Source organism: Mycolicibacterium pyrenivorans (assembly GCF_025821625.1).
GTDB classification, from domain to species: Bacteria; Actinomycetota; Actinomycetes; order Mycobacteriales; family Mycobacteriaceae; genus Mycobacterium; species Mycobacterium pyrenivorans.
The window spans coordinates 1-49,906 of sequence record NZ_JACKSH010000234.1 but is presented as its reverse complement, the minus strand read 5'-3'; the positions used below and the strand labels follow the sequence as shown (position 1 = coordinate 49,906).

Below are 49,906 nucleotides of genomic sequence, written 5' to 3'. Positions count from 1 at the left end.
GGCGCGTCCGAGGGACGGGGCCGCGTTGGGCCTGGGGGGCCGGCGGCCGGACCGGACCGCGGCCACGGCGTCGGCGAACGGCCCGCCGGACTTGTAGCGCATGCCGGGGTTCTTGACGAGGGTGATCTCGATGAGTTCGCGGACGTTGGGCGGCAGGTCGGCGGGCAGCGGGGGAGGGTTCTCCTTGATGTGCTTCATCGCCACGGTCAGCGCGCCGTCGCCGGTGAAGGGCCGCTTGCCCGACACGGACTCGTAGCCGACCACACCCAGGGAGTAGACGTCGCTGGCGGCGGTCGCGTCATGTCCGAGCGCCTGTTCGGGCGCGATGTACTGCGCGGTGCCCATCACCATGCCGGTCTGTGTGACGGGTGCGGCGTCGACGGCCTTGGCGATGCCGAAATCGGTGAGCTTCACCTGCCCGGTGGGGGTGATGAGGATGTTGCCCGGCTTGACGTCGCGGTGCACCAGGCCCGCGGTGTGGGCGACCTGCAGCGCCCTGCCGGTCTGCTCGAGCATGTCCAGCGCGTGCCGTAGCGACAGCCGCCCGGTCCGCTTGATCACCGAGTTCAGGGGCTCCCCGTTGACCAGTTCCATCACCAGGTAGGCGGTGCGACCTTCACCGTCGATGTCGGTCTCGCCGTAGTCGTACACGCCGGCGATACCCGGATGGTTGAGCATCGCGACCGTGCGCGCCTCGGCGCGGAACCGCTCGACGAACTCGGGGTCGGTCGAATACTCGGCCTTGAGCACCTTGATCGCGACGCGGCGACCCAGCCGGGAGTCGACTCCCTCCCAGACCTGGCCCATGCCGCCGGTGGCGATCAGACGCTGCAGGCGATAACGGCCGGACAGCGTCACTCCGACGCGGGCGCTCACGAGGCCTCCCGCAGTGCCGCGGCGATCGTCGCGCGGCCGATCGGAGCCGCCACCGCGCCACCGGTCGCCGACAGGCGCTCGCCGCCGTTCTCGACAAGCACCGCGACCGCGACCTTCGGTGCCTGAGCGGGCGCAAAAGCGATGTACCAGGCATGCGGCGGCGTGTTACGCGGATCCGTACCGTGCTCCGCAGTGCCGGTCTTGGATGCGATCTGCACGCCGGCGATGGCTCCCTTCTGCTGAGTCACCTGCTCGGCGGCGACCATCAAGTCCGTAAGTGTATCCGCGACCGGCTCGGTGACGGCTCGCCGCTCTTCGACGGGTTCGGTCGTGGCGAGGTTGGCGAGGTCGGGACCCCGCAGGCTGTCGACCAGGTAGGGCCGCATCGTGACCCCCTTGTTCGCGATGGTCGCCGCGATCATCGCGTTCTGCAGGGGCGTCAGCGCCACGTCCTTCTGTCCGATGCTCGACATCCCGAGCGCGGCGTTGTCGGCGATCGGGCCGACCGCCGACTCCACGACCTGCAGCGGAATGGGCGGGGGAAGGATGCCGACCCCGAACGCCTGCGCCGTCGAGCGAAGCCGGTCGGCGCCGGTCTCGATGCCCAGTTCGACGAACGCGGTGTTGCAGGAGTTGGCGAACGCATAACGCAGCGTCGCCGTCGGTCCACCCCCGCACGGGGTGCCACCGAAGTTCTCCAACGTCGCGGTGCTGTCGGGAAGCGGGATCTGCGCCCGCGCCGTCAGTTCGGTGTCCGGGGTGGCTCCCGACTGCAGCGCCGCCGCGGTGGTGAGCACCTTGAAGGTGGAGCCCGGCGGGTAGGTCTCGGAGATCGCCCGGTTCAGCAGCGGGGAGTCGGGATCGTCCCGCAGCTGCGCCCAGGCGGCCGCCTGCTCGGAGATGTCGTGAGTCGCCAACAGGTTCGGATCGTAGGACGGCGACGACACCATCGCCAGGATCTTGCCGGTCGACGGCTCCAGGGCGACGACAGCACCCCGGCAGGGCCCGTCACAGCCGTCCTGCATGGCGTCCCAGGCGGCCTGCTGTACCTGCGGATTGATCGTGGTGTCGACGTTGCCGCCGCGAGGGTCGCGGCCGGTGAAGAAGTCGGCGAGCCGGCGGCCGAACAGCCGTTGGTCGGAGCCGTTGAGGATGGTGTCCTCGGCGCGCTCCAGGCCGGTGCTCGAGTAGCTCAGCGAGTAGAAGCCGGTGACCGGCGCGTACGTCAGCGGGTTGGGGTAGACCCGCAGGAACCGGTACCGGCCCTCCGTCGACACCGAATAGGCCAGCAGCTGCCCGCCCGCCGAGATCTGGCCGCGCTGGCGGGCGTATTCGTCGAGCAGCACCCGCTGGTTGCGGGGATCCGAACGTAGGCCGTCGGCGGTGAACACCTGGGTCAGGGTGGCGTTCGCGAGCAGCAGCACGACCAGGGCCATGATCATGACGGAGATGCGGCGCAGCGAGGTGTTCATACCTTTCCGATCACCTCGGTGCTGGCTGCCGCGATGGGACCGGCCGGGAGCGGCGCGGCACCGATGGGCCGGCGGGCGGAGTGCGAGATCCGGACCAGGATGGCCAGCAGCAGGTAATTCGCCACCAGCGACGAGCCGCCGTAGGACATCCACGGCGTGGTCAGTCCGGTCAGCGGGATCAGCTTGGTGACACCGCCGACCACGATGAACAACTGGATCGCCAGCGTGGTCGCAAGTCCGGCGGCGAGGAGCTTGCCGAAGCTGTCGCGCACCGCGATCGCGGTCCGCAGGCCGCGAATGATCACGATGGTGTACAGCATGAGAACCGCTGCCAGGCCGACGAGCCCGAGTTCCTCACCGACCGCGGCGATGATGAAGTCGGTGGACGCGGCGGGAATGGTGCCCGGCTGGCCGTTGCCCAACCCGGTGCCGAAGATCCCGCCGGTGGCGAAGCTGAACAGCGACTGCACCATCTGGTAGCCGGCGCCGTCGGGGTCGGCGAACGGATCCCGCCATGTCTGGACCCGGACCCGCACGTGATCGAAAAGGTAGAACGCCGCAATGCTTCCCGCGGCGAACAACGCCAGACCCAGGACCACCCAGCTGAAGCGTTCGGTGGCGATGTACACCATCACCAGGAACGACGCATAGAGCAGCAGTGAGGTGCCCAGATCCTTCTCGAAGATCATCACGCCGATCGAGGCGATCCACGCCGCCAGCAGCGGAGCCAGGTCGCGGGGCCGGGGCAGGTCCATCCCGAGCACGTGCTTCCCGGCGCTGGTGAACAGGCTGCGCTTGGACACCAACACCGCGGCGAAGAAGATCAGGAGCAGGATCTTGGAGAACTCGGCGGGCTGAATCGAGAAGCCCGGCAACTGAATCCAGATCTTGGCACCGTTCTGCTCGGACATCGAACGCGGCAGGAGGGCCGGTATCGCCAACAGAACCAGACCGGCCAGCCCGCAGAGGTAGCCGTACCGGGACAACACTCGGTGATCGCGCAGGAAGATCACCACGAGCGAGAAGCCGACGACACCGACCAGCGTCCACAGCATCTGTTGGTTCGCCGTGCCGCCCAGACCCTGCGAGGTGTTCTCCCCTTCGGCGACGTCGAGGCGGTGAATCATCACCAGCCCCAGGCCGTTCAGCAGCGCCACCACGGGAAGCAGCAGCGGGTCGGCGTAGGGGGTGAAGCGCCGCACCGCCAGGTGCGCACCGATGAACAGGGCGAGATACGCGACGGTGTACTGCGCCAGGTCCCAGCGCAAACCCTGTTCCTGATTGGCCTCGACGAGCAACAGCGCCACCGTGGTGATGACCGCCGCGAAGCCCAGCAACAGCAGCTCTTCGTTACGGCGGTTCGGCAGGGGAGGCGTCACGGCGACCGCTGCCTGCGGCTGGGTCGTCATGACACTTCCCGGCAGTTCGTTCCCGGCTCAGGTGGTGGCGGCGGAAGCGCGGTCACGGTCGGCGACGGCGCCGGTGGGCCGTGAGGCACGGGGGAGCTGGTGACCGTCCTGGGTGTCTCGGGTGCGGGCGCCGGAGCACTGGTACGCGGAACACCGCTCGGCCCTGGGTTTTCCGGCGTCGCGGAGGTTGGCGTCGGGGCGGCGGGCCGGGGCGACGGCGGAGGCGTCGTGGTGGGTCGCACCGTGGGACGCGGTGCGCACACCGGAAGCACCGAGCTGCGGGACAGTTCCTCTATCTGGCTGATGGCTTCGTCGAGCGTGCCCGAAGGGAGACCGGCGATCACCTGCGCGCGCTCGGAGGGGCGCATGTCGTCGACGCCGAGCAGTCGGCAGTCCAGATCGTCGCGGGACTGGGTTGCGCTGATGAGGGAGAGTTCGTTGCGGGTGTTCAAACAGCCGAGGAGATAAGGCTCCTGCAGGGAGAGTCCGAGAAACGAACCCTGGACACCCCGCATGATCGAGACGGTGCCGTCGTGTTCGCTCACGTAGTAGTTGTTGCGCACGATCTCGCGTCCGACGGCCAGGCCGGCGAGCACCACCAGGATCAGCACTGCGGCAGTGATGAACATGCGGCGCCGTGACCGGGGACGCGGCGGCGGTTCTTCGGGTTGGGGCACAACGCGTTTGGCGACGTTCCGTTTCGGGTTGAACGCCGATGCCCGGCCGGCGGCGGTGTTCGGCGGGGCGCTCTGGTCGTCGTCGCCGGAGACCGCACCCGCCAGGATCGGCTGCGTCTGGCCGTAGTCGTAGTCGACGACGTCGGCCACCACCACGGTGACGTTGTCGGGTCCGCCGCCGCGCAGCGCCAACTCGATGAGCCGGTCGGCGCTTTCTGCGACGTCGGAGATCTGCAGCGCCTCCAGGATGGTGTCGTGGCTGACCGGATCGGACAGTCCGTCGGAGCACAGCAGATACCGGTCACCGGCGCGGGCCTCGCGCATGATCAGCGTCGGCTCCACCTCGTGACCGGTCAGCGCGCGCATGATCAGCGAGCGCTGCGGATGGCTGTGCGCCTCCTCGGCGGTGATGCGACCCTCGTCGACCAACGTCTGGACGAACGTGTCGTCCTTGGTGATCTGGGTGAGCTCACCGTCGCGCAACATGTAGCCGCGGGAATCGCCGATGTGCACCAGACCAAGTCGGTTGCCTGCGAACAGGATTGCCGTCAGCGTGGTGCCCATGCCCTCGAGTTCGGGGTCGGCCTCCACGTGCTCGGCGATCGCCGAATTGCCCTCGCGGACCGCGGCGTCGAGCTTGCTGAGCAGGTCCCCGCCGGGCTCGTCGTCGTCGAGGTGGGCCAGGGCGGCGATGACCAGCTGGGAGGCCACCTCTCCGGCTGCGTGGCCGCCCATCCCGTCGGCGAGCGCCAGCAGGCGTGCGCCGGCATAGACGGAGTCCTCGTTGTTGGCGCGGACCAACCCGCGGTCGCTGCGCGCGGCGTATCGAAGTACGAGTGTCACATCGCTCCTCGCGTGCGCGGCGTCACGGGCGCAACTCGATCACCGTCTTGCCGATCCGCACCGGCGTGCCCATCGGAACTCGTACCGCCGTCGTCACCTTCGCCCTGTCGAGGTATGTACCGTTGGTCGATCCTAGGTCCTCTACATACCATTCAGGACCTCGTGGCGAGAGCCTTGCGTGGCGAGTCGAGGCGTAATCGTCGGTGAGCACCAGAGTGGAGTCGTCGGCGCGACCGATCAGCACCGGCTGGGTGCCGAGCGGGATGCGGGTGCCCTTCAGCGCACCGTCGGTGACGACCAGCTGCCGCGGGACGTTCCTGCGGCCACGGTTGGGCAGCAGCGACCCGCGAAGCGGGAGTCCGCGGCGCACCATCACCGAGCCCGTCGGCGCGTAGATGTCGGTGCGCAGAATGCGCAGCACCGACCAGATGAACAGCCACAGCAGCAGCAGGAAACCGACACGGGTCAGCTGCAGTACCAGCCCCTGCATCTGACGTCCTCTCCGTCCCCGTGATACTCCTCGCGCAAGCGCTCGTCGGCGTCATACTCCTCGCGCGAGCGCTCGACCCCGTGATACTCCTCGCGCAAGCGCTCGTCGGCGTCCTTTCGGCACCGCCACCATACTTGGGTGTCGATCGACGTGAGGGTCAAGCAGACCGCTTTTCTCGGAGCGGTCGACCCTCAGTGAACGCGGACGATGATCTCGGAGTGTCCGAGCCGGATGACGTCGCCGTCGGCCAGCTGCCACTCCTGTACGGGAGCGTTGTTCACCGTCGTGCCATTGGTGGAGTTGAGGTCCGACAATAGCGCGACCTGGCCGTCCCAGCGGATCTCCAGGTGCCTGCGGGACACTCCCGTGTCGGGCAACCGGAACTGGGCGTCCTGGCCGCGGCCGATCACGTTGGCGCCCTCACGCAGCTGGTAGGTGCGGCCACTGCCGTCATCCAGCTGCAGGGTGACCGTCGAACCCGCCGAAGGGTAGTCACCCTGGGCTCCGTAACCGGCGGTGCCGTACCCGCCCGCGCCGTAGCCCTGGTCGGCGTACCCCTGGTCGCCGTAGCCCTGATCGGCGTAGCCGGCAGGGGCCTCGCCGTAGCGCCCGTAATCGGGCTGGGCGTAATCCTGCCGACCGTAGGCCTGGCCGCCCTGGGCGCCGTAACCGCCGCCCTGGTCGGGGTAGCCACCGTGATCGGGGTAGCCACCCTGGTCCGGGTAGGACGGACGACCCTGCGGGGGATAGCCACCGTCGTCGGGGCGTCCCGGCGGCCTGCCGTAGTCGTAGTCATTGGGTGGGCCTGCCGGGGGGGCACCGTAGCCGGGCTGCCCACCGGGAGGCGGGCCGTAGCCTGCGGGTGGCTGCCGGTAGCCCTGGTCGGGGTAGCCGCCCTGGGGCTGGGGGCCGTAGCCCGCGGGCGGACGCTGCTCGTAGGACGGCGGCGGGTAACCCTGGTCGGGGTAGCCGCCCTGGTCCGGATAGCCACCCTGATCCGGGTAGCCCCCACGGGGCGGATAGTTGGGCTCACCCTGCGGCGGGTAGCCGCCCTGCTCGGACGGCGGGTGCTGGCCGCGCTGCTCGTCGGGACGGTTGTAGCGGTCGTCCTCGGAGCGGTTGTAGTACTCGTCTGCGGGCCGACCCTGTCCCTGGCCGCGGTAACTCGGATTGTCGGTCATCGGTGGAACTCCTGGTTCTGCGTTGGACGAAAGTTCTCGAGGTGGGGCGGGATCGCCTGTGGTCGAGTCGGGGTTGACCGCACCACGCGCGCGAAACTGTCCGGTGTGCAGGTTGGGCGACTGCTCGAATCTGACAACCACATCACCATACGTTTGCCAACCCTGCTCATGGACGTATCCCTCCAAGTGCTTGGCGAACGTGGTCGAGGTGATGTCCGGATCGGCACTCACCTTGCGGTAATCAGGCACACTGAGGGTAATGACGTAGTCGTTCGGGGCCAAAATGCGGCGGCCCGGGATTTCCCGAGCACCGGAGTCGGCCTCCCGGCGGAGCAGCGACTCCACTTCCTGGGGCACGATCGATCCTCCGAAAACCCTGGCAAATGCGTCGCCGACCGTGTTCTCGAGCTTGCGCTCGAAGCGGTCGACCAAACCCATGTCCCCGTTCGCCTCCCTCGGCTGTGTATCGACATTCCTGCTCACACGGTTACGCCGCCAGCGTGTCGGCTGGCAGCGTTGCTTGGAAGCATGGTATCGGCCATGTCGGTCGATACGGGACCAACAGAACTGTAAGAATCCCATCGTGGCAGCTCACAGCGCTGCGGCGATCGGTTTTGGCGATCGTGGGGGTCCGCCAGTACGTTTGGAACGAGGGGTTGTCTGCGTGATAGGCTCCCTCGGTCATTCGGGCGAGTGGCGGAATGGCAGACGCGCTGGCTTCAGGTGCCAGTGTCCTTCGGGACGTGGGGGTTCAAGTCCCCCTTCGCCCACCACGAGCGGTTCTACGAACTGCGACGACAAAGGTCACGAACCAGGAATGGGTCGTGACCTTTGTGTTTGGTGGGGTTGGGCGACGGTCGTCTCATACGGCGTGGGAACCGCGCCGCTCATCGCATGGGACTGAGTTTCGCGGGCCCGGATCTGTCAGTGCCTGTTGCGATGATGGGGTCATGTCTTCGTCCGCAGCCTCATTGGCCGCTGGGGTGCGTCCTGACCAGCGTCTTGAGGTGTTGTTCGAGGAGTTGGCGGAGTTGGCCGGTCAGCGCAATGCGATCGACGGGCGGATNTCATTGGCCGCTGGGGTGCGTCCTGACCAGCGTCTTGAGGTGTTGTTCGAGGAGTTGGCGGAGTTGGCCGGTCAGCGCAATGCGATCGACGGGCGGATCGTGGAGATCGCCGCCGAGATGGAGCGCGACGAACTGTGCGGCGCCACCGGGGCGCGGTCGATCGCGGCGCTGCTGGCNTGGAAAACCGGCACCTCGCCGAACAACGCCCAGACGGTCGTCACCGTCGCGCGGCGCCTCGAACAGTTCCCCCGCTGCGTGGCCGGTTTGCGGGANGGCCGGCTGTCNCTGGATCAGGTCGGGGTGATCGCCGAGCTGGCGGGCGAGGGATCCGACGCCCACTACGCCGAACTCGCCGAAAGTGCGACGGTCGCCCAGTTGCGCACCGCGGTCAAACTCGAACCCCGACCCGACCCCGACCCCAAGCCGCCATCACCGCCGTCGATCACCAAGACCAGCGACGATCAGCACACCACCTTCCGGATCCGGCTGCCGCACGACGACGCGGCGAAGGTCGACGCCGCCCTGCAGTCTCATCACGATGCGCTGATCACCGAGTGGAAACACGACCACCACCCCGACGGTGATCGGGTATCCGATCAGGCACCCCCGCTGCCGGGCACCGTCGAGGCGTTCNTGAGCCTGGTCGACGCCGGCTGGGACACCGAGGCCACCCGCCGCCCCCACGGNCAACGCACCACCGTGGTCGTGCACCTCGACATCACGCAGCGCATCGCCGCGCTGCACCTGGGCCCGCTGCTGCCCGATGCCGACCGCCGCTATCTGCTCTGCGACGCCACCTGCGANGTNTGGTTCGAACGCGACGGCCAGCCCATCGGTGCCGGGCGGGCGACCCGAACGGTCGGCCGCCGGCTGCGTCGCGCCCTGGAGCACCGCGACCACAGCTGCGTGGTCCCCGGCTGCGGGGCAACCCGGGGCCTGCACGCCCACCACCTGCAGCACTGGGAAGACGGCGGCCCCACCGAACTGGACAACCTCGCGCTGGTCTGCCCTCACCACCACCGGGCACACCACCGCGGCGTCATCACCATCACCGGACCCGCCCACCACCTCACCGTCACCGACCTCGCGCTGGTCTGCCCTCACCACCACCGGGCACACCACCGCGGCGTCATCACCATCACCGGACCCGCCCACCACCTCACCGTCACCGACAACACCGGTCGAAAACTCAGCGCGGGATCACTGGCCCGCCCACCCACCACACCCCCACCCGCGGTCGCGCCCTACCCCGGGCCCACCGGCGAACGCGCCGACTGGTGGTGGTACACACCCTTCCAACCACAACCACCAGCGACCAACAACTAAGTCGCTCCGTGGGACTGGTCATGTCAGCACTATCCCTACTTACAAACGGCTTGGCGCATAAAGACATTTGTTCGCGCTGCCCGCTGCTACCGCCAGTCGAAAATCAGCAACGGCCGCACCCAAATCCGTGCCGGCGGTACGCACCAAACTGGGCAACCTCGGGCTTCACGACGCGGCGCCTCCCGCCGCTGAACGGCGCGTCTAGAGTGATCTTCCCGGCAGCTCGGACCGCGTGATGCTGGCAGCCTGCCGCCCGGCGCCGTATCGATGCCCAGACGTAGGAGCATCCTCTCGGCGTGGGGAGTTGTCGTTCCTAGCTCTCGGCTCGGTATCGCCGCGCCGCACTGGCCGCGATCCGGGTGATCGGTGCGCACCGACCTCGGCGTCCGGAGCGGACTTGGTCCGAGCTGTCCCGACGCCATCGTCCGCCGCTCGCGACCGGGTTGATGTCCACTTTGTCTGGTGGCGACGAAAGCGCTCGGGGGATTGGCCGGCCTCCTGCGGGTCGTCGACGCTGTGGGCGGCGTCCGCAGGGTCGTCCGACGACGAGGGGTTGCGGTCGTGACGATCGTCGTCCTCCGGTCCCGGCTCGAGTGATCCGGCATCGCCGTCCACTACTTGATCGGCGCTCCCGTCTTCCTCGTGCAGCGCACCGAGGCGGCGCTTCGTCTCTGCCAGGCCCTCGGCGACAGACGCTGCATTCGAGCGCCGCTGATCCGGTCGTGGTGCCAACCTGAACGGCTCCGGCTCATCGGGATACGCGCCCGAGCCGACCGGCCTGTCGTAGCCGGTCTCGATCACCGAGCGCAGGAACGGGTCGAGCGCGACCACCACGTCGGTAGAGACACCGAGCTGACGCAGCGGCATGGTCAACGGCAACTCGCCCACGGGTGCCTCGAGCACCACATCGGTGACGGTGCCGGTGGTGTTCGTCGACACGAGCATTCCCTCTGGCGGGCTGTCGGGGTCGAGGGTCTCGGGGTCTACGCGGTCGACGTCCTTGTAGTAGCCGGCGTGCAAGTAAGCGAAGCCGAGGACGGCGTTCACGTCCGCGACGACATTCACCACATAGTCCGGCGCGTCGGCCACGCCGTCGTACTGCTTGGTCACCTGCACGATATCGGTGTCGGGATCGGTGGTGGTGACACCCTCACCGAAGGAGACCCCGATGATGGGCAGGCGAAACCCCTCGGGGAACCGTGTCAGGATGCCGCCGTCGTTGCGCGACGGGTTGCTGGCCAGAACGAACTGGAGGTTGTCCCCGGCGAACTCGTCGCCTTCCAGCTCGGTAATCGCGGCGGACGCCGCCCCCGCTCCCTGGGAGTATCCCACGATGTGAATCGGGTCGCCGGGCTGAAAGGTCGGGTCGTTCTTGACTTTTCGGACGACTTCGATGGTGTTGGCGGTTCCTTCGCCCTCGGAGTCGTCGTACGTCGGATCACCCCAGCCGGTGAGCACTCCAAGGCTGCGTGGATAGATGACGAAGTTCTCGATGTACTCCGGCACGCTGTAGCCGCCTCTGAACGAGTCGGCCATCCGATAGAACGGAACGCCGTCCTCGCGTCCTCCGAGGATCGGCTTCGACCCATCGACGAAGATGCTGGTAGCCGCCGCCAAGTTGGCAGTGATCAAAGGGCTGCCAATAGGGGGGGCGGCGACTACGACCGCCGCATTCAGAGCCAGACCCCCCGTGAGCCATGTACCCCAGCCTATTTCCGACAACTTTCGATGCCTACCCATGTGGTTTGCCACTCCTGTCGCTTGCTGGAGCCCAGGGCGTACTCGACGGCACCGGCGAACGACGGACCCACAGCGGTTCGATGATTTCGGCGTCGAAGTTATGGGCCGTTGAGCACCAAAACCATCCCAGAACTCTGGGGTCTGTCACCGCCGTCTTCGCGCCGTTGATCCTCCTGAAACCACCACTCGGCCAATAACATCGGCACGCCGCGACCGCAGCGAACATCCCCAGACATCTGGGATGGTTGGCCGCGGCCGACAGCGTCACACTGGTTGACAGCCCGCGACGGGCCCGCGCCGAGGTCGTGGCAATGAGCGTGAACCCGCGCCGTCCTGCATACGGGCCGGGCGGCGAAGTACTGATGGGCCGGAAAGGAATTGAAATGCCTCACATCCACGTGCGCACCCGGCATCGATTCGAACGGCTAAGCCGTACAGGCCATGTGGCGAAGCGTTGCGCCGCGATCGTCGGTGTCGGTGTCGCCGTGGCGGTCGCGGTCGCCGGGTGCAGCAGTCTCCCCGATGTGGGCACCGTCAGCTCTCTAGCGACCACTAGGGAGGGGCCGACGCACGAATCCCCTTACCCGCCGATCATCACGGCGCCGGCGGACCACATTCCCAGGTACACCGACATCCGCTCTCCCAGTGGGAACATCGGCTGCCTACTGACCCCGACCGGCGTGGGCTGCAACATCCGCGAGCGCGATTGGTCACCGCCGCCGCGACCCGCGAACTGCAGGCTCGAATACGCCAGGATCGCAGTCAGCCGCGGTGGACCGGCGCACTTCGTCTGTGCCGGCGACACTGTCCTCGACCCAGGGGCCGAACCGCTCGCATACGGCGAGAAGGTCATCGTCGGGGTGATGCGTTGCGAGAGCGCGGAATCGGGGATCACCTGCCGCGATGACGAGTCCGGCCACGGCTTCACGATTTCCCGTGAGTCCTATAATCTCTTCTGAACGGGACTCCTCACAGTTGGTCGGGTTCGCCGCCATGCAGATAGATGCGCGCGATCAACTCGCCCCGGGTGTGTACACCGATCTTGGTGAAGATCGACTTCAGGTGGTCTTGCACCGTGTACTGCGTCAGGTGAAGCCTGCCTGCGATCTCCCGCGTCGGAAGGCCCTGGGCGACGAGTTCTGAGACGCGCCTCTCCGGTTCGGTTAGACCGTAGACCCGTGAGATGAGCGGAAACAGACTGCGAGGTTGCGCTGCCTCGAGAATGACCGCTGCACGTTGGTGCGGGGCCTCACCCAGTAGCGAACCCCGTACCAGCAACCACCGCCCGGCCCGAGTCCGAAGCCGGGCGCTGGCCGCGCTCCCGGTGTCACCACCTGCCGCCAGGCTTCGGGCATGACTCGCGACGGCGTGCACCACGGGCGGCACTGACGCTCCGGTTGCCGCCCCGGAGCCGAGTTCCTCCAACCACTCCCAGGCAGCGGCGTTGGCCAGCTCGATCGAGTTGTCGTCGGCCAGCACAAGGAGACCGGCGTCGGTTCTCGGCCGGTTTTCGGCGGTCGCGTCGATCAGCAGCGACTGGCGTAGCCCGTCGGCAAGTTGGCGGGACATCGCGGCGAGGAATCCGACATCAGAAGGGGTGAACGGCGGCCCATCCGCGCGCAGCAGCGTGATACCGCCCCAGGTGCCGGATCGACTCACCAGCGAGGCGCGCAGCTCATCGCCGTGTATCCCGTTGGGGCCGCGGACTTCGCGGTGACGCACACTGCGTTCGAGTTGGCCCCCGGTGGACGCGTACAGGCTCGCTGCCGGTCGGCGTGAGAGCGCCAGCGCGGCGAACTTGTTGAAATCGTCCTCGCCGACCTCGATCTGCGTCATCCGCTGGAAGGCTTCGACGGGCAGGCCGTTCTCGACGACCTCGCCGGTCTGCAGCAGGGTCGCGGGGTCGAACATCAAGACGCACACGCCATCGAAGCCGACGGCGGGCCGCAATGCACGGGCGGCGGCAAGGGCGAACTCCCCGGCGCCACGGCCTTGGTGAGCCAGACGGGTGATGGCGCGCCGGGCGCGCTCCTGTGCGTGAGATCGCACCGGATCAGCTTACCGCGCCGGTCACCGCGAGCCCCAGTGAATTGACACCGATCAGAGGCCCACGCCGGCCTGGGTGGTGATCCGTGGGTGGGTGACCACCGCGTCGAACGCCGCGCCGACTTCGGTCTCGACGTATCCGCCTTGACTGCGAATGCTGTTGAGCGCCATCGCATCGGAGCAGTTCCGCAGGTTGAGCAGGTATGCGCGGCCTGATGGGTCGATCCCGCCGAGTGCGTGCTCGAGGCTGCCTTCTGGCGGCGGCGGCAGCTTCTGATCGACGACGCGGAACCCGACAGGGCTGTCTGGGTCGGCGACCATGTCGGGCACGTGGTCGTCGGTAGATGTCTGGCCGATCACGCGGTAGTCGTCACCGAGGTGTTGAGCTAGGTAGCGGCCCATCGGCAGGGTGTAGGTGGCGCCAGCGAACGTCACAGGTGTCTTCTGGATGTGGTTGTTGTGCGCGAGGACGATGATCTTCTTGTCGGCGCGATCCAGGTATGCCAGAACGGCGTCGGCCATGAACCGTTCACGGGCACTGCTGTCAAGGTCACGGGCCGCACCGGTCGCCCTTGTGTGAGCAGCCTGCAGCATGTAGGCGGTGGTGAGCGCGGCTTCGGCGAGGAGCAACGCGGTGCGGTGGTCCACCGGGGCGGTCTGGTTCGCGTAATGTGGTTGCAGTGCGCGCATGCGCAACGCCACCTGCGCCAAACCCGAGATGACGGCGTCCTTCTCGTCGAGCGCCAGGCGTGACCAGGCGATCAAGGCGGTGACGCCGGAACCGGCGTCGACGCGGTCGGTGATCGACCGAATCGAGGCCAGCGGCAGATCGGGATCGACCGCGGCGAGGTAGCTCTGCAGGGGTTCGAGCGCCGGTCGAAACGACCCGGCGGCGTTGGGCAGGTCGATGCCGGCGAACTCCAGCGGAAGCGGACGACCTGTGCGCGCCGCCGTCGTGTTGAGGTCGCGCAGGAACCGCATCGTGTCACCGGCGCCCCACTGCACCGCGGCCGGGCTGATCGACGCGAGGTCGCCGACCGCAACGTCACCGCGCAGCCATGGTGCAAGCGCAAGTCCCTCGCCGAGCCCGAATTCCATTGCCACGAGGGCGAACCCGGCCCGTTCATGAAGGAAGCGGATGATCTGATGCCGCAACGTCCAGTATTCGCTGACGAAGTGCGCGCCCTCTCCGAGGGCGACCACCCGTGCGTCGCCGACAACCGGCAGCAGGGGTGTCAACCGCTCCACTGACGCCGCGTCGTCGACGCCGAGATCGCTGACGCGGTCGGGCTCGATGAGGGCGGGCGTTCCCAGTCTGCGGTGCATGCATCACCTTCCCGTCGTGATGAACGTGGGCTCAGCGGACGGCGACGACCACCCGGTGCACGGCATTGCGCCGCCCCGTCATCGGCTGCCGCGCGCCACTGATGGAGGTCGCCCGTGCGGTGAGTTCGATGTCCCCGACGGATCCCGGCGTCCACTCTGCCCAAAACCGTTGCCACTGCGCGGTGTCCGCTTCCTCCAGCTGGGCCTGACGCCACCCGCCGGCACCGTCGTGGACCTCGACTGAGGACACGCCGCCGTCGGCCCACGCCCACCCCCAGATCTCGCCGGTGACTCCGCGGTCGACGGCGGCGCCGTCGGCGGGTGCGACGATCAACGCCTCCGGGGCGATCCCCCACACCGGTGTGGGCGGCCCGACCGGCCGTCCGCCCGCGTCCAACTGCACGTCCTGATACCACCGCGAGGTCAGGGGCCCGGGCGCCCGGCGGTCGGTCAGCGTGATCCGTCGCAGCCACTTGACACTGTTAGTGCCGTAGAACCCGGGAACCACCAGACGCGCCGGAAAGCCGTGTTCGGCGGGCAACGGGGCGCCGTTCAACTCGTAGGCGATCAACACCCCGGCAGGCACGCGTACCAACGGGAGATCCTTGACGTAGGCGTCCACCTCGACACCGCCGAACACCCCGGAATCGGCACCGTAGGACCAGACGTAGGCTGCCTCGGGGCGGGGCCGGCAATCGGCGAGTATGTCTGCCAGGGACGCGCCCGCCCACCGCACGTTCGCCACCCGACGGGTGGGTATCAGCGGGTCGAACGGGCTCCCGCAACACTCGTGGACTGCCGCCACCTCGGTTCTCGGATACGCCGTCAGCGCGTTGAAATCCACGGTGAGCGGACGCTCCACCAGCCCGTCGATCGTCAGCGACCACAGGTCACGGTCCAAGCGTGGAACTCCGAAGTGACACAACACAACCACGTCGCTGGTGGCCGTGTATCGGTCGCGCAGTTCGTGCGGTGCCGGGGGATCCCGCTTGAACGGGCCTGCGGGTTCCATTCTCACCGGGTTCACACCTCCACCGAACACCCGCAGACCGATCCGCCGCAACGGTGGTGCCGGGAAACACCAGAATTCTGGGATCGGCTGCACGGGACAGCCGGACATCGGAGTTTCCTTGACCACCTGACCGGCCATCGTGTCCCCGGCGGACGGCTACGACAGACCGATCGGCCGCAAGCGGGTCGGCACTGTCGTTGGGTGGACGGCTGCGAGCACCAGGCCTGCCCAGTGCTCCGCTCGCGGCCTCCGCAGCCGCCAGGATTCGGCGATCTGCGCCACCATCGGGTGCCTGCCGGTGGCGACCGCCACCTGAGCGCGGGTCCGGGGTCCGCCGTGGCTTCCACCGCGGGTCGGGTAGTCCGGGGCGGCGAACCAGCCGTGGGTCTCGGCCGCGACCATCCGCACCCCGGGTTCGCAGAGCCACGTCCGCTCGACGCCCGGCACGTCAGTCACCCAGCGCTCGTCGCTCGCGTCCGGGCCCAGAACCACCGCTGCTGTTCCCTCGTGGAACACGGTCGCGTCGACACCCCGCGCTGCGGCCAGTCCGGCAAGGTCGATGCGGCGGTCGTCGTGCACCGTCTCCTGGTCGTGATCGGAGGCGATGAGAAGCAGCAACTCGTCCCAGCGCGGCCGGAGCGCGTCGACCAGGGTGGCCAGCGTCGCGTCGGCGGTCCGGTACGCCTCGGCGGCGGCGGGACTCTCGGGCCCGTGCACGTGGCAGGCGGTGTCCGGGCCGTTGAGGTGGACGACGAGCAGATCGGGGCGCCGCTCGGCGGCTGCGAGGGCATGCGGCAGGACCTCCGCGTCGGCGGCGTAGCCGAACTCGTCGCGGACCGCCGCCGGCGGCAGGACGCCATTCGGTGGCCAATGCCGGTCGGCCGTCCGGCCTCTGGCGACGTCGATCAGGTACTGGTCACCGGCAACGAACTCCGACGTGCGCGATGCAGCCCGCTCGAAAATCGTGGTGACCTGAGCTCCTGCGGTCGTCTCGTGGCCGAACAACGGGTTGGCGAAGACCCGGTGCTCGGACGGCGGGCTGCCGGTCATCAGCGTGAGGATGTTCGGGTAGGTCGCCGAACACAGCACAGCCTCGGATCCGTCGGGCCGCCACGCCCCCGACGTGGCAAGAGCGTGCAACGTCGGCATGGTGTCCGGACGGACCCAGCGCGCCCCGACCCCGTCGAGGATGACGAACACCACCGCCGCGCTCACGAGGCGAACACCCGGACGTTCTCCGGGGCGACGGCGACCCCGACGCGCTGACCGTGGGTGAACGCCGCGGCGGTCCGCGACGGCAGGTCGACGTGCACGGTGTCACCGTCCACGGTGAGGTAGACGCGGCTGACGGCGCCCAGGAACACCACCACGTCGACCGTCGCCGCCATGCCCTGCTGCTCGGTGATGCGCACGTCCTCGGGCCGAAACACGGCCAGCGCCTTGCCGTTTGCGGTCTCCGGGGCGGGCACCGCGAACGCTTCACCCCAGCGCACGACACGGTCGGGACCGACGGGCAGCTCGAGTGCGTTTCGCGAACCGACGAAGGTCGCGGCGAACCGGGACGCGGGCCGCTCGTAGATCTCGGCCGGTGCGGCGACCTCGAGGATGCGGCCGCGGTCCATCACCGCCACCCGGTCCGCGACGGCCATCGCCTCGGACTGGTCATGGGTGACGAAAACCGCTGTGGTGCCTACCCGATGCTGGATTCGCCGGATCTCGTCACGCAGATCGCTGCGGATCGCGGCGTCGAGCGCCGCGAGCGGTTCATCGAGCAGCAGCACGTCGGGTTCGGGTGCCAGCGCGCGCGCCAGCGCGACCCGTTGCTGCTGGCCCCCCGAGAGTTGGTTGGGGTAGCGGTCGGCCAGTCCGGGCATGCCGATCAGCTCCAGGAGTTCCTCGACCCGCTTCGCACGCGCCGGTCCCCGCTGTCGCCTGATGGTCAGGGGAAACGAGATATTCTCTGCCACCGACATATTCGGAAACAGCGCATACTGCTGGAACACCATGCCGATGGGCCGCCGCCGGGCCTGCACATGCGTGACGTCGCGGTCGCCGATGCGGATGACTCCACGGTCGACGGGGCTCAGCCCCGCGATGGCCCGCAGCAGCGAGGTCTTCCCGCAGCCCGACGGGCCGAGCAGGGCGACCATCTGGGCGGGCTCGATCTGCAGGGACACGTCGTCCAGGGCGACCGTCGACCCGTAGGTCTTGGTGGCCGATTCGATCCGAACTGCGCTGGGCACGCGGTCTCCTATCGCTTGTTGCTGTGGTCGATGCCGGGGAGCAGGCGCAGCGGTTCCCCCTTGCCCGTCCGCGCGATGAGCACCGAGACGACGAACAGGAGCAGGAAGGTGAACATCGCCATCACCGCGACGCCGTTGGGATTGCCGCGGGTGTCCTGAAGCGCGCCCACCTGCCACACCGGCAACGTCTCGAACGAGCTGCCGGTGATCACCCGCGCGATCGAGTACTCACCGAACGACGTGGCGAAGGTGAGGATCGCGCCGGTGAGAATGCCGGTGCGGATGTTGGGGATGACCACCCGGAACAACGTCGAGAGCGGTGACGCACCGGAGGTCTCGGCCGCCTCGGACAGTTGGCGTACCCCGGCCGCGGCCATCGCGCCGTCGACCGGCCACAGGAAGAACGGAAACGCCAGTGCCACATGGCCGAGCACGACCAGAAGCGGGCTCGCCTCCCAGGGCTGGGTGAGTTCGCCGGCACCGGCGAGGCGCTTGATGCCGTAGGCGAGGACCACGAACGGCAACGCGAACGGCAGCAGGGCGCACAGTTGCATGACCACGCGGATGCGCGGGTTGCGGATGTACCCCCAGTACAGCGCCGGCAGCACGATCGCCGCCACGACGAGCACCGTCACCGCGGCCAGCCAGGTGGAGCGCATCAACGCCTCGACAACCCGGGGTTCGCGCAGCGTCTGGGTCCACCAGCTCAGGGTGAACCCGTCCGGCAGCGCCTGCCCGCGCCACACCGTGGCGACCGAGTAGAGCATGGTCGCCACCACCGGCAGGGCGAGGAAGACGCCCCACAGGGCCAACAGCGTCCACCGCGGCATGGCCCGGCCCGTCACCGTGCCCCCTCCAGTCGGGCGAGCATCCGGGTGGCGATCAGCCGGTAGAGCACCAGCGCCAGTGCCGAGATGACCATCAGCAGCACCGCCAGCGCTGCCGCCCGCTCGAACCGGTTCGTCCCGCCGGTGGCGGAGAACAGGAAGTTACCCAGCCGCGTGGTGATCAACGATGTCGTCGTCGTCTCACCCAAAAGGGCGTAGGGAACCGAGAATTGGCCCAGCGACCACGCGAACGTCAGCACCCATCCGGAAAGCAGGAACGGCGACAGCACCGGAAGCCCGACGCGACGCCAGTAGTGCCACCGCGTCCCGCCCGCGGCCTGCACCGCCTCCCACCACTCCGGGCGCAGCACCGACATGGCCGGCAGCACCAGCAGCACGTACAGCGGCAGGAGGAAGTACAGGTAGGTGACGACCAGGCCCCAGAACGAGTACAGGTCGAAACCGAGCGTGCGACCGAACCAGTCCTGCACCAGCAGCTGGACGAAGCCGACGGCACCCAGCGTCGAAACCATTGCGATGGCAAGAGATGCGCCCCCGAAGTTGGCGGCGACGTTGAGCAGCGCCTGCGCGGCGGCGCGGCCACGTCGGGCCAGTCCGGAGACGTGGTAGGCCAGCACCGACCCGACGGCCAGACACACCGTCGCCACGGTCGCCGACAAACCCAGCGAGCGCACCATCGCCTCCCGGGTGATCTGTTGGGCGAAGATGTCTCGCCACGGCTGGAGAGTCCAGCCACCGTCGGGACCGGCGAAACTGGTGCGGATCAACCAGATTCCCGCGGCGATGAGCACTCCGCCGGCTGTGACCAGGAACGGGATCGCCGGGGCCCACTGCGCGATGACGGTGCGAACCGAGGTCAGCCACCGCCAGGGCTCCGGTCGGCCCGGCGGGGCACCCGACCCGGTCGTGGGTACGACGACCGGGTCGGGCGCCTGGCGGGTGGTGACGGTCATCCGCCCGCGGTGAGGACGTCGTTCTCCCAGCGTGCGGCTACCACCGAGGGGTGCGGCCACGAATCGTCGGGGTACTGGATGACGTTGGCGTACTGGCTCTCGGGCAGCCAGTTGGCCTTCAGTTCCGCGGGGACGTCGAGCTTGCCGAGCGTGTAGAGCACCGGACGCGCGCCCACCTGGGCGAAGGCGAGCTGGCCCTTCTCTGAAAGCGTGTGGTCCAGAACGAGTTTGGCCAGATCAGGATCCTCGGTCTTCTTATTGCACATCGTTGCCGAGGGCTGCCATACGCCGCCTTCTTCCGGGATCACGATCTCCACGCCGACGCCCTTGTCCTTGACCAGGTCGGCACCCTGGATGTTGACGAAGTCGTAGGCAATCCGGATGGGGGTTTCGCCGCGTTCGAATGACGCCGCGGAGTACTCGGCCTCGTTGCGCTGACCAAGCTGGAAGAACTCGGCCCAGTAGTCGATGGCCGCGTCGAGATCGAATTCGCCCTTGCTCTGTGACAGTGCCGCCGCGCTCGAGAACACGGTGGCCTGACCTGTACCCGACGTCACGGGATTGGAGATTGATACCTTCCCTTTGTATTCCGGCTTGAGTAGGTCGGCGAAGGATCTCGGCGGATTCGGGATCACGTCGGTGTTGGTCATGATCGAGATGACGCCAACGGCCGAGGCGACCCAGCCCCCGTCGGCGCTCTTGAACGCGGCGGGCAGGTCGGCGGCCGCATCGGGGGTGTACTGGAGCAGCACGCCCTCCTCCTCGGCCACCTGGCCGAAGGCGATACCGATGTCCGAGCACATCGGTGCGTTGGTCGACTCGTTCTTGAACGCGGCGATCTCCTCGGCCGAGCTCATGTCGGTGTCGGTGCGGTTGACCGCCTGGACCGCAAAGCCGTTGCAGCCCAATTCGTAGGTGTCACATACCGACTGATAGAACTCGCCGAAGTTGATCCAGTCGTCGGGCATGCCCGCGGTGCGGAACTGTTGGGCCTGCTCCTTGGCGGCGTCGACATCTGGTGGACCTGCGGGATCAGCCGCGTTGTCGGTGCTCGATCCGCCGCAGGCCGCGAGCGGCAGCGTGATCGCGGCGAGGACGGCTGGAACGAGCCGTCGGGCGTTTCTCTGTGGACCGGGCACGTACACGTTGGGCCTCCCGTGGGTGGTCGCGCCGCGTGAGGTGCCGCGCTGGTGGCTCAGACCCTCGCCGGACACCGCGACGGCGCCCTGACCGCCGGGTGTTCGCGGTGGGAACAGGACGTGAAGAATTGGTATAGACCAATCGCGGAAATGGTTGAGTCCCATGCTCCTGAGGCCCGGGCAACGGTCATCCCGAGCGATGGCCAGTACTCACCCGGGATGCGCGGTCACGGCTTCGCGGTCCTGCGTCGGGCCCGCGAGGTACGCAGATTGGCTCGGTTGCCGCAGGTCTTCACGTCGTGCCACACGCCGCTGTTGTTCCTGGAGTGGTCGTAGAACGCGGAACCGCAGGCGGGTTCCCGGCAGAACTTGAGGCGTGGCCAGGTCGAGGACTGCTGGCCGAGCAGGACTTCAATCCAGACCGCGGACGCGAGCCACTGCGCACCGGCGCCGTTAGGTACCAAGCGCACTCGGCCCCCGTCGCTCAGTTCGAGGTCGGCCGCGGCGTCGAGAGGGGCCCGCGTCGGCGGGCGCTGCGCGACGATCATTTCCCGCAGCACGTCGCGCAACGATCGCAGCCGCTGAGCGTCCCGGTCCGTCAGCACCATCGCCGGCGTGGGCAGGCCCGACACCTCCGACCACACGGCGGCCGCCTCGACAGCCCAGGCCGACGCGGTGGCGCCGTCGGTGAGCAGGTCGGGGCCGTATTCACCGATCGCCAGGGTGTTGAGCAGATCCTGGACGAGCGCCAGTCCTGCCGGCGCCGTCCGAAGACGGTAGCGACCTGTCGCTGGCCATGAACGTGACATAGGTCAACACTACTTGACTACGTCACCACAGCGGACTATGCCTGACATAGACAAAACTATTTCACCTACGTCTAGGAGCGCGACATGGTTGATGTGCAGAACGCGGTCGCGGTAGTCACCGGCGGTCAACGAGGACTCGGCAAGGCGATCGTCGACGAGTTACTCCGCCGCGGCGCGGCCAAGGTGTACGCCACCGCGCGGGCGCCGAAGCCCAGCGAGGATCCGCGGGTCGTCAGCGTCTCGCTCGACGTCACCGACCCGGATTCCGTCGCCGCTGTGGCGGCGGCCGCCCCCGACGCCCGGATCGTCGTCAACAACGCCGGGGCGCTGGCGGGCCCGTCGCTGCTCCACGAGGACTTCGAGCAGATCCGATCCGTGTTCGAGACCAACTACTTCGGCGCGCTGCGCGTCGCCCGGGCGTTCGCGCCGGTGCTGGCCGCCAACGGGGGAGGGGCCCTGGTCGACATCGCCTCGGTGCTGTCCTGGCTGAGCGGGTCGGGCGCGTACGGCGACAGCAAGGCGGCGCTGTGGTCGGCGACCAACTCGCTGCGTCAGGAACTCGCGCCGCAGAACACGTTGGTCGTCGGCGTACATCTGGGCTACACCGACACCGACATGGTCGCCGACGTCGATGCGCCGAAGAACGACCCCCGTGACGTCGCCGCCGCGATCGTGGACGGCGTCGAACGCGACGAGATCGAGGTGCTGGCAGACGATCTCACGCGCACGGTCAGAGCCGGGCTGGCGAATCCGATCCCGAATCCGTTGCGCACCTCGACGGTCTGATCCACAACAGCACACCAGCCAACAGCTGCCAGGCAATGATCGAGTCGACCGCGCCCCGCTCCCAGGCGCCGTCGCCGAAGAACGGCTCGACATCCAGCGCAGCGTTGCCCAGCACAACCCCGCCGCACACCAGCCCGGCGGCTCCGAGCGCCACGCCGGCGACACCGAGCGCGCGGCATCGGCGCCGACACAGCAGCACGCCGGCGGTCAGGACGGCCAGATTGCCCGCGACGATCGCGGCGGTCGCACCGCGGACGTGCATCACGGCGTCGGCGCCCCCGCTGGGAAAGACGCCGACGACCACACAGCCGAGGCCGTAGACCCAGGCGAGTCCGAGAAACGCGACGGTCCCAGGGCGCGGCCGCATCACGGTGACGACCAGGGAAGCGGCGACGGCGAACGCGAGTCCCTGCACGATGAAGGCGCCGTTCATCCACGCAGCAAGCGGTGACTGCCACGGCCTGCCCAAGTCGCTGATGTAGTCCGCCGAATAGCTGTAGCCGGGAAACCCTTGGGCTACAACGGCTTCCACGCCCAGATACCAGGCACCCGCGACGATCCAAAGTGCCGCCGCCACACGCAGGACCGCTGACTGCCTCGTGGCGCGCACCACGACAGCGTGTCATGGCATCCGGGCGCGATGCCCCGTTATCCTGTCCCGGTGAGCAGCCAGCGTGTCCCCGGCGGTGTGGTGCACAAGTTGCCCGCCGACTTGCGTGACGCGCTGAGCGTCAACGAGACCGCACTCACGGCGTGGAAGGACATCACCCCGCTGGCCCGCAACGAGTTCATCTGCTGGGTGGAGGACGCCAAGCAGCAGAAGACCCGGGAGCGGCGGATCCGGCGAACGCAGGAGGAACTCGAGGAAGGCCAGCGTCGCCCCTGCTGCTGGCCCGGGTGCAAGCACCGCGAGCGCAACGGCAAGGCATAACCCCCACTCCAGCACGACGGTTGCGCCGCGCCGGTATCTGTCTGATCGCTCGTCGCCGGCGGTTACGCGGTCGTTGTCCGAGTCGGACCCGACATCACAGCTCGCCCATGGTCGGTGCGGAGTGCAGCAGGCCGTGGTGGTGAAACCGGTTACCGCCCGCGCGCTTCGCGCGGTACATTGCCTGGTCGGCCACCACCACGAGCCGGCCGAGAAGGTGAGGCGCGCGCCCGTGATCGTGCGGGGGCTCCGGCAATGGCGCGCACACGGTACCGACGCTGGCCGTCACCGAGATGGGCAGTTCGGCGATGGACTGGCAGATGCGGCGCGCGAGCGATTTCGCATCGTCGTCCGACGACAGCTTGGCGACGAAGAACTCCTCGCCGCCACTGCGGCCGATCACCGCGGTCTCGCCGACGGCGCCGGTCAACGCCTGCGCGACGGCCACCAACGCCTCGTCACCGACGTGGTGGCCGTGGGTGTCGTTGATCGCCTTGAACTTGTCGAGGTCGACCACCGCCACCACCAGGTAGCGCGCCGCGCCGTCACGCTCGACGACGCGTTCCAGGGCCACCTCGAAGAACGAACGTCGGTTGAGCAGACCGGTCAGTGAGTCACGGGCCGCATGCACCAGGTCGACGCCGAGGGCGCGGACGAGGAACTGGATCGCCAGCGGCATCGCGATGTTGATCAGCACGACGAGGGAGAAGTCGACGATGGCCAGGGCCGGGTGCCCAGATGCCGCCAGCCTGATCGCGGCGGTGAGGCCGACGGAGGCAGCGATGGTGAAGTTGTACAGAACCAGCACCGTGGAGTGGAGGAACGCGACGTAGGCGCCCATGATCGCGAACGCGATACAACCGGTCAGCGCCCCCAGCGGGTTCGGATAGGACAGGCAGGCTAGCGCCACGGAGCCGTTGCACACCACCGCGAACACCTGGGACTGCCGCTGCGTCGGCCAGCGCCAGAGCCACAGCAGCACGCCGAGCACCCCGCCGGCCGCCGCGATCCACGTCATCGCGACGGGCAGGGCGCCGCGAGGGCCGTCGTCACTGGACAGCAGAATCAGCAGGCTCACGATGAGCCAACCGGCGATGAGCCCCATCGTCAGCCGAACCGGGCCGATCATGCCGCGGGCGCGCAGGTATCCACTCAGCCAGTCGTAGTGGCTGGGTCGCAGCCACGTACTGGATGATGTGGCCATGCTCGTCGTCCCCCAGGTCTGTCCAGGCATCCACGGTTCATGGAGATGGCGGCGATCGCGGAGCCCCGCAACCAACATACTGACAACGACCAGGTGCCTATGACACGAATCAGCCAGGTGCCTCGAGGCCGTCGCTGTCCGGCACCAGACCCCCGCCGTCTGGTGTCGATTCCGGGCTTTCGGGTATCAAGTCGGGGTGCGAATCACAGGTGGTGTGCTCGCGGCGGGTGCGGAGGCTGTCCGAGCGACTGCGGGCGCCTTGTTGGGATGGCCAGGTGACCTGTTCAGCGCCGACGGCGAAACCTTCGGCGCCACACTGACCATCGACGACGACGCCCGGGTCCCGGACTCGGTGACCCTGTTGCGGCCGGGAGCCACGCATCGCGCCGTCGTCCAGGTGGGGCCGGACCGGCGCGACACCTCGGTCCGCAAGCTGTGCGTGAAGATCCCCGATGCGTACGGCCCGGGCCGGGATCAGGATTTCCTGATGGCGTCGTCCGCCGACGGCGCACCGTTGCACCACGCCGCGCTGCCGACCGACTCCGTGGCCGCGCTCTACTCGTCACTGTGGCTGTATCTGGCCGGATGGCAACCGGTTCTCTTCGGGGTTCTTCCCTCGACGACCGGACGCGATCTGCGGTTCGGTGTCGGCGACGAACTGAGCTTCGCCATCAGCCCGCCGGTCGGCCAGTTCCGCAGGATCGCGGCGCTGACGCTGACGGAACCGCACGACAGCCGAGTGCGCTTCTTCGGCCGCAACTGCGGCGGCAAGATCTGGCCGTTGCCTCCGGTCGCCTTCTACTGAGACCTGATGCCGGCCGTTCGCGCGGTCAGTTCGAGGCGCCCTCGGAATCGTCGAAGAACGCCCAGTCGCCGTCGTCGGACTTGACCTCCATCCGCCAACCGAGTTCCGAGTTGTCGGCCTTCGAGTCGACGAACCAGGCGTGGGCGTCTTCGGCACTCTCGATGTCCTTGGTATCGACGACATCGCCCTTGGGATTCAGCACGCGGTAGGTAGCCATGGGGCGCGTATTCCCGTTGCGCCGCAATCGAAACTGACCGGTCAGTCGCCCCGGCCGGTCTGCTGTTGCAGTTGGTCGATCAGGTCGGAGGCCTGCGCCTTCGTGACGTCCTCCGGCACCTCCCGGGGCGCCCATCGAATCTGTGTTCGAAACCGGCCGAGTCGTGAACCGGGGTGCCGGCGGTAGCAGGCACCTGAAAGTATCGAGGACGTGGGCAACAACGAACGCTCGAAGATCGTGATGACCGACGCCGAGATCGCCGAGTTCATCGAACAGAGTCGCACCGCCACCATGGCCACCGTGCTCCCCAGCGGACGGCCACACCTGGTCGCGATGTGGTACGCGGTGCTCGACGGCGAGATCTGGTTCGAGACGAAGGCCAAGTCGCAGAAGGCGGTCAACCTGCGTCGGGATCCGACCATCACCGTGATGATCGAGGACGGCCAGACCTACGACACGCTGCGCGGGGTGTCGATCGACGGTGAGGCCGAGATCATCGACGACCCCGAGACCAATCTCCGGGTCGGAATCAGTGTGTGGGAGCGTTACACCGGCCCGTACTCCGAGGACATGCGGCCGTTCGTGGACCAGATGATGAACAACCGCATCTGTGTGCGCGTGGTGCCGTCCCGGATGCGCAGCTGGGATCACCGCAAGCTGGGGATGCCGGGGATGCCGTTGTCGGGCAGTACCGCCCAGTACCTCAGCTGACGAGCCCGCGCGGCGGTGCGAATCCCGGATTCGCCAGTGCGGTGGCGGTGGCGGTGCCGATCGGCCCGGTCTCGTCCACGACGACGGCGGTGCCGGTCGCGACGCCGGCGTGGCTGGAGTGCGTCAGCGAAGCCAGACCGAGGTAGGGGCCGTCGGGGAGCCGGCTGAGCGTCAACGTGTAGTCGGCATTGATGAACGGCAGGCCGTCGGGCCCGAAGTGGGTCAGCGAACTAGCCATGTCCCCGGCCATCGAGGCGCGCGCGAACGGCGTCAGCTCCACACCGGCCACCAGCGGCACCAGGTCCTGTACCCAGATGTACTTCGGTCCGCTGTGGGCCCAGCCTCCGAGCCCGATGCTCGGGGTGTCCCCGTCCTTGCCGTAGGACCACACCAGCGTGACGACGTCGTCGGGGACGGGATCCGGCATCGGCGGTAGTGGCGGCATGGTCACCGGCGTCGACCACCGCTGTTCGGTCGGCTGCTCTCCGCGCCGCAGGAACAGCGCGGAGGCGCGGGCGACGACGGTGTCGGCCTGTGTCATCGTCGCCTCCACCAGCTTGAGTCGCCGCCCCGCGCGACTGACATCGGTGTGCACCCGCACCGGGACCGCGAGCGGGGCCGGCCGGAACAGGTCGACGGTGAGGCGGGCCGGCTGCAGCTCGGGGTCGCCGTGGTCGCGTTCGATGACGTGGCCGAGCAGGCCGCCGACGTAGTTGCCGCTGATGGTCTGTCCCCAGGGACCCCGCGCCAGTGCCGTGGGTACGAATACGTCTCGGTCGGCGACGAAGAATGCCCGGGTAGTCACCGGGCGACGATAGCGCTACCGCTTGTCCAGCAGCCGTTTGACGTCGGTGGACACCGGGTCGACGAGGTCGGCGAACTCGGGGTTCTTCTCGATGACGCCGGCGACCATCGGACAGACCGCGACGATGCGAAGGCCGGCGGCCCGGGTGGCGTCAAGCGCCTCGCGGATGAGGATGGTCGCCAAACCGCGCCCACCGAACTCGTCGCCGATTTCGGTGTGCGGGAAGATCCGCTGCCCGTCATGGTCGAAGTACTCGGTGAAGCCGGCTTTCTGTCCGTCCACGGAGATGCTGAAGCGGTCGGCTTCGGTGGTGACGTCGGTGGGTGTGCCGTTCTTGTCGGTGGTCATGCTTTCCCCATACCCGGATCACACGCCGGGATTCACCCGCGGCCGCAGCCGGCCGTTGGGAAGGGGCGGGGCCGGCAGCCGTGCCAGCGTGCCGCGGTACCCGTCGACCGCGCCGAAGCGCGCGTCGTGGTTCTCCCACTGGTCGCGGTAGGCCACGATGTCGTCGTGGCTGCGGCCGACGAAGTTCCACCACATCACGAGCTGCTCCTCGAACGGGGCGCCGCCGAGCAGTATCGCCCGCGCGGGCCCCTCGCCCCGGTTGGCCAGATGCAGCCGGTTGTGACCGGGGCCCTGGTACGCGAGATCGGCGACCGCGAGCGCCGCGCCGCACGCCTCGACATCGCCCTGGTCGAGCAGGACACCGTGCTCGAAGGTGCCGTCGACGCCCAGCGTCACCTCCGCGCCGGGTTCGAGGTCGACCTGCGCGCCCAGCAGCGGTGTGAACGTGTGCACCGGTGACCGGTCTGCCTCCAGCTCGCCGAGGAACACCCGCACGGTGACGCCGTCTGCCGAGTGGGGCCGCGGTGCGTAGTGCGCGAAATCGCGGCCGGTGTCGCGGGCGGAGTCGGGCAGCGCCACCCACAGCTGCACCCCGTGCAGCATCGATGTGTTGGCAGTCGACACCTCGGAATGGCAGATCCCCGCACCTGCGGTCATCAGGTTCAGTTCCCCGGGGTGCACCAGCGCATGCACACCGGCGCTGTCGCGGTGTTCGACCGCGCCGCTGAACAACCAGCTCACCGTCTGCAGGCCGGTGTGCGGATGGGGCGGGACGTCCATCCCGGTGCCGCCGCGGACGTCGTGCGGACCGTAGTGGTCGGCGAAACACCACGCCCCGATCAGCGACCGTTCGCGCTGGGGGAGCGTGCGCCGGACACGGATCGCCCGCGGCCCGCCGAGGGGCACCTCGCGTGGATGTAACACACCGGTGAAAGATGATGCGACACAGTCGACTTCGGTGGGCGCCACATCGGTGTTGCTCATGTGCCCACAGTAGTCTCCTCGATGCTCGCCGGGACCATCGCCGACCGGATGACCTCGAGGTCGTGGTCGTCGATGCGGAGCACCCCGAAGCGGAACTTGTAGCCCCAGCGCGCCGTGTCCTCGATGAACTCCAGCCGCTCGATCAACGGCCGGATCGGTGCCTCGGCGCAGTCCAGGAAGTCGACGTTGCGCCGCCACGGCTGGAAGTCCGGCGACACCTCCACCTGGTACGGCTCGTCGTCGGCGACGCGGCCGATCGCGGTGAACGCCTGCAGTGGTGGACCGTCGGGGTACAGCGTCCGCGGTGAGTAGAAGATGATCCAGTCACCGCGCTCCATCTTGCGCAGCATGTGCGGCTTTCCGTGGTTGGCCTGGGTGAAGCGGCCCCGAACCCCGCGCTCGACGTGGTCACGGCTGACCGTGTTGATCCAGTTCGTCATGTCATGACGCTATGTCCACGCACCGACACCGTGACACCGTCATCAGGCGGCCTGTGGATAAGAATCTGAAGGCGAACAACGTCGAGCCCAAGCGGTGTGCGCCAGTTTGCTGAAAATGCACCGCTCGCGCCCGCGTCGTGCGAGCATCGCGATTGTGTCAAGGTTCCTGATCCTTGTAGGGCCATGTTTCGCAACCTGACCGCAGCCTCGGCGGCGGTCCTGCTCCTCGGTGCGTGTCCATTCGCCCCGCAGGCAGCTGCCGCCGACGGCGACCAGGTCGTCCGCGTCCAAAACGGCGAGGTGCGGTGTCTTCTCACCGCGAATTACATGGGTCGCGGCTACGCGATGGCGATCTGCGGACGGTCGGACGGGGGCCATTTCGGCGAATCACCGATGTCCACAGGAAAATTCTCGGAGAGGCTGAATCTCGTGGTGAGCCGCGGCGCCGGTGAATCGTGGTGGGGTGCCGGACAGATTCCAGGTCCCGCGGAAGCAGACGTCGTGCTGGGTGTCGGCCAGACCTACAGGGTCAACGGTTGGACAGTGAGGACCGAGGAGCTTCGGACCGAGATCAAGAATGACGACAGCGGGCACGGGCTTCATGTCAACGCGGTGGACGTGCGTCCGTTCTGAACTGCGACGCCGGACGAGGCGGTCTGTGGATAGAGTCTGACGCCATGGGCGATGGAGCACTGACGGCTGAGAATCTGCGCGGCATCACCTTCGAGAAGCCCCCGTGGCCCAAGCGTGGCTACGACGAGAAATCGGTGAACGACTTCCTCGCGCTGGCGGCCCGCAGGCTCGACGGCAGGGGACACCTGGCGGCGGCAGACGTTCGCGGGGTGCGCTTCAACAAACCGAAACTCGGCAAGCGTGGCTACGACGAGCGGCAGGTCGACGATCTGCTCGACGAAATCGCCGCGGCCATCGCACATCTCGATGCCTGACCCTGCCGAGCCTCGCGCCGACCTCGCCGAGTTGCGCCGGCGCCGAGCGCTGACCGAGGACGCCGCGAGGCCCGACGCGGTCGACCGCAGACACGCCGCAGGCGGGCGCACCGCGCGGGAGAACGTCGAGGACGTCGTCGACCCGGGGTCGTTCGTCGAGTACGGCCGGTTCGCCATCGCGCCGCAACGCTTCCGCCGCGACGTCGACGACCTCATCGCCCGCACCCCCGCCGACGGCCTGATCGCGGGCACCGCACGGATCAACGGCGATCTCTTCGGCGACGAGCGCAGCGCCTGCGCGGTGCTGTCCTACGACTACACGGTGCTCGCCGGCACCCAGGGCGCGCTCGGTCACCGCAAGAAGGACCGGCTGTTCGAACTGATCGACCGGATGCGGTTGCCGACGGTGTTCTTCGCGGAAGGTGGTGGCGGTCGGCCCGGCGACACCGACTATCCCGTGGTCTCCGCGCTCGACACCCGCGCGTTCGCGCTGTGGGCCAGACTGTCGGGCGTCGTGCCGCGCATCGCCGTCGTCAAGGGTCGGTGTTTCGCCGGAAATGCCGTCATCGCAGGCGCTTCCGACCTCATCGTCGCGACCAGGGATGCGTCGCTGGGCATGGGCGGGCCCGCCATGATCGCCGGGGGCGGGCTCGGCGACGTGCATCCCGACGACGTCGGGCCGATGTCGGTGCAGGAACCCAACGGCAACGTCGACGTCGTCGTCGCCGACGAGGCCGAGGCCGTCGCGGTCACCAGACGACTGCTCGGCTACTTCCAGGGTTCGACCGCGACATGGACCGAACCCGACCAGAGCACGCTGCGCACCGCCGTGCCCGAGCGGGAGCGCCGCGCCTACGACGTCGCACCGATCATCGAGACCCTCGCGGACGAGGGGTCGGTGACGTTGCTGCGGCCGCGGTTCGCCCGCGAGATGGTGACCGCGCTCGCGCGTATCGAGGGCCGGGCCGTCGGCGTCATCGCCAACGACACCCGGTTCACCGCGGGCGCGATCACCGCTGCCGCCTCGGACAAGGCGGCACGCTTCCTGCGGTTGTGCGACGCGTTCGGGCTGCCCGTCGTCTCACTCATCGACTGCCCGGGCTACATGGTCGGCCCGGCCGCCGAGGCGGAGTCCCTGGTGCGCCGCGCGTCGCGGATGTTGCTGGCTGGGGCGACGATTCGGGTGCCGCTGATCGCAGTGGTGCTGCGTCGCGGGTACGGGTTGGGTGCCCAGGCGATGGCCGGAGGCAGCCTGCACGAACCGGTGCTGACGGTGGCGTGGCCCGGCGCGCATCTGGGACCGATGGGCCTCGAGGGTGCGGTGCGACTCGGGCTGCGCAAGGAACTGGACGCGATCGCCGACGAGGACGAGCGTGAGGAGCGTGTTCGGCAGGCGACGGCGGCGGCGCAGGAGAACGCGAAGGCGCTGAACGCCGCCATGCTGTTCGAGATCGACGACGTCATCGACCCCGCCGAGACGCGTTCCGTCATCGCCGCGACGCTAGGCGCGGCCGCGGGACCGAAACCCTCGCGGGGCCGGTTCATCGATACCTGGTGAAAGTGGGGCAGGTGCCGGCTTAACCCGTTATGCCCAAGACCTCGATCCGGCAGGCGGGTCCATGGGCGCGCGCAAGCCGGGCGTCCATCGTCAGCAGGGTCGCGTCAAAAGCCTCGGCCAGCGCCACGTAGAACGCGTCCCATCCCCGTACAGATTCGCGCAGCTGCCATGTTCGGTCGAGCAGCCAGCGGTGGGCAAAGCGCTCGCCGGGCCAGTCGCGTAGGTCAGCGACGGCTTGATTGGCGGCCGTCCCATCCAACCTCCCCTGCAGATACTGACTGCGGATGACCCCCATTACCTCGACATCGATGACATGCGGGGCGGCATGATCGTCGTCCGCGAGTAGGCGCGCCGCGATCTCGTCCGCCCGTGGCGTATCGGCCACTACTTCGAATAGGCAGGAGGCGTCAACGACCAGCATCGGGCCACTCACCGCGCCATTCGTCCAAGGCGGCCAACACTTCCGGAGTTGACACCTGCGACGGCCGGCGGCCGGTCCGCGCCAGCCACTGCTTCACGGACGGGCGTGCTGCCAACCGAGCCGCCTCCCTACGCAGCAGTTCCGGCACGGTGATCCCTTCCTCGCCCGCGCGACGCACGAGTCCGGCGTATACGTCATCATCGAGGTCGCGAATCTGAATCGTCTTAGGCATCTCCGCATGATAACATGCGAGTTTGCATGTCGCGATTCCTCCGCCATCCCTGCTGTCTGCCGCGGGCGGAGTGCCGGTTCATCGATACCTGGTGAAAGTTGGGACGGTGCCGCCATGGCGCCTCTCGGCGAGTGGTCGCACGTAGCGACAGTTGTGGTTGGGGCCCGGGGCATGCCCGGCACCGTCGGAGGGTGTAACTGCTTGGCCCCCGGCGGTATTCCGGTCCGTCCGCCGCCGACCCCCCGAGCCCGGCGGCGGACGGTAGCCGCGTCAGGCGCTTTCGGCGTAGTAGACGCGGCGTTCGCGGACCGGATAGCCGTTGCGCTCTGCCAGTGACTTGAGTTGGCGCAGAGCAAACGTTCGGCCGCGGCCCGCCTCGGGCACGTAGATTCCGGCCCACAGCCCTTCGGCCCGGGGCAGCTCACATGCCTCCCGCGCACACATCCATCGGCGCGGGCATGCACGGCAGATCGTCTTCGCCTCGTCATCGGCGGTGGTGGTCCACCGCTCAGGGTCGCTGGTGCAGGCGCCGACCGGCGTTTCATCCCACGGCATTGCGTTCATCGGTGTCGCTCCTCTGTGCGCCGGGCGGCTCGTTCGCCGCGATGCCGCAAAAACCAGCTCACAAACCATAGCAATGCAACAGTTGATGCTACGGAACCACAGCGGTGCGGGCCGCGCCACCGTGCCGGATGCAGCGGAGAAGTCACCTGTTGTGCCGCTTGAACAGCGGGTTTACCGACTCGACGGGAAGACGTCGGTCGCAGAAATGTCATCGACAATCCGCAGCGTTGGTGCGGTTACTCGAAGCCGGAAGGTGTAGCTTTGACACGGAACCATCGCGGTTTCGCAGATGCGAGTCGTAGCAGCGGCCCCGTCGCTGGGTACGATGCCCCGGCCGATCCGACCAGACAGCACGAGGAATCCCGGTTAGATGACCAACGCGGAGTCGATCGACGGATCGACCGACGTGCCGGACCCCGGGATGGTCAGGGCGGGGGCTGCCGCGGCGGCCCGTCGGCGCGAACTCGACATCAGCCAGCGCAGCCTGGCCGCCGACGGGATCATCAACGCCGGTGCCCTGATCGCGTTCGAGAAGGGCCGGAGCTGGCCGCGCGAGCGAACTCGCGCGAAGCTCGAAGAGGTGCTGCGGTGGCCGCCGGGGACCATCACGAGGCTGCGTCAGGGCGAGCCGGCGCGGCCCGTCGCGGCAGCCCCGAGCCCGACCGGCGACGAGGTGTCGTTGATCGCGCAGGCGGTCGTCACCGCCATCAGCACGTTCAGCTCGACGATCGCGTCGCTTCCGCCTGTCCACGACCCCGCCTTCACGCCCAGGGTCACGGAGATCCTGTCGGATCTGCGTCAACTCGAAGCGGTCGCCGCGCGGGCGGCGCGGATCGGCCGCGTGACGCCGGCGCTGATCAAGGCGCTGGGCACGGTGCGCACCCTGTACGACGATCTGATGGTGCGGGCGGCCGGCGCGCCTGATGCCACCCTCGGGCAGCGGCTCTACGCCGCCCGCCGCGGCGCGAACCTCACCGTGCTCGAAACCGCGCAGGCCGCAGGCGTTTCCGAGGGAGCGATTCGGCAGGCCGAGGCCGAGGAACCGGTCTCGCGCGCCGAAGTCGAGGCGATCGAGGAGTTGGTCACCCAGATCGCCTGAGCGGGTTCAGTGCCGGTCGCGTGACCGGTCGTCCTGGGTGGGGAAGTGCGCGGCCAGGGCGGCGCAGATCTCGAGGAACCGCCGCCGGGCGGGCGGCGACATCTCGCGTGTCCCGTCGATGACCCCGCCTGGACGCAGGTGTCCGTCGAACGGCACCTCGACGACGAGCTGACCCTGACTCGAGAACTGTTGGGCCAGAATCGTCCTGGTGCGCTTGTCGGCGTGACCGTCGGAGTCGTTGAGGACCACGATGGTGCGCTGCAGCAGGCCGGTGAGGCCCCGGCTGGCCAACCAGTCGAGGGTTTGGCCTGCGGCTGCCGCGCCGTCCACCCACGGCGTGGACACCACGACGAGCGCGTCGAGGTCGCGCAGGACCTCCTGGGTCACGGGCGTGTCCATCGTGGAACTGCAGTCGATGATGGAGATGGTGAAGTGCCGGTCGAGGCGCGAGGTCGCCTCGCGGTAGATCGCCGAATCCAGCACCCGACGACGGGCGGGCGTGGCCTCACCGGCCAGCACGAACAGCCCCGCGGCGTTGTTGCCGACCCGGTTGCGGACGTCGGCGAACGTCTCGAGGTGCTGATCGCCTGCCAGCTCCCAGAACGATCCCTGCGCCTTCGGGTCGACCCGGCTGCCGAGCTTGCCGAAGGCGGTGTCGGCGTCCACGGCGACGACCCGGTCGTCCTGGCGCAGTTCGGCGAGCACCGATCCGATGCAGGCCGACACCGTGGTCTTGCCGGCACCCCCCTTGCCCATCACGCCGATCTTGAAATGGCCGCGCAACGGGCCGCGGATCCTGGCCTCGAGTTCGGCGATGCGCCGTTCCTCGGGTGACGGGCCCAGGTTCACCAGGCCGAACGTTGCCTTGTACAACCCCAGCCGCCAGCCGCGTTTGGGAGCGGGCTTGCGGGTGGGCACGAGATCGCCGGCGCGGATGCGCTCGGCGTACGAGCCGGGCTGCGGGGCTGCCGCGGGTGGAGCCTGCGGACTCGGTGGCGCCTGACCGGGCCATGAGCCGCCGTGCTGCGGCGGGAGACCGTGGGGAGCGGGGGGACGTGCGGGCTGCGGCCACGCCGGCGGGCGTGGCTGCCCCCAGCCCTCGGGACGGTGCGGCGCGGGCGGCGGTCCGTGGCGGTCGGCGGCAGCGCGGAAGACGCCGACTGGGCGTTCGGGTTCGGGAGGCGTGGGCGGGCCGCTTCCAGGGCCGTCATCCGTGGTCGCACTCGGGGTGAAATCGACGGGCGGTCGCGGAGGAACCGTCACGTTCGGTGGCGCCGCCGGTGGGGTGTGTTCGGGGACGGGCTCGTAGTTGGATTCTTCGGGCCCCGTCCACCCCAGGTCTTTCCGCAATGCGTCATCGCGGTTGGTCACAACGCTTCTCCTCCGGATGTGATCCGTCGCCGGAACTAGGCCGGGCACTGTGGAACTCGGCACCCGCCAGGCTAGCTGCACCGAATACGAGCAAACTACTTGCGGAACGCCGAAGCCGGGCGCTGACCGGAGCCGTCGCGGCAGTCGCTCAAGTCACGTGAGGCGTCAACTCCAGGTGGCGCGGTGCCTAGAGTTAGCCGCGCGCGCCAAGTCGGCGATGGGATTACCGCGCGGGGTCGTGGCTGCGTGAGCGGGAGGATGCTCGGGTGGCGCGTTGGGCGCACAACGATGGCACCGCGTACCCGTACCCGAAGGACCGGGTTTGAGGCGATGCGTGCCGGTCAGCCTGTCGAGGTCCAGGGCCACGAGGTGAATCGGTGGCGGACGGGGACCGTGGCGCATCCGGTGCCGCGCCGGGTGATGGTCGATGTGAATGGCCGAATGAGTCGCGGAGGGCATCGCTGATGGCCTATGTTGCGCGTCCCAAGGTCAACACGACTGGTGTCTAGGCGATGGTTGCCCGTTACTCCGAAGATGACTGGCAGGCAGCAGTGGCAGGCGAACGCGTCGAAGTCGCATCGCACCGGCGCGCCGTATCCGTGTCAGCGGATGTTGGATGGCCTACGGGCCGGGCAGACGGTCAACGTCCCGTCGTACGCGGTGCCGGGGACGACGCTCAAGACATCGCCATCGCGCCCTGGACCGCCTCTGATGCACGGCCCGCGCGCCGGTACCCCGTCGCGAATCTATCCTGCGCGGGCGATCGTCAGCCCGGGCGACACGGTCGCCTTCAACGATGACAACGTGGCCGAGTTGTGGCTCGAGGAGAACGACATATGACCCTCCTTTCTGAACGCGTCGAGAACTTCGAGGGTCGACTCACGGGGAGGGGCTAGTACGCGCGGTGGCACGGGCCTGCTTGTAGAGTCGGCGACACAGGCGCTGACGATTGGTCAGGTGTATGCAGTGAAGTGGGGACGGTAGTGGCTGCCAACACTGTCATAGCGATCGACGGGATTTCTGTTGTCGTGCGAGGACATTTCAACGCCGCGATTTTCTCGCCCCTCTGGATGCTTCAACAGAACTTGATCGGGCCTAATGATTTTGCATCTGCAGAAATCGAAGTAATCACAAGTGAATTTGCTTCATTCTCGACCGGCTGGCTCAACTGTCAGGTTGTTCCAGATACTCTGCAACTCAATACATCTGAGGGCGCAGAATTTGAGCGCGTCCGGGACGCTGCTATAGGAATCCTAAGCGCCTTACCTCACACGCCTGTCGCGGCGGTTGGAATCAACCGCTCGTTGCACTTTCAGGCTAATTCCAAAGAACAGTACCACGCCATAGGCGACCGCTTGTTGCCGAAGGACTTCTGGGAACCTCTGCTCGATCTGCCACTCACTCGGAATGTGACGCTTTGGGGTCAGCGTCCTGATTCCTACGGCGGGCGGGTTCAAGTTCAAGTCGAGCCATCTATGCGAATTCCCGGACACGTTTACGTGTCGCACAGTGATCATTTCAACTTGCAAGTCATCGAGGAACGGGCGACTTCACGTGACGAAGCTTGGTCGATGGAGTCCGCGAACGCTCCGTCCGAACCATCTGCCGCCAAGATAAGAGTCGCGCAGGAGATACTGTCGACAGTGTGGGCATCCTGTATCAAGCGCTCCAATGAGGTAGTCGAAGCGATAGCGAGGATTCAGTAGTGACTCTTGCCACGGGCACCGCGAATGTATCCGAGGGCTACGACTCGTCCGAGAGTGTGGGAAGCTGGAACGCATACCGTCGTGACTGGCTTCGCAAAAGGTTCGGATCTACCCCGCCAAATCTGCCGGATGACACGCTACCGGCGGGCGATGACGAACCGAGTCAGCAAGGCGACCGTCTAACTGCCCAGGCGCAGGCTTTTCATGATTTGAACTACAAGCGAGCAGATGCAGTACGTGCTGCATTTAATCGCAACGAAGAGCAAGGCGACTACCTGCACGCCGTACCCACTGTCCGCGTAACTGGCATGGAGAAGTGGGAGGGGCGCGTTCTTGAGGTTGACGACGAGTTCTTCTCCGCCGAACTTGTGCCATTGGAGGGCGGACCAGTCGTTATCGCTGATTTTGGCGTCGACTCCCTCGCGGAGGGGGATGACGTCCACCCAGGCGATGTTGTCTACGTCACTGTGCGTACTGTTCGGGCTGCCGGTGGGCCGAGTCGGACTTCCGCGATACGCCTTCGGAGATTGGGTAAATGGACCGAAGAAGAGGTCGCCGATCAGAAGCGCAGGGCGCGGGAGCAATTTGCTGAGCTAGCCAACTACATTGACGACTAGCGTTGCTCGTGAGACGCCGCCCGGCCCCCATGAAATTGAAGTGTCGGTTTTCGGGCCAGGCAAGGGGGAATCAATCGCTGTTCATATTGGGGGCGGTGAATGGATAATCGTCGATTCATGCGTTGACCAAAAATCGCAGACTATCCCGGTCCTTGTGTACTTGGCTGCAATCGGCGTCAACGTGGCGACCGATGTAAAGTTGGTCGTCGGTACACACGCGCACGATGACCATATCGCGGGTTTGGGCCGGGTGTATGAAGCGTGTTGCAGCGCTGTATTTATATGCTCAGCCGCCTTAACGACTGAGGAATTCTTGCACGATGTCAATGCAGATGAGGACGTAGCGACGTATGTCCGTAAACGAATACGGAACGAATACCGTTTCCTCTTTGAGGTTGTAAAGACGCGCCCTCCTGGAAAACGGATCAAACACGCCGTCCAGGAATTGACGCTCTTTATGCGCGCGCAAGAACGCGAGGTACCCGCGGCGTCGGTCGTCGCGATGTCGCCGTCGAGTGAGTCCATCGACCGCGCCAGGAAGGAGTTGGCGACGGGCCTAAGCAGGGCAGGCCAACGAAAACGACTGCGCGCCACCGACCCAAATGATCTGGCTGTTGCGCTTCTTGTGCGAGTTGGCGATACCAATGTCGTTCTGGGTGCGGATTTATTGCGGGGGCCGGAGGGGTCAGGCTGGATGGGGGTTCTCGATGTCTTTGCACCTGACCCGCTAGCCAGCCTGTTTAAGGTTCCCCATCACGGCGCGCCGAATGCGCATCACGAAGAGGTTTGGACTCAGTTGCTTGCTCAACAGGTGGTGTCGGTCCTTGCGCCATTCCGCGCGGGTGTGACGCCACGTCCTCAGCCCGGGGACATCCAGCGATTAAAGGATCGCTCGTCGGAGGTTTACTCGTCCGCCAATCCGAAGCTGCCAGCGGCCGACAAGGCTATGCGTCGCACTCGGGCATCGCTCGCAGGTTTCGGTGACAACGTTCGTGCCGAGGGAGTCAGCGGTCAGGTGCGAGCAAGGAAGCCAGCCGCCGCCCACGAAACGTGGGAAGTCTCGGTGTTTCCTCCTGCAATGCAGCTATGACACTCGCGCACGATGTTCTGCCAGGCAGCGGTGCGCCCCGGCACCGCTTCTCGACGGACGCAACTGGGGGCTGTATCGGGGCTAACTGCCACACAGGAAGCGCGGAGCGAACCAAAACTTGACGCGCGCATTCTCAGAACTCACTCGCACCAATTCCCCGTGCTACGTCTCCCCTTGCTCGTCCTGCTTCTCGGTCACGTTGATGTACCCCCGGCTAGCCATGTAGCGCAGGTTCTTTCGGTTCGGAATTAGGTAAGGAGCGAACACCGAGCGGCCACGCCATACTCGAGGCATCGCTGCATGAAGCCAAGTCAGCGTCCACGCCAGCGGGGCGTCGGTGGGTAGGAATATCCACCCAGATTGGTCGGGGTGCTCGACATAGTGCAGACCCATGGGGTTGTTCGGTCGGATGTAAAAGTACACACCTTGGCCGAGGACGCATATCGCATCCAGTGGTGGCTGCGGAGCGTTGCCATCGTCCTTGGGCCCGTCGGTTTTTCCCTCTGGAGGCGGAATAAGGCCAGCTTCTTGCAGTCGTTCGCTGACGGAGTCGACCTTCATCTTGCTGGCGAAAGCAATTACGAAATACCCAGGTACAAGGCCCATTTCCATAATTTGTACCTGTTGGCCGACTGTACCGACGAAGTCGCCCTTGTTGAGTGTCATTCGCAATTGTTTGAACTTGGCACCTTTTTGCAGACAGTCTTCAAGCTTGTGCGGTGTCAGGGTCGCCTTCACTTCGCCGGCGGCCGACACGCCATCGACCAGATAGGTTCCGGCGCGTTCGTGTGGGAATGAGAGCGGGTGGTCAAGGTTGGTGATGACTACGTCGGTCTGACGGGATTTGTCCCCATAGGCGTCGTAGACGTGGCCGTGTCCGACGCCGTAACCCGCGGGGAGTGCGCCGCGCAGAGTGTCGCGGACGGCTGCCTCGGCTTGTTCACCGATAGTGAGGCTGTGGTCTGATTCGAGTCGTGCTCTGTCGAGCTCGAGTTTCAGTGCCTGTTCGGCATTCGCCAGGATCGTCTCAAACCGTAGGCCGGTTCGTACATTGACGGTCTCTCTCGCTGCGCTCTTCTTTTCCTTGCCCAAATTCCCCGCCCGCAATCTGGCCCCCAGCTACAGACACTCTAGTGAAGGGGGCAAACTTCGGATGTGTTTGGCCCGCCGCCCGGGGGTTGGGTGATGGGCCGAAAGTGTCATCTGTATCAATGTGAGACACCGACCCGCAGAAAGCCGCTCGACGTGGTCCCCGTGATGTTCACGGCGACGATGAGGACGCGGCTCGTCCATAAGGAACAGGAACGCGCCGCGGTCGACCTCCCACATCCCGTTGTCGCCGTCATACGTCAAAACCCCACTTTGTGCTTCGCGTGGCGCCGAGTGCGGGCGGTTGCGAACCCCTTGTACTCGTTGCCTGAGGCATGAACGAGGGACAGTTCCATTACCTGCAGCCAGTACTCGGAACGCTTTGAGTCACGTTGCAGGTAGGACTGCAGATCGTCCTTCACCCACGCCGCGATCTCATCAGTGTCAGGCTGGCTCGAACAGTTGGAGAGTAGAAGCGCGGACACGATGCGTGCGATGGCCGGCCAACGCCGCAGTGGTCCCCCATGTGCCGGGACACTAGTGGCGGGATCCGACAAGAGGGGGAGGAATCGGACAGCAGTGTGCCCCGGCACCGCTTCTCGACGGCCGGGGCAAAACAGGGGGAGCAGATCGGGACTCTCACCACTCGCCCAAAGGGCACCAAGCGCGTGCTTCGCGCGAACGTGTAGACAGCCTCAACATAGTTTGCGAGTTTGCCGCAGATGGTTAAATGCACCAATGACGGGCGCCGAGTTCGAGTACTATGTCGGCCAGGTGCTCCACGAGAACGGACACCATGCGGCGGTGACAAGAGCCTCCGGCGATTACGGTGTCGACCTGGTGCTGAACGGCGAGATAGCCGTCCAGGTCAAGTTTTATTCGGTAGCTGTTGGTCCCGGCGCGGTTCAAGAAGTTGTCGCCGGCAGATCTATGTACGGCTGTTCTGAGGCGTGGGTGGTGACCAATAGCACGTTCACGCGGGCTGCTAGTGCGCTCGCTCAAGCTAACGGCGTACGCCTAATCGCGGGTCAGGAACTTGAATGGATGGCCGACAACCCTGACCAGTCCGCGGATCACCGCGAAAGGTATGAAGCCAGTTTGGCCGCGGCGAAGGCCGCGCAGCGGGCTGAGGAACGCGCCGCGGTGGCCGAGGAACGTGCCGCAATGAAAGAACTGAGAAAGAAGTGGGCCATTCGCACCGACCGTAGGACTTGGAAACAGGCAGATGCCGCACAGAACGAGGGCATCGCGCCACAGCCTTCAAGTTTCAGGCAGCGAATCGCCGGCATGCATGCCAAACGCGAGGCCGAAGCAACTGACCAGGCCCGACGTGTGCGAGCACAGCAGGTCGCCGACTTAAGGGCCAGATTCGAGAAGCGCCCGTAAAGACGGCGGTATGCGTTGCATCTTCTATACGACCGCGGTCAGGAACGGTGCTCGGCGCGCCACCCGAGGGGACTGGGCCCCAGGCTGAGGATAGAGAACACCTGTCCCAAACGGGACATCTGCGGACCAACAGAACAGTGCAGTGCGTCCCGGCGCCGCTTCTCGAGGAACGGTGCGCATTCCCAACAATTCCCAAATTGTTTGCAGATCAAGGGCTTTCGCCGGTCGTCGGCGGCCGAATCATCTTGTAGCGCATAGACTTTGGGAGCTGAAGTGGCACAGCTAACCGCCGAAGTCGAAGCAGCGCTGAACGAGCGCTCATCCCAGGTCGTCGCCGACCGTCTCGTCCGTCAGATGACGCAGGCGGGCAAGGTTTCCGGCGAGGCGTTCAGCAAGGCGCTGCAGGACGAGGCCAACCGCACCGGCATCGCCATGGACAAGATCCGCGGCGACATTGAGAACAAGTTCCGCGACCACGGGCGCACCGCCGGGCGCGGGTTCGGGTCGTCGTTCGGCAGCGAGTTGGCGTCCGCGCTGCCTCTGGTCGGCGGGTTCCAGTCGGCGATGGCGGGATACGAGACCGCCATCGGTGAGACGTTCATGCTCAACGGTTCCGCGCTCGGCGACCCGTCGGCCTCGTGGCTGGGCCGCCTCGCGGGCGCGGCGGCGGGTGTGCGTCCCGCGCTGCCCAACACCGCCGGCGAGATGGGCGGCGAGCAGAACGAAAACATGGCCGAGGCGGGCAAGAAACCGCCGCGCCGCTCACTCCGCAGCAGGCCGAGGCGCAGCAGAAAGCCATGGGGGCCGGCGAGAAAGCCGAGCGGCAGGGCGACAAGTACGAGGTCAACATCAACAACCCGCAGGTCCGCGACATGCAGGGCTCTACCCGCGACGTGCAGAGCGCGATGATGGCGCAGCAGTGGGCCAAGGCGGGCAACCCGTGACGATCCGAATCCCCGCGGGTCTGTCGGGGCACTCTGAAACACTCGGCAGATGACGATCGAGGCAGATATGCCAGGGCCCGGCGACTTTAGGCGGGCAGGAGCGCTGATTACCCACCGTGCCTCGGCCACAGGCACGGATCTTTACGACGGCATTGTCGCGATACTGGAGGAGGCCATCTCCCGACGCCGCATGACGGCCCTTCTGCGCGCGGTCGACAGCAGCTATCGAATCTGGATCGATCAGCTCAGGGACGAGCGCTCACGTCAGATGATCCGCGAGCTGATCGACGACCTCGCAGTGACATCCGACGACCCCTATGTGCGTCACGCCACAGCGGCGATCATCGCGATGAGGGACCAGGACCGCATACGCTTCACCGAGATCCTTCACGAAGTCAACGCCGACATGCGGCCAGGTGGCGGCAGGCTCATAGGCGCTCTCGCTGACATCTATGCATCCGTGCTTCCCGAGCTCGCCACTCCCACGGGGCGCGAGACACTCCGGGCCTGGACGATCGAGGCGGCGAAGTACGACAACGGCGAGGCGTGACCTCGTCTAGCCGGGGTAGAACGCCTCGCCGACTTCGAGGAGTTTCGGCCAAGTCCGGGTTTGAAACCGGAGAACCCGCCGCAGGTTCAAAGACCGTTCGCCCAGCGGTCAATCTGGGCAAACCGAGCAATGAGGACCTCCGTCAGGGCTACGCTGCCTTTAGCAGCATGTTCAGGGGGCTCGCGTGGTTCGAACAATGTTGGTTGCGGCGTCGCTGGCTATCGCTGGCGGATTAGGTGCGCCTGTTGCATCGGCACAGGTCCCCTTCGAGAATTGCACTCAAGCAAAGAAGGCTGGATACCAGAACATCCCTTCCAGCTCGCCGTACTGCGGGGAGTGGCTGGACAGCGATAACGACGGCATCGGCTGCGAATCGAGCTGACGGCTCATGTCTCAGCAGCGAACCGCCACCGCGAGGGTGAGACTCGCTGGCCAGGTGGTTGTTGTGGCCTCGGTGTTGTTGTTGGTCAACGCACCAGAGGTGAAGGCTGCAGGCCTGTGGGGTGCCATGGCCATCTCTCCGATGACGGGCCGCGCGGGCACGGGATACAACATGTCGAGCCCTGGCAGCGCCGCAAACGTGGCGATTGCAATGTGCGATGCGTATGACTGCAGGGCAGTGATCACCTACGTAAACGCTTGTGGCGCCGTAGCGCAGTCGCCAATTAACAGCACGTGGGGCTGGGCGTGGCACGACAACTACATCGTTGCTCAGAGCCTCGCGACGGTCGGATGCACTGATGCGGGCGGCATCGGCTGCTTGATTGTCGGCTGGTCATGCAGCGGGTACTGAGATGAGCGTGCCTACGCCGCCACCGGGCTGGTACCCAGACCCAGGCGGACCTCGGGGCCGACGGTACTGGGACGGTCGCCAATGGCTTGGCGCCATCCCACCGCCACCACGACGGCGGCCGTCGCCACCGAGTAGCGGAGTCAGCTGGACGGTGCTCCTCGCGGTTGGAGGTGGCGTCCTGCTGCTACTCCTCATGGTGGCCGGTGCGATCGCCGGTGACCGAGATGACAAGCCGACCGCATCGACCGAGGCAACGAGCTTTCAAGCCCGGTCCCCGACGAGCCAGCCGCCGGTAGCCGGGTCACCGAGTACGGGCGCTACGGCGCCCAATCCCAGACCGACGATGAGCGACGCGGATAGCGGCCGGGTCGCGTTCATAGGCACTCTCGACTTGTTCGACGTTCCCTACGGCAGCGAAGACGGTGCTGTGCAGCAGGCCAAAGGGCTATGCCTCTGGTACGAGGTCAACGACACGTTCTTTGAAATGGGTGCGGCGCAGCTGCTCAAAGAGAACCCGGAGTTCACTCCAGAGGATGCCGGGCATTTCGCTGGCGCGGCGACGGCGATCTACTGCCCGGAGCACGGCCCGAAGGGGGGAGGCTGATGCACAGCGGCGACCCAGTCGACGACGACGCGCCCACCGGGTACGCACCCACCGAGCTCGGTGACGCGATCGAGGAAACCGAGGCCGTCACCGCATGGTCGCTCGACGACGGCGAGGAATGGCAGCTGCCGCGGCGGTGGACGCCGGCACGAATCACGGCCGCAGCGGTGGGCGCCAGCATCGTCGCCGTCGGGGCCGCATCAGCTGTAGCGGCCTGGCAATTGCGGCCCGGAACCGGCCACGACGGCGCCGGCGGCGCCACCTACCCCCAGCAGCACGGAGACGTCGACGAGCGCAGCATCACCTCCCACGCCGCCAGTCGCCACTCCACCGGCAAGTCGCCGGCCAGCACCCGTCACCATTCCTGCACCCGGCGGCAGCGTGTTTGTCGGCACCAAGTCCGGTCGCACGCTCTGCCAGCTTTCTGGCGGCTCCGTCACCTGCCTGGTCGACTTCGTCGTCAACACCCCTATCCGATATGGGGCGCCGGCCAACGGAGTCAGTGTCAACACTCTCGGCGACTTCGAATCGACCCCCGGCGATGCAGGCCAGCAGCCGTACAACACCCTCGACTATGAGGTTGAGTACCGTACGCTCGGTTGGACCATCACCCCCACACGTGAGGGAACCACGTTCACCAACGACCGGACCGGCCACGGCATGACCGTCAGTGTTGAAGGGGCGATGCCGTTTTGAACCGCGATCTCCAAGCGCGAGGCGCCCTCGCCGCCACGGCGTGCCGGATCTACGGCGGCTCGGCCGAGTGCACCGACGCGCTGCTCAATGAGCGTCTCGGATGCCGCTCGTCACCCGATTAGTCGTCACCCAACTCGGACCACACGTCGACTGCCCGGACCCGTGGCTGGTGGAGGTGGACCTGGCGGGTGCGGTCGCGACGAGGAGGCGGTCCAGCGGCACGACTCGAGCGGGCTGCACAACGGCACGTGTCGGGGGTGCTTGCCGACCGGGGCGCCGGGGACGTGCTGGCGGTGCGGCGTGCTCGAGCCCCGATTACTGCGACACGCCGGGGCCCGTGCTAGGGAAGAGATAGCGGGCGATGACATATAGCACGCCGATACTCTCGGCTACCACGGAAGCGAAGTACGCGATCATCACGCTTGCCGCGATCTCGTCCCATTGCGAGCACACGTACAGGCCCATGAACACAGTGGCCATAGCGGTCAACCCGCCAACGACGCGTAGCGTCCATTTGACCAGGGCGCGACGGTAGTTGTTGGCCGCCCGGAGGGCTCGGTACTTTTCGTCGTCAATTCGCTTGTCTACGGACGCGTCCGGGCGCTTGACCGGGCTGACCAAAGCGTCCGCGAGCGCGCTGTCGAATTCTTCGCCGCCCTCGGTACCGAGGTCGACATCGAGCTCGTCGTCGTTCACTGCCGACGGGCCAGCCGCTTCAGACGCATGTTGAGCGCGGCTGGCGAGACGCCGAAGTAAGCCGCCAACTCCAGGTTGGTCATGCCGCGACGCTGCATCCTCGCGATCTCGTCCGCGGGCATGAGCAAATTGCCGGCGAACTCGTCGGCGTAGAACTCATGAAGGTCGTACTTGGTGCCGCGTTCATCGATGAACGCGAAGTCCTCTTGGCCCTGGTTGATTCGCTCGACGTAGTGGCCAAGCTCGTGCGCAATGGTGAATCGCTGTCGAGCCTCGTTCTCCGTCGCGTCTACGTAGATCACCGGCACCTCTGGCGGTCGGGATCGGATCATTCCGGAAACGCCGTCGCGCAGGTAGGCGAACTCGATCCGGACGCCCATCCGCTCGGCGACGCCCTCGACATTGACAGGAAACAGACCGGGCTTCGAGAAGTCGCGGGCCGTAGCTTCTGCGTCCGACTTTGCACGATCAACGACGAGTGCCACAGCAAACCACCTCCCCAGCTCCGCCTCGATGGTACCGCCAGTATCAGACAGATCCGCGCAAGCCCCGCCGACGGGCAAAGCCGCCTTCACCTGGAGGCCGAGCTTGATGGCCATGTTTTCCGACGCTTGGGCCACATCGCTCGCGGCTCCGATTCAAGACCAGGGGCGAAGTTGTATGCTGCGATTCTGGTTGGCGATACCGGCGGCTGCAGTCGGAAGCGGCGGCGCCGGTGGCGTGTTCCCGCTGAATGAGTCCAACCAGTTTTAGAGTCCTGTGGCCCGATGTCGGGCCGGAAGGGACTATGAGACACATGGCTGGTCGGAAGCGGAATTCCGCGGAGGACATCGTGCGCAAGTTGCGCCGCGCGGATGAGCTGGCTGCTGAGGGCAAGACTGGCGAGGAGATCGCTGCCGAGCTGCAGGTCTCGCCGGCGACGCTGTACAACTGGCGGCGCACCTACGGCGGCATGGACACCGACGCCGCCAAGGAACTTAAGGAGCTGCGCGAGCAGAACGCGCGCCTCAAGCGGCTGCTGGCCGAGGCCGAGCTAGAGAAGGACGCCTTGCGGGAGGTGGCCAAGGGAAAATTCTGAGCCCAGCTGCCAAGCGCCGGGCCGTGGACATGCTCAAGTCGACGTTGAGCATGTCGGAGCGGCTGGCGTGCAAGGCCGTTGGGCTGGCCCGCTCCACCTACCGCCGTCGACCGGTGGCGCAGACCCCAGCCGACCCGGACGCCGAGATGAGGGCCTGGCTGCGCGCCTACGCCACCAAAAACCCCTGCCACGGGTTCCGACGCGCCTGGGCAGCGCTGCGCTACGACGAGCGCCGTGCGGTCAACAAGAAGAAGATCCACCGCCTGTGGCGTGAGGAGGGTCTGCAGGTGCGGGTGCACAGCCCGCGCAAGAGGGCCGGGGTCTCCTCGGCGCCACCGGTGAAAGCCGATGCGCCGAAGGTGGTGTGGGCGATCGACTTCCAGTTCGACTCCACCATCGACGGCAAGGCCATCAAGATCGCCTCGATGATCGACGAACACACCCGCGAGTCGCTGCTGAACCTGGTGGAGCGTTCGATCACCGGCGAGCACTTGGTCGAGGAGCTCAAGAAGGTGTTCGCCGCTCACGGTGGCCCGCCGGTGGTGCTGCGCCTGGACAACGGTCCGGAGATGGTGTCACAAGCGCTCCAACGGTTCTGCGAGAACAGAACCGGCATGGTGTACATCCCGCCGGGCTGCCCGTGGGACAACGGCTACATCGAATCGTTCAACAACCGACTACGCAAGGAGTGCCTCAACCGCAACTACTGGAACACCCTGTTCGAGGCCCGCGTGGTCATCGGCGACTTCAAAATCGAACACAACACCCGACACCGGCACTCAGCGCTCGGGTACCGAACGCCGGCCGAGTACGCTGCCGCCTGCAGCTGCACCCACACCCCAGTGGCCTGCAGCATCACCTGAGAACGGATCAAACAACCCGACTCTAAAACCGCACGGACTCAATATCGGGGACTCGCCACCGGCATCTGCAGCTGCGATGTATTCCGTTCGGGCCAACCCGTGGTGCCGACGGTATCGCGCTGCTACCCGGTGAACCCGGCCGAGCCGTGGCCGATGTTCCCGCTGGGGCAGCCGCAGCGGCACCTGTGACCGTGAGCCGTTTAGGTCGCGTCGGGAGCGGCACCGCCACTGTAGGAGTGGGCCTTTAGGACGGTCGGACGTTCAAGGCCGAGTGCCTGCTGCCAATCTGAAGCCAGGTCGCGGCTCTTCATCCAGGACCATTCGGCAACAGATGCGCACAGCGGATAGCCAGGGAACCACGGCAGGAGTCCTTCATGGAGCGGATTCGTCAGCCCGAGATCAGTTAGAGGCTTTTGCAGCTTGTGCACTTGATCGCTCCATTGCATTCGTGGTCTGTAATGCACTATCGCATTTCGCAATTGGATAAGTAGGCTGACATCGCGGCGCGGTGTGTGACTGCTGTCGAGTCGAGGCTGTCCCGCGCACATGAGCACCAGGTCATACTTCTCAAGCACGGCCAGCGCCCGCTCCAGTCTCTCGTATCGGTTGAGCCGTCTGATGTGCTCGATTGTGCCGGGCAGCAGGCCCCAAAGATTCGGGTTTGTTGCGGCATAGAATCGATCGCATACTGCCATAGCTCATTGACCAGGGCCTCAAGGAAAGAAACTGACTCTGTGATAGCGGCGATCGCGTAAGACTCGACGCTCTGACTGGGCACCTCTGCTCCGGCAGCGACGAACTCCGATTCAAGCGCGCGGCAGTGATAGGCCATAAGGCTGGCAGCCGAGAGGTGCCGTCGGGCGAACCGAGGTCGCGTGCCGATCGGAACATCGAACACTTCCTCGACGTCGTCATCCATCTCGGTGCTGTCCCATCAATTCGGCATCGGTACGGCAACCCACTCGGGCTGACCGGCCCAGCGGACGTAGAGCTGGTTGGGGCGGGGGTGACCGAAGGTGCCGGCGATAAGCATGTCGGCGCCCTCACCAGGACGAATAACGCTGCCCCTGGGGAGGTTACGCGTTATCGGTCCAACTTCCGTAGCGTCGACTTCGACGTGATCGGCGATATCAGTGCCGGTATTGCGGAGTACGTAGCGACTTCCGGACGGGTGCTCGATCTGCCATGAAACGTCGGCCGCCGCCTGAGTCACGGTCGGGGTGCCGAACGCCTCGCCGGACGGAATGCCCTTCGCGCTGATCTGTTGATCGCTCGCTGGATTCGACGCCGCCCGTGCCTGTTCGATCTGGTGCTCAACCATTCGCTCAGTGAGACGGTTGGCGCGTTCAGCGGCCTCCGCGCTGCGCAGCGCCGCCTCAGAGCTCTGTCGATCCCAGCGCAGCGATCTCCAAGACAGCGTCACCGATATGACGGAGAGCATCAGCGCCGCCAGTGCGACAGCGGCAGCTATCCACGCCGGGTCACTCCAGTCAATATCGAAAAGCCGCATGCCGACTTTCATTACTCCACCCTTGGTTCCAAACTTTAGCGGTGGCCACCGTCACGAGGCGAGTTTCAAAGAGAGCTTGACTTAGAGTCGGGTGACAGCACCACTGGTATCGACTTCCCACCGCCGTCCTGCAGAGTCGGTGTATCTAACCGCGGCGAAGTCGGCCGGAGTGTTGGGCAGGCTGTCCTGTTGGTAGAGCACCAGCAGGTCATCGGTTTCGAGTGCCAGGCCTCGCAACTGTTCAGCAACATGGAAGCTGCTTCCGTCCCTCTGCGGGAACACGTAGAAGCCGTTCACCGAGGCGATCTCCAGTTCCAGAGTTTCGCCGCCGTGGATGAACTTCGCGACCCCAATGTCGAAGATCCGGTCCGTGCGCCGGTTCTTCACCCCGATCGCGGGAGTCGGGATCATCGGCCCAATGGGTTGCCGCTTACCCAGCATCTCTGCCGTGACCTGCACCAGGCCAGCTTGCCGCGCGAGATCCGATGCCTCCTGGGCGTGCTCTTGCGCTCGTGCGTCGTCCGTGCGGCGGCGGTCAGTGACCGAGATCCACAGCGCAGCGCCCGCTGCGACGAAGCTACCCAGCGCCCCAAGCCATTGACCGAAACCGGTGTACCAGTCCACGTCTTGACCAACAGCACGGGCGATCTGACTACCTACGAACAGCATGACTATCGCCGCGAGAGCGACTGCTATCGCCCAAAACCCCACTCCGCCTTTGCAGAGCCACCCCTTGCGTTTCGGTGTGATTTTCCCCATGTGCGAAACCTAGCCGACTGTGCTCACAGCACCGCGGCCATCATCACAGCGCGGATCTCGTCGTAGCCGACGGCGGTGTGCCGCTCCGTGGTTGCGACTCGAGGCGTGCCTCAGCACGGTCTGGATGGCGTGCGGCGAGCAGGCTTAGCCGAATGCCCTGGCTGCCATGATGCCCGCTGGGGTTAATGTGGTCCGCAGATTTGGGCCCGTCACGTAGCCCAGTCCGTAAAGCTCCTCCGTCGCGCGTTCGATCTCTGAGTCTGAACCGCTCTGGAAATGTTGGAGGCTCCTGACCTTGGAAACGAGGATGCAGGTATGCCGAAGGAACAGTCAGCTGGAAGCCCACGACGCGCCGTTTTGGCCCCGAGGAGAAGGCCGCCGCAGCCCGGATGGTCCGGGCCTTGCGCGCCGAGCTGGGCACCACGCAGGGCACGGTGCAGCGGGTGGCCAACCAGCTCGGCTCGGCGTGGAGTCGGTCCGCACCTGGGTCCGCCAGGCCGACATCGACGAGGGCCTGACTCCCGGGGTGTCGACTGCGGAGCATCAGCGGCTTAACCTTGATTCACCGATCGACCCTCGGCGTGGGGGCGAATTCGGTTGTGCGCTTTGGAGTCGGGGTGGGCCGTTGTGCGGGATCAGATGATGGCC

General features: G+C 66.6%; 57 protein-coding genes, 1 tRNA gene and 2 pseudogenes. 25 read left to right on the top strand and 35 right to left on the bottom strand.

What is annotated here, in order from left to right; genetic code table 11:
* The 7 genes from H7I57_RS25235 to H7I57_RS25205 all read right to left on the bottom strand — a co-directional run.
* Positions 1–876: serine/threonine-protein kinase (locus H7I57_RS25235; RefSeq protein ID WP_264026880.1), on the bottom strand; the 876-nt coding region annotated here is incomplete at its 3' end.
* A complete protein-coding gene (gene pbpA, locus H7I57_RS25230; RefSeq protein WP_264026878.1) occupies positions 873–2,348 on the bottom strand; it encodes a D,D-transpeptidase PbpA in 1,476 nt (491 codons plus the stop codon). The genes H7I57_RS25235 and pbpA, both read right to left, overlap by 4 nt.
* Positions 2,345–3,757, bottom strand: a complete 1,413-nt coding sequence (locus H7I57_RS25225; protein ID WP_264026876.1) for a peptidoglycan glycosyltransferase RodA — start codon at positions 3,755–3,757, stop codon at positions 2,345–2,347. The genes pbpA and H7I57_RS25225 overlap by 4 nt, the downstream gene beginning before the upstream one ends.
* Entirely contained in the window at positions 3,754–5,277 is a 1,524-nt protein-coding gene (locus H7I57_RS25220) for a PP2C family protein-serine/threonine phosphatase (RefSeq protein WP_264026875.1), read from the bottom strand. The genes H7I57_RS25225 and H7I57_RS25220 overlap by 4 nt, the downstream gene beginning before the upstream one ends.
* Positions 5,278–5,299: 22 nt before the next feature.
* Positions 5,300–5,767 carry an FHA domain-containing protein FhaB/FipA gene (locus H7I57_RS25215; RefSeq protein WP_264026874.1) on the bottom strand — a complete coding sequence of 156 codons (468 nt, stop codon included), beginning with the start codon at positions 5,765–5,767 and terminating at the stop codon, positions 5,300–5,302.
* Positions 5,743–5,928 carry a hypothetical protein gene (locus H7I57_RS25210; protein ID WP_264026872.1) on the bottom strand — a complete coding sequence of 62 codons (186 nt, stop codon included), beginning with the start codon at positions 5,926–5,928 and terminating at the stop codon, positions 5,743–5,745. Before H7I57_RS25210 ends, H7I57_RS25215 begins: the two co-directional genes overlap by 25 nt.
* Positions 5,929–5,958: 30 nt before the next feature.
* On the bottom strand, positions 5,959–7,386 hold the full coding sequence (locus H7I57_RS25205) for an FhaA domain-containing protein (RefSeq protein WP_264026869.1): 1,428 nt from the start codon (positions 7,384–7,386) through the stop codon (positions 5,959–5,961).
* Between the two features lie 249 nt (positions 7,387–7,635).
* On the opposite strand from H7I57_RS25205, the gene H7I57_RS25200 reads away from it, so the two are divergent.
* Positions 7,636–7,721: transfer RNA gene (locus H7I57_RS25200), tRNA-Leu, on the top strand.
* A 177-nt stretch (positions 7,722–7,898) separates the two neighbouring features.
* Positions 7,899–9,341, top strand: coding sequence for an HNH endonuclease signature motif containing protein (locus H7I57_RS25195; protein ID WP_264026868.1), 1,443 nt, complete (start codon positions 7,899–7,901; stop codon positions 9,339–9,341).
* Between the two features lie 201 nt (positions 9,342–9,542).
* Here H7I57_RS25195 and H7I57_RS25190 read toward each other — a convergent pair whose 3' ends face one another.
* Positions 9,543–10,973 carry a PE-PPE domain-containing protein gene (locus H7I57_RS25190; RefSeq protein ID WP_264026867.1) on the bottom strand — a complete coding sequence of 477 codons (1,431 nt, stop codon included), beginning with the start codon at positions 10,971–10,973 and terminating at the stop codon, positions 9,543–9,545.
* Between the two features lie 419 nt (positions 10,974–11,392).
* On the opposite strand from H7I57_RS25190, the gene H7I57_RS25185 reads away from it, so the two are divergent.
* Positions 11,393–12,040, top strand: coding sequence for a DUF6636 domain-containing protein (locus H7I57_RS25185; RefSeq protein ID WP_264026865.1), 648 nt, complete (start codon positions 11,393–11,395; stop codon positions 12,038–12,040).
* Between the two features lie 10 nt (positions 12,041–12,050).
* Here H7I57_RS25185 and H7I57_RS33595 read toward each other — a convergent pair whose 3' ends face one another.
* From H7I57_RS33595 to H7I57_RS25140, 9 genes are all read right to left on the bottom strand, one after another.
* Entirely contained in the window at positions 12,051–13,130 is a 1,080-nt protein-coding gene (locus H7I57_RS33595; protein WP_264026863.1) for a helix-turn-helix transcriptional regulator, read from the bottom strand.
* Between the two features lie 51 nt (positions 13,131–13,181).
* Complete coding sequence (locus H7I57_RS25175) at positions 13,182–14,453, bottom strand: erythromycin esterase family protein (protein ID WP_264026862.1); 1,272 nt, start codon at positions 14,451–14,453, stop codon at positions 13,182–13,184.
* Between the two features lie 31 nt (positions 14,454–14,484).
* The gene (locus H7I57_RS25170) at positions 14,485–15,465 is read right to left on the bottom strand and encodes a molybdopterin-dependent oxidoreductase (RefSeq protein WP_264026882.1); all 981 of its coding nucleotides are present in this window, start codon (positions 15,463–15,465) and stop codon (positions 14,485–14,487) included.
* 156 nt (positions 15,466–15,621) lie between these two features.
* A complete protein-coding gene (locus H7I57_RS25165; RefSeq protein ID WP_264026861.1) occupies positions 15,622–16,680 on the bottom strand; it encodes an alkaline phosphatase family protein in 1,059 nt (352 codons plus the stop codon).
* On the bottom strand, positions 16,677–17,708 hold the full coding sequence (locus tag H7I57_RS25160; protein WP_264026860.1) for an ABC transporter ATP-binding protein: 1,032 nt from the start codon (positions 17,706–17,708) through the stop codon (positions 16,677–16,679). The genes H7I57_RS25165 and H7I57_RS25160 overlap by 4 nt, the downstream gene beginning before the upstream one ends.
* 8 nt (positions 17,709–17,716) lie before the next feature.
* Positions 17,717–18,553 carry an ABC transporter permease gene (locus H7I57_RS25155; protein WP_264026859.1) on the bottom strand — a complete coding sequence of 279 codons (837 nt, stop codon included), beginning with the start codon at positions 18,551–18,553 and terminating at the stop codon, positions 17,717–17,719.
* Entirely contained in the window at positions 18,550–19,509 is a 960-nt protein-coding gene (locus H7I57_RS25150; protein ID WP_264026858.1) for an ABC transporter permease subunit, read from the bottom strand. Before H7I57_RS25150 ends, H7I57_RS25155 begins: the two co-directional genes overlap by 4 nt.
* Positions 19,506–20,723 carry an ABC transporter substrate-binding protein gene (locus H7I57_RS25145; protein ID WP_264026856.1) on the bottom strand — a complete coding sequence of 406 codons (1,218 nt, stop codon included), beginning with the start codon at positions 20,721–20,723 and terminating at the stop codon, positions 19,506–19,508. The genes H7I57_RS25150 and H7I57_RS25145 overlap by 4 nt, the downstream gene beginning before the upstream one ends.
* 152 nt (positions 20,724–20,875) lie before the next feature.
* Positions 20,876–21,457, bottom strand: coding sequence for a CGNR zinc finger domain-containing protein (locus tag H7I57_RS25140; protein WP_264026855.1), 582 nt, complete (start codon positions 21,455–21,457; stop codon positions 20,876–20,878).
* Positions 21,458–21,541: 84 nt separating this feature from the next.
* Here H7I57_RS25140 and H7I57_RS25135 point away from each other — a divergent pair, with 84 nt between their 5' ends.
* Positions 21,542–22,243 carry an SDR family oxidoreductase gene (locus tag H7I57_RS25135; protein ID WP_264026854.1) on the top strand — a complete coding sequence of 234 codons (702 nt, stop codon included), beginning with the start codon at positions 21,542–21,544 and terminating at the stop codon, positions 22,241–22,243.
* On the opposite strand, the gene H7I57_RS25130 is transcribed toward H7I57_RS25135, so the two are convergent.
* Positions 22,188–22,853, bottom strand: coding sequence for a DUF998 domain-containing protein (locus H7I57_RS25130; protein WP_264026851.1), 666 nt, complete (start codon positions 22,851–22,853; stop codon positions 22,188–22,190). The genes H7I57_RS25135 and H7I57_RS25130 overlap by 56 nt on opposite strands.
* A 51-nt stretch (positions 22,854–22,904) precedes the next feature.
* Between H7I57_RS25130 and H7I57_RS25125 the strand changes: the two genes are divergently transcribed.
* Positions 22,905–23,174, top strand: coding sequence for a YdeI/OmpD-associated family protein (locus H7I57_RS25125; protein WP_264026849.1), 270 nt, complete (start codon positions 22,905–22,907; stop codon positions 23,172–23,174).
* A 94-nt stretch (positions 23,175–23,268) separates the two neighbouring features.
* Here H7I57_RS25125 and H7I57_RS25120 read toward each other — a convergent pair whose 3' ends face one another.
* Positions 23,269–24,375 carry a GGDEF domain-containing protein gene (locus H7I57_RS25120; protein WP_264026848.1) on the bottom strand — a complete coding sequence of 369 codons (1,107 nt, stop codon included), beginning with the start codon at positions 24,373–24,375 and terminating at the stop codon, positions 23,269–23,271.
* Positions 24,376–24,571: 196 nt separating this feature from the next.
* Here H7I57_RS25120 and H7I57_RS25115 point away from each other — a divergent pair, with 196 nt between their 5' ends.
* A complete protein-coding gene (locus H7I57_RS25115; RefSeq protein ID WP_264026847.1) occupies positions 24,572–25,180 on the top strand; it encodes a hypothetical protein in 609 nt (202 codons plus the stop codon).
* Between the two features lie 25 nt (positions 25,181–25,205).
* On the opposite strand, the gene H7I57_RS25110 is transcribed toward H7I57_RS25115, so the two are convergent.
* The gene (locus tag H7I57_RS25110) at positions 25,206–25,397 is read right to left on the bottom strand and encodes a hypothetical protein (protein ID WP_264026846.1); all 192 of its coding nucleotides are present in this window, start codon (positions 25,395–25,397) and stop codon (positions 25,206–25,208) included.
* A 41-nt stretch (positions 25,398–25,438) separates the two neighbouring features.
* A complete protein-coding gene (locus H7I57_RS25105; protein ID WP_264026844.1) occupies positions 25,439–25,666 on the bottom strand; it encodes a DUF3072 domain-containing protein in 228 nt (75 codons plus the stop codon).
* Between H7I57_RS25105 and H7I57_RS25100 the strand changes: the two genes are divergently transcribed.
* Positions 25,608–26,108: a pyridoxamine 5'-phosphate oxidase family protein gene (locus H7I57_RS25100; protein WP_264026843.1), complete on the top strand. Its 501-nt coding sequence runs from the start codon at positions 25,608–25,610 to the stop codon at positions 26,106–26,108. The two genes, H7I57_RS25105 and H7I57_RS25100, sit on opposite strands and share 59 nt — an antisense overlap.
* On the opposite strand, the gene H7I57_RS25095 is transcribed toward H7I57_RS25100, so the two are convergent.
* The 4 genes from H7I57_RS25095 to H7I57_RS25080 are packed head-to-tail and all read right to left on the bottom strand — an operon-like array spanning position 26,101 to position 28,685.
* Positions 26,101–26,913 carry an acyl-CoA thioesterase domain-containing protein gene (locus tag H7I57_RS25095; RefSeq protein ID WP_264026841.1) on the bottom strand — a complete coding sequence of 271 codons (813 nt, stop codon included), beginning with the start codon at positions 26,911–26,913 and terminating at the stop codon, positions 26,101–26,103. The genes H7I57_RS25100 and H7I57_RS25095 overlap by 8 nt on opposite strands.
* A gap of 15 nt (positions 26,914–26,928) precedes the next feature.
* A complete protein-coding gene (locus H7I57_RS25090) occupies positions 26,929–27,261 on the bottom strand; it encodes a GNAT family N-acetyltransferase (RefSeq protein ID WP_264026839.1) in 333 nt (110 codons plus the stop codon).
* An 18-nt stretch (positions 27,262–27,279) separates the two neighbouring features.
* On the bottom strand, positions 27,280–28,245 hold the full coding sequence (locus H7I57_RS25085) for a pirin family protein (protein ID WP_264026837.1): 966 nt from the start codon (positions 28,243–28,245) through the stop codon (positions 27,280–27,282).
* Positions 28,242–28,685: an EVE domain-containing protein gene (locus H7I57_RS25080; RefSeq protein ID WP_264026836.1), complete on the bottom strand. Its 444-nt coding sequence runs from the start codon at positions 28,683–28,685 to the stop codon at positions 28,242–28,244. The genes H7I57_RS25085 and H7I57_RS25080 overlap by 4 nt, the downstream gene beginning before the upstream one ends.
* Before the next feature lie 183 nt (positions 28,686–28,868).
* Here H7I57_RS25080 and H7I57_RS25075 point away from each other — a divergent pair, with 183 nt between their 5' ends.
* Genes H7I57_RS25075 through H7I57_RS25065 form a run of 3 tightly spaced genes read left to right on the top strand, consistent with a single transcriptional unit; the run spans position 28,869 to position 31,190 of the window.
* Complete coding sequence (locus H7I57_RS25075) at positions 28,869–29,318, top strand: hypothetical protein (protein WP_264026835.1); 450 nt, start codon at positions 28,869–28,871, stop codon at positions 29,316–29,318.
* Between the two features lie 44 nt (positions 29,319–29,362).
* Positions 29,363–29,632, top strand: coding sequence for a DivIVA domain-containing protein (locus H7I57_RS25070; RefSeq protein ID WP_264026833.1), 270 nt, complete (start codon positions 29,363–29,365; stop codon positions 29,630–29,632).
* Positions 29,625–31,190, top strand: coding sequence for an acyl-CoA carboxylase subunit beta (locus tag H7I57_RS25065; RefSeq protein WP_264026832.1), 1,566 nt, complete (start codon positions 29,625–29,627; stop codon positions 31,188–31,190). The genes H7I57_RS25070 and H7I57_RS25065 overlap by 8 nt, the downstream gene beginning before the upstream one ends.
* Before the next feature lie 19 nt (positions 31,191–31,209).
* Here the strand turns inward: H7I57_RS25065 and H7I57_RS25060 are convergent, their stop codons facing one another.
* The 3 genes from H7I57_RS25060 to H7I57_RS25050 form a co-directional block, all read right to left on the bottom strand.
* On the bottom strand, positions 31,210–31,611 hold the full coding sequence (locus H7I57_RS25060; protein ID WP_264026831.1) for a type II toxin-antitoxin system VapC family toxin: 402 nt from the start codon (positions 31,609–31,611) through the stop codon (positions 31,210–31,212).
* A complete protein-coding gene (locus tag H7I57_RS25055; RefSeq protein ID WP_264026830.1) occupies positions 31,598–31,843 on the bottom strand; it encodes a hypothetical protein in 246 nt (81 codons plus the stop codon). Before H7I57_RS25055 ends, H7I57_RS25060 begins: the two co-directional genes overlap by 14 nt.
* Before the next feature lie 270 nt (positions 31,844–32,113).
* A complete protein-coding gene (locus tag H7I57_RS25050; protein WP_264026829.1) occupies positions 32,114–32,407 on the bottom strand; it encodes a WhiB family transcriptional regulator in 294 nt (97 codons plus the stop codon).
* A gap of 370 nt (positions 32,408–32,777) precedes the next feature.
* Between H7I57_RS25050 and H7I57_RS25045 the strand changes: the two genes are divergently transcribed.
* Entirely contained in the window at positions 32,778–33,506 is a 729-nt protein-coding gene (locus H7I57_RS25045) for a transcriptional regulator (protein ID WP_264026828.1), read from the top strand.
* Positions 33,507–33,512: 6 nt separating this feature from the next.
* On the opposite strand, the gene H7I57_RS25040 is transcribed toward H7I57_RS25045, so the two are convergent.
* On the bottom strand, positions 33,513–34,877 hold the full coding sequence (locus tag H7I57_RS25040; RefSeq protein ID WP_264026827.1) for a MinD/ParA family ATP-binding protein: 1,365 nt from the start codon (positions 34,875–34,877) through the stop codon (positions 33,513–33,515).
* A gap of 534 nt (positions 34,878–35,411) precedes the next feature.
* Here H7I57_RS25040 and H7I57_RS25035 point away from each other — a divergent pair.
* From H7I57_RS25035 to H7I57_RS25020, 4 genes are all read left to right on the top strand, one after another.
* Positions 35,412–35,717, top strand: a complete 306-nt coding sequence (locus H7I57_RS25035) for a hypothetical protein (RefSeq protein ID WP_264026825.1) — start codon at positions 35,412–35,414, stop codon at positions 35,715–35,717.
* Positions 35,718–35,860: 143 nt separating this feature from the next.
* A complete protein-coding gene (locus tag H7I57_RS25030; protein ID WP_264026824.1) occupies positions 35,861–36,583 on the top strand; it encodes a hypothetical protein in 723 nt (240 codons plus the stop codon).
* Positions 36,583–37,200 (top strand): hypothetical protein, encoded by a 618-nt coding sequence (locus H7I57_RS25025; RefSeq protein WP_264026822.1) that lies wholly within the window; start codon positions 36,583–36,585, stop codon positions 37,198–37,200. The genes H7I57_RS25030 and H7I57_RS25025 overlap by 1 nt, the downstream gene beginning before the upstream one ends.
* Complete coding sequence (locus tag H7I57_RS25020; protein ID WP_264026821.1) at positions 37,190–38,290, top strand: ComEC/Rec2 family competence protein; 1,101 nt, start codon at positions 37,190–37,192, stop codon at positions 38,288–38,290. Before H7I57_RS25025 ends, H7I57_RS25020 begins: the two co-directional genes overlap by 11 nt.
* Before the next feature lie 162 nt (positions 38,291–38,452).
* On the opposite strand, the gene H7I57_RS25015 is transcribed toward H7I57_RS25020, so the two are convergent.
* Complete coding sequence (locus H7I57_RS25015) at positions 38,453–39,382, bottom strand: DUF6602 domain-containing protein (RefSeq protein ID WP_264026820.1); 930 nt, start codon at positions 39,380–39,382, stop codon at positions 38,453–38,455.
* Between the two features lie 735 nt (positions 39,383–40,117).
* On the opposite strand from H7I57_RS25015, the gene H7I57_RS25010 reads away from it, so the two are divergent.
* The 8 genes and pseudogenes from H7I57_RS25010 to H7I57_RS24980 all read left to right on the top strand — a co-directional run bounded on the left by H7I57_RS25010 (position 40,118) and on the right by H7I57_RS24980 (position 44,352).
* Positions 40,118–40,765, top strand: a complete 648-nt coding sequence (locus H7I57_RS25010) for a restriction endonuclease (RefSeq protein ID WP_264026819.1) — start codon at positions 40,118–40,120, stop codon at positions 40,763–40,765.
* A gap of 273 nt (positions 40,766–41,038) precedes the next feature.
* Positions 41,039–41,674 carry a hypothetical protein gene (locus tag H7I57_RS25005; RefSeq protein ID WP_264026817.1) on the top strand — a complete coding sequence of 212 codons (636 nt, stop codon included), beginning with the start codon at positions 41,039–41,041 and terminating at the stop codon, positions 41,672–41,674.
* Between the two features lie 84 nt (positions 41,675–41,758).
* Positions 41,759–42,259, top strand: coding sequence for a hypothetical protein (locus H7I57_RS25000; protein WP_264026816.1), 501 nt, complete (start codon positions 41,759–41,761; stop codon positions 42,257–42,259).
* Positions 42,260–42,455: 196 nt separating this feature from the next.
* On the top strand, positions 42,456–42,641 hold the full coding sequence (locus H7I57_RS24995) for an excalibur calcium-binding domain-containing protein (RefSeq protein WP_264026815.1): 186 nt from the start codon (positions 42,456–42,458) through the stop codon (positions 42,639–42,641).
* Positions 42,642–42,704: 63 nt separating this feature from the next.
* Positions 42,705–43,052 carry a DUF4189 domain-containing protein gene (locus H7I57_RS24990; protein WP_264026814.1) on the top strand — a complete coding sequence of 116 codons (348 nt, stop codon included), beginning with the start codon at positions 42,705–42,707 and terminating at the stop codon, positions 43,050–43,052.
* 1 nt (position 43,053) lies between these two features.
* A pseudogene (locus tag H7I57_RS33870) lies at positions 43,054–43,158 on the top strand (DUF2510 domain-containing protein); the annotation flags it as partial.
* A 237-nt stretch (positions 43,159–43,395) separates the two neighbouring features.
* Positions 43,396–43,656: a DUF732 domain-containing protein gene (locus tag H7I57_RS24985; RefSeq protein ID WP_264026813.1), complete on the top strand. Its 261-nt coding sequence runs from the start codon at positions 43,396–43,398 to the stop codon at positions 43,654–43,656.
* Between the two features lie 381 nt (positions 43,657–44,037).
* Entirely contained in the window at positions 44,038–44,352 is a 315-nt protein-coding gene (locus tag H7I57_RS24980; protein WP_264026812.1) for a hypothetical protein, read from the top strand.
* Between the two features lie 315 nt (positions 44,353–44,667).
* On the opposite strand, the gene H7I57_RS24975 is transcribed toward H7I57_RS24980, so the two are convergent.
* Both H7I57_RS24975 and H7I57_RS24970 read right to left on the bottom strand, forming a co-directional pair.
* On the bottom strand, positions 44,668–45,048 hold the full coding sequence (locus H7I57_RS24975) for a hypothetical protein (RefSeq protein ID WP_264026811.1): 381 nt from the start codon (positions 45,046–45,048) through the stop codon (positions 44,668–44,670).
* Positions 45,045–45,647, bottom strand: coding sequence for an ImmA/IrrE family metallo-endopeptidase (locus tag H7I57_RS24970; RefSeq protein ID WP_264026808.1), 603 nt, complete (start codon positions 45,645–45,647; stop codon positions 45,045–45,047). The genes H7I57_RS24975 and H7I57_RS24970 overlap by 4 nt, the downstream gene beginning before the upstream one ends.
* Positions 45,648–45,844: 197 nt before the next feature.
* Between H7I57_RS24970 and H7I57_RS24965 the strand changes: the two genes are divergently transcribed.
* Positions 45,845–46,989, top strand: a protein-coding gene (locus H7I57_RS24965) for an IS3 family transposase (protein ID WP_264026807.1) whose coding sequence is annotated in 2 segments (ribosomal slippage) — positions 45,845–46,112 and positions 46,112–46,989 — 1,146 coding nt in all. Because the reading frame shifts where the segments join, the coding sequence is not laid out codon by codon here.
* A gap of 200 nt (positions 46,990–47,189) precedes the next feature.
* On the opposite strand, the gene H7I57_RS24960 is transcribed toward H7I57_RS24965, so the two are convergent.
* From H7I57_RS24960 to H7I57_RS24950, 3 genes are all read right to left on the bottom strand, one after another.
* A complete protein-coding gene (locus tag H7I57_RS24960) occupies positions 47,190–47,684 on the bottom strand; it encodes a hypothetical protein (RefSeq protein ID WP_264026805.1) in 495 nt (164 codons plus the stop codon).
* A 239-nt stretch (positions 47,685–47,923) separates the two neighbouring features.
* Positions 47,924–48,511 carry a hypothetical protein gene (locus tag H7I57_RS24955; protein ID WP_264026804.1) on the bottom strand — a complete coding sequence of 196 codons (588 nt, stop codon included), beginning with the start codon at positions 48,509–48,511 and terminating at the stop codon, positions 47,924–47,926.
* 69 nt (positions 48,512–48,580) lie between these two features.
* Positions 48,581–49,258: a hypothetical protein gene (locus H7I57_RS24950; protein ID WP_264026803.1), complete on the bottom strand. Its 678-nt coding sequence runs from the start codon at positions 49,256–49,258 to the stop codon at positions 48,581–48,583.
* 315 nt (positions 49,259–49,573) lie between these two features.
* On the opposite strand from H7I57_RS24950, the pseudogene H7I57_RS24945 reads away from it, so the two are divergent.
* Positions 49,574–49,811: pseudogene (locus tag H7I57_RS24945) on the top strand (transposase); the annotation flags it as partial.
* Between the last annotated feature and the right edge of the window lie 95 nt (positions 49,812–49,906).

Bases quoted from the DNA above. Each gene is read 5' to 3' on its own strand.
- pbpA (WP_264026878.1), bottom strand. From the start codon at position 2,348: ATGAACACCTCGCTGCGCCGCATCTCCGTCATGATCATGGCCCTGGTC.
- H7I57_RS25225 (WP_264026876.1), bottom strand. From the start codon at position 3,757: ATGACGACCCAGCCGCAGGCAGCGGTCGCCGTGACGCCTCCCCTGCCG.
- H7I57_RS25215 (WP_264026874.1), bottom strand. From the start codon at position 5,767: ATGCAGGGGCTGGTACTGCAGCTGACCCGTGTCGGTTTCCTGCTGCTG.
- H7I57_RS25205 (WP_264026869.1), bottom strand. From the start codon at position 7,386: ATGGGTTTGGTCGACCGCTTCGAGCGCAAGCTCGAGAACACGGTCGGC.
- H7I57_RS25185 (WP_264026865.1), top strand. From the start codon at position 11,393: ATGAGCGTGAACCCGCGCCGTCCTGCATACGGGCCGGGCGGCGAAGTA.
- H7I57_RS25175 (WP_264026862.1), bottom strand. From the start codon at position 14,453: ATGCACCGCAGACTGGGAACGCCCGCCCTCATCGAGCCCGACCGCGTC.
- H7I57_RS25170 (WP_264026882.1), bottom strand. From the start codon at position 15,465: ATGGAACCCGCAGGCCCGTTCAAGCGGGATCCCCCGGCACCGCACGAA.
- H7I57_RS25150 (WP_264026858.1), bottom strand. From the start codon at position 19,509: ATGACCGTCACCACCCGCCAGGCGCCCGACCCGGTCGTCGTACCCACG.
- H7I57_RS25140 (WP_264026855.1), bottom strand. From the start codon at position 21,457: ATGTCACGTTCATGGCCAGCGACAGGTCGCTACCGTCTTCGGACGGCG.
- H7I57_RS25135 (WP_264026854.1), top strand. From the start codon at position 21,542: ATGGTTGATGTGCAGAACGCGGTCGCGGTAGTCACCGGCGGTCAACGA.
- H7I57_RS25120 (WP_264026848.1), bottom strand. From the start codon at position 24,375: ATGGCCACATCATCCAGTACGTGGCTGCGACCCAGCCACTACGACTGG.
- H7I57_RS25110 (WP_264026846.1), bottom strand. From the start codon at position 25,397: ATGGCTACCTACCGCGTGCTGAATCCCAAGGGCGATGTCGTCGATACC.
- H7I57_RS25105 (WP_264026844.1), bottom strand. From the start codon at position 25,666: ATGAACTCGGCGATCTCGGCGTCGGTCATCACGATCTTCGAGCGTTCG.
- H7I57_RS25090 (WP_264026839.1), bottom strand. From the start codon at position 27,261: ATGACCACCGACAAGAACGGCACACCCACCGACGTCACCACCGAAGCC.
- H7I57_RS25085 (WP_264026837.1), bottom strand. From the start codon at position 28,245: ATGAGCAACACCGATGTGGCGCCCACCGAAGTCGACTGTGTCGCATCA.
- H7I57_RS25080 (WP_264026836.1), bottom strand. From the start codon at position 28,685: ATGACGAACTGGATCAACACGGTCAGCCGTGACCACGTCGAGCGCGGG.
- H7I57_RS25075 (WP_264026835.1), top strand. From the start codon at position 28,869: ATGTTTCGCAACCTGACCGCAGCCTCGGCGGCGGTCCTGCTCCTCGGT.
- H7I57_RS25070 (WP_264026833.1), top strand. From the start codon at position 29,363: ATGGGCGATGGAGCACTGACGGCTGAGAATCTGCGCGGCATCACCTTC.
- H7I57_RS25065 (WP_264026832.1), top strand. From the start codon at position 29,625: ATGCCTGACCCTGCCGAGCCTCGCGCCGACCTCGCCGAGTTGCGCCGG.
- H7I57_RS25060 (WP_264026831.1), bottom strand. From the start codon at position 31,611: ATGCTGGTCGTTGACGCCTCCTGCCTATTCGAAGTAGTGGCCGATACG.
- H7I57_RS25055 (WP_264026830.1), bottom strand. From the start codon at position 31,843: ATGCCTAAGACGATTCAGATTCGCGACCTCGATGATGACGTATACGCC.
- H7I57_RS25050 (WP_264026829.1), bottom strand. From the start codon at position 32,407: ATGAACGCAATGCCGTGGGATGAAACGCCGGTCGGCGCCTGCACCAGC.
- H7I57_RS25045 (WP_264026828.1), top strand. From the start codon at position 32,778: ATGACCAACGCGGAGTCGATCGACGGATCGACCGACGTGCCGGACCCC.
- H7I57_RS25035 (WP_264026825.1), top strand. From the start codon at position 35,412: ATGACTGGCAGGCAGCAGTGGCAGGCGAACGCGTCGAAGTCGCATCGC.
- H7I57_RS25010 (WP_264026819.1), top strand. From the start codon at position 40,118: ATGACGGGCGCCGAGTTCGAGTACTATGTCGGCCAGGTGCTCCACGAG.
- H7I57_RS25000 (WP_264026816.1), top strand. From the start codon at position 41,759: ATGACGATCGAGGCAGATATGCCAGGGCCCGGCGACTTTAGGCGGGCA.
- H7I57_RS24995 (WP_264026815.1), top strand. From the start codon at position 42,456: ATGTTGGTTGCGGCGTCGCTGGCTATCGCTGGCGGATTAGGTGCGCCT.
- H7I57_RS24985 (WP_264026813.1), top strand. From the start codon at position 43,396: ATGAGCGACGCGGATAGCGGCCGGGTCGCGTTCATAGGCACTCTCGAC.
- H7I57_RS24970 (WP_264026808.1), bottom strand. From the start codon at position 45,647: ATGGCCATCAAGCTCGGCCTCCAGGTGAAGGCGGCTTTGCCCGTCGGC.
- H7I57_RS24960 (WP_264026805.1), bottom strand. From the start codon at position 47,684: ATGGCAGTATGCGATCGATTCTATGCCGCAACAAACCCGAATCTTTGG.
- H7I57_RS24955 (WP_264026804.1), bottom strand. From the start codon at position 48,511: ATGAAAGTCGGCATGCGGCTTTTCGATATTGACTGGAGTGACCCGGCG.
- H7I57_RS24950 (WP_264026803.1), bottom strand. From the start codon at position 49,258: ATGGGGAAAATCACACCGAAACGCAAGGGGTGGCTCTGCAAAGGCGGA.